Source organism: Pseudomonas sp. MEJ108 (genome assembly GCF_030208985.1).
Lineage (GTDB): Bacteria > Pseudomonadota > Gammaproteobacteria > Pseudomonadales > Pseudomonadaceae > Aquipseudomonas > Aquipseudomonas fragariae.
Window position 1 is genome coordinate 57672 of the sequence record NZ_JARVSW010000042.1, and the last position, 57671, is coordinate 115342.

The 57671-nt window shown below is 60.2% G+C and carries 32 protein-coding genes (2 of these 32 cut by a window edge); 15 read left to right on the forward strand and 17 right to left on the reverse strand.

All coding sequences use genetic code 11. The features are described 5' to 3' along the window. Together acnB and mntP are read left to right on the forward strand one after the other, a co-directional pair. Nucleotides 1–2181, forward strand: the 3' portion of a protein-coding gene (gene acnB, locus QRN50_RS18840; RefSeq protein WP_003409708.1) for a bifunctional aconitate hydratase 2/2-methylisocitrate dehydratase. 420 nt of this gene lie to the left of the window's left edge; 2181 of the gene's 2601 nt are visible here — the last part of the coding sequence; its start codon lies beyond the left edge, outside the window; the stop codon is at nucleotides 2179–2181. A 278-nt stretch (nucleotides 2182–2459) separates the two neighbouring features. After that, nucleotides 2460–3032, forward strand: coding sequence for a manganese efflux pump MntP (gene mntP / locus QRN50_RS18845; protein WP_096126559.1), 573 nt, complete (start codon nucleotides 2460–2462; stop codon nucleotides 3030–3032). Between the two features lie 86 nt (nucleotides 3033–3118). Here the strand turns inward: mntP and QRN50_RS18850 are convergent, their stop codons facing one another. After that, complete coding sequence (locus tag QRN50_RS18850) at nucleotides 3119–7975, reverse strand: NAD-glutamate dehydrogenase (RefSeq protein WP_032657454.1); 4857 nt, start codon at nucleotides 7973–7975, stop codon at nucleotides 3119–3121. Nucleotides 7976–8343: 368 nt separating this feature from the next. On the opposite strand from QRN50_RS18850, the gene QRN50_RS18855 reads away from it, so the two are divergent. The 10 genes from QRN50_RS18855 (at nucleotide 8344) to QRN50_RS18900 (ending at nucleotide 21455) form a co-directional block, all read left to right on the forward strand. Beyond that, nucleotides 8344–8703, forward strand: coding sequence for a hypothetical protein (locus QRN50_RS18855; protein ID WP_003406543.1), 360 nt, complete (start codon nucleotides 8344–8346; stop codon nucleotides 8701–8703). Between the two features lie 47 nt (nucleotides 8704–8750). Beyond that, nucleotides 8751–9497 carry an amidohydrolase family protein gene (locus tag QRN50_RS18860; RefSeq protein WP_003406541.1) on the forward strand — a complete coding sequence of 249 codons (747 nt, stop codon included), beginning with the start codon at nucleotides 8751–8753 and terminating at the stop codon, nucleotides 9495–9497. Between the two features lie 209 nt (nucleotides 9498–9706). Then, nucleotides 9707–10666, forward strand: a complete 960-nt coding sequence (locus QRN50_RS18865) for an AAA family ATPase (protein ID WP_003342804.1) — start codon at nucleotides 9707–9709, stop codon at nucleotides 10664–10666. Nucleotides 10667–10670: 4 nt separating this feature from the next. Further along, the gene (locus QRN50_RS18870; RefSeq protein WP_003318876.1) at nucleotides 10671–11615 is read left to right on the forward strand and encodes a DUF58 domain-containing protein; all 945 of its coding nucleotides are present in this window, start codon (nucleotides 10671–10673) and stop codon (nucleotides 11613–11615) included. Beyond that, complete coding sequence (locus QRN50_RS18875; RefSeq protein ID WP_003406538.1) at nucleotides 11612–12106, forward strand: DUF4381 domain-containing protein; 495 nt, start codon at nucleotides 11612–11614, stop codon at nucleotides 12104–12106. The genes QRN50_RS18870 and QRN50_RS18875 overlap by 4 nt, the downstream gene beginning before the upstream one ends. After that, entirely contained in the window at nucleotides 12099–13157 is a 1059-nt protein-coding gene (locus QRN50_RS18880) for a vWA domain-containing protein (RefSeq protein WP_024661030.1), read from the forward strand. Before QRN50_RS18875 ends, QRN50_RS18880 begins: the two co-directional genes overlap by 8 nt. Further along, nucleotides 13154–14872: a VWA domain-containing protein gene (locus QRN50_RS18885; RefSeq protein ID WP_096126560.1), complete on the forward strand. Its 1719-nt coding sequence runs from the start codon at nucleotides 13154–13156 to the stop codon at nucleotides 14870–14872. The genes QRN50_RS18880 and QRN50_RS18885 overlap by 4 nt, the downstream gene beginning before the upstream one ends. Continuing rightward, nucleotides 14869–16527 (forward strand): BatD family protein, encoded by a 1659-nt coding sequence (locus QRN50_RS18890; protein WP_054091610.1) that lies wholly within the window; start codon nucleotides 14869–14871, stop codon nucleotides 16525–16527. The genes QRN50_RS18885 and QRN50_RS18890 overlap by 4 nt, the downstream gene beginning before the upstream one ends. 42 nt (nucleotides 16528–16569) lie before the next feature. Then, nucleotides 16570–17814 (forward strand): exonuclease SbcCD subunit D C-terminal domain-containing protein, encoded by a 1245-nt coding sequence (locus tag QRN50_RS18895; RefSeq protein WP_003406534.1) that lies wholly within the window; start codon nucleotides 16570–16572, stop codon nucleotides 17812–17814. Further along, entirely contained in the window at nucleotides 17811–21455 is a 3645-nt protein-coding gene (locus tag QRN50_RS18900) for an AAA family ATPase (RefSeq protein WP_024650793.1), read from the forward strand. The genes QRN50_RS18895 and QRN50_RS18900 overlap by 4 nt, the downstream gene beginning before the upstream one ends. 439 nt (nucleotides 21456–21894) lie before the next feature. Here the strand turns inward: QRN50_RS18900 and QRN50_RS18905 are convergent, their stop codons facing one another. The 5 genes from QRN50_RS18905 to QRN50_RS18925 form a co-directional block, all read right to left on the reverse strand. Further along, nucleotides 21895–22077 (reverse strand): hypothetical protein, encoded by a 183-nt coding sequence (locus tag QRN50_RS18905; RefSeq protein ID WP_003406532.1) that lies wholly within the window; start codon nucleotides 22075–22077, stop codon nucleotides 21895–21897. Between the two features lie 175 nt (nucleotides 22078–22252). Then, nucleotides 22253–23425 (reverse strand): lactonase family protein, encoded by a 1173-nt coding sequence (locus QRN50_RS18910; protein WP_024641947.1) that lies wholly within the window; start codon nucleotides 23423–23425, stop codon nucleotides 22253–22255. Nucleotides 23426–23503: 78 nt separating this feature from the next. Beyond that, nucleotides 23504–23791 (reverse strand): DUF5629 family protein, encoded by a 288-nt coding sequence (locus tag QRN50_RS18915; protein WP_162496686.1) that lies wholly within the window; start codon nucleotides 23789–23791, stop codon nucleotides 23504–23506. Between the two features lie 135 nt (nucleotides 23792–23926). Further along, the gene (gene araD1, locus QRN50_RS18920) at nucleotides 23927–24919 is read right to left on the reverse strand and encodes an AraD1 family protein (protein WP_096126561.1); all 993 of its coding nucleotides are present in this window, start codon (nucleotides 24917–24919) and stop codon (nucleotides 23927–23929) included. 35 nt (nucleotides 24920–24954) lie between these two features. After that, nucleotides 24955–26268, reverse strand: a complete 1314-nt coding sequence (locus tag QRN50_RS18925) for an MFS transporter (protein ID WP_096126562.1) — start codon at nucleotides 26266–26268, stop codon at nucleotides 24955–24957. Nucleotides 26269–26482: 214 nt separating this feature from the next. On the opposite strand from QRN50_RS18925, the gene QRN50_RS18930 reads away from it, so the two are divergent. Together QRN50_RS18930 and QRN50_RS18935 are read left to right on the forward strand one after the other, a co-directional pair. Beyond that, entirely contained in the window at nucleotides 26483–28225 is a 1743-nt protein-coding gene (locus QRN50_RS18930) for an IlvD/Edd family dehydratase (RefSeq protein ID WP_003318618.1), read from the forward strand. Between the two features lie 95 nt (nucleotides 28226–28320). After that, entirely contained in the window at nucleotides 28321–29034 is a 714-nt protein-coding gene (locus QRN50_RS18935; RefSeq protein ID WP_011267190.1) for a FadR/GntR family transcriptional regulator, read from the forward strand. A gap of 19 nt (nucleotides 29035–29053) precedes the next feature. On the opposite strand, the gene QRN50_RS18940 is transcribed toward QRN50_RS18935, so the two are convergent. The 3 genes from QRN50_RS18940 to QRN50_RS18950 form a co-directional block, all read right to left on the reverse strand. Continuing rightward, entirely contained in the window at nucleotides 29054–30250 is a 1197-nt protein-coding gene (locus QRN50_RS18940) for a tetracycline resistance MFS efflux pump (RefSeq protein WP_032657443.1), read from the reverse strand. Nucleotides 30251–30361: 111 nt separating this feature from the next. Continuing rightward, a complete protein-coding gene (locus QRN50_RS18945; RefSeq protein WP_096126563.1) occupies nucleotides 30362–42922 on the reverse strand; it encodes a hybrid non-ribosomal peptide synthetase/type I polyketide synthase in 12561 nt (4186 codons plus the stop codon). A 116-nt stretch (nucleotides 42923–43038) separates the two neighbouring features. Then, nucleotides 43039–46905 (reverse strand): non-ribosomal peptide synthetase, encoded by a 3867-nt coding sequence (locus QRN50_RS18950; protein ID WP_032657437.1) that lies wholly within the window; start codon nucleotides 46903–46905, stop codon nucleotides 43039–43041. Nucleotides 46906–47228: 323 nt separating this feature from the next. On the opposite strand from QRN50_RS18950, the gene gntB reads away from it, so the two are divergent. Continuing rightward, on the forward strand, nucleotides 47229–48281 hold the full coding sequence (gene gntB, locus QRN50_RS18955) for a guanitoxin biosynthesis L-arginine gamma (S) hydroxylase (protein ID WP_024660149.1): 1053 nt from the start codon (nucleotides 47229–47231) through the stop codon (nucleotides 48279–48281). Nucleotides 48282–48432: 151 nt separating this feature from the next. Here gntB and QRN50_RS18960 read toward each other — a convergent pair whose 3' ends face one another. The 8 genes from QRN50_RS18960 to QRN50_RS18995 all read right to left on the reverse strand — a co-directional run. Further along, complete coding sequence (locus QRN50_RS18960; RefSeq protein WP_003406511.1) at nucleotides 48433–49146, reverse strand: LuxR C-terminal-related transcriptional regulator; 714 nt, start codon at nucleotides 49144–49146, stop codon at nucleotides 48433–48435. A 435-nt stretch (nucleotides 49147–49581) separates the two neighbouring features. Next, on the reverse strand, nucleotides 49582–51972 hold the full coding sequence (locus QRN50_RS18965) for an efflux RND transporter permease subunit (RefSeq protein ID WP_024651744.1): 2391 nt from the start codon (nucleotides 51970–51972) through the stop codon (nucleotides 49582–49584). A 26-nt stretch (nucleotides 51973–51998) separates the two neighbouring features. After that, nucleotides 51999–53045, reverse strand: a complete 1047-nt coding sequence (locus QRN50_RS18970) for a WD40/YVTN/BNR-like repeat-containing protein (RefSeq protein ID WP_024642929.1) — start codon at nucleotides 53043–53045, stop codon at nucleotides 51999–52001. A 232-nt stretch (nucleotides 53046–53277) separates the two neighbouring features. Beyond that, the gene (locus QRN50_RS18975) at nucleotides 53278–54633 is read right to left on the reverse strand and encodes a DUF1329 domain-containing protein (protein WP_003406508.1); all 1356 of its coding nucleotides are present in this window, start codon (nucleotides 54631–54633) and stop codon (nucleotides 53278–53280) included. 516 nt (nucleotides 54634–55149) lie between these two features. Next, the gene (locus QRN50_RS18980; RefSeq protein WP_096126564.1) at nucleotides 55150–56307 is read right to left on the reverse strand and encodes a glutathionylspermidine synthase family protein; all 1158 of its coding nucleotides are present in this window, start codon (nucleotides 56305–56307) and stop codon (nucleotides 55150–55152) included. An 11-nt stretch (nucleotides 56308–56318) separates the two neighbouring features. Then, nucleotides 56319–57065, reverse strand: a complete 747-nt coding sequence (locus QRN50_RS18985; RefSeq protein ID WP_011267181.1) for a DUF1190 domain-containing protein — start codon at nucleotides 57063–57065, stop codon at nucleotides 56319–56321. A gap of 27 nt (nucleotides 57066–57092) precedes the next feature. Beyond that, on the reverse strand, nucleotides 57093–57518 hold the full coding sequence (locus QRN50_RS18990; RefSeq protein ID WP_024660145.1) for a DUF350 domain-containing protein: 426 nt from the start codon (nucleotides 57516–57518) through the stop codon (nucleotides 57093–57095). Nucleotides 57519–57531: 13 nt separating this feature from the next. Then, nucleotides 57532–57671 carry the end of a DUF2491 family protein gene (locus QRN50_RS18995; RefSeq protein ID WP_032657420.1) on the reverse strand. It continues 526 nt past the right edge of the window, so the window shows 140 of its 666 coding nt (coding positions 527–666); its start codon lies beyond the right edge, outside the window — the gene reads right to left on this strand; its stop codon occupies nucleotides 57532–57534.

The following is a 57671-nucleotide window of genomic DNA, read 5'->3' on the forward strand; positions in this document are numbered from 1 at the left end:
GCCCACGCCAAGGCTGTGCTGCAGTCCTGGGCTGACGGCGAGTGGTTCAAGAAGCGCCCGACGCTGGCCGACAAGATCAGCCTGCGCGTCTTCAAGGTCACCGGCGAAACCAACACCGACGACCTGTCCCCTGCCCCTGATGCCTGGTCGCGTCCGGACATTCCGTTGCACGCCCTGGCCATGCTGAAAATGGCCCGTGACGGCATCGTCCCTGACGTTCAGGGCGCAATCGGCCCGATGAAGCAGATCGAGGAAATGCGCGGTCAGGGCTTCCCGATTGCCTACGTCGGTGACGTGGTCGGTACCGGTTCCTCGCGTAAATCGGCAACCAACTCGGTACTCTGGTTCTTCGGCGACGACGTCCCTTACGTCCCGAACAAGCGTGCCGGCGGTTTCTGCTTCGGCAGCAAAATTGCTCCGATCTTCTACAACACCATGGAAGATGCCGGCGCTCTGCCAATCGAATTCGATGTCTCGAACATCAACATGGGTGACGTGATCGACGTCTACCCCTACGCCGGCAAGGTCTGCAAGCACGACAGCGACGAAGTCATCACCACCTTCGAAATGAAGACCCCGGTGCTGCTCGACGAAGTCCGCGCTGGCGGCCGTATTCCGCTGATCATCGGTCGTGGCCTGACCAGCAAGGCGCGCGCCGAACTGGGCCTGCCGGAGTTCGACCTGTTCAAGACCCCTGACCAGCCAGCCGAAAGCACCAAGGGTTACACCCTGGCGCAGAAGATGGTCGGCAAGGCATGCGGCGTAGCGGGCGTTCGTCCGGGCACCTACTGCGAACCGAAGATGACCACCGTCGGCTCCCAGGACACCACTGGCCCGATGACCCGCGACGAACTGAAAGACCTGGCGTGCCTGGGCTTCTCGACCGATCTGGTCATGCAGTCGTTCTGCCACACCGCGGCCTATCCGAAGCCGATCGACGTCAAGACGCACCACACGCTGCCTGACTTCATCATGACCCGCGGTGGCGTTTCCCTGCGTCCGGGCGACGGCATCATCCACAGCTGGCTGAACCGCATGCTGCTGCCGGACACCGTCGGCACCGGTGGCGACTCGCACACCCGCTTCCCGATCGGTATCTCCTTCCCGGCCGGTTCCGGCCTGGTGGCATTCGCTGCTGCAACGGGCGTCATGCCGCTGGACATGCCTGAATCGATCCTGGTTCGCTTCAAGGGCAAGATGCAACCTGGCATCACCCTGCGCGACCTGGTTCACGCCATTCCTTACTACGCGATTCAGGCTGGCCTGCTGACCGTAGAGAAGAAAGGCAAGAAGAACGCATTCTCCGGTCGCATCCTGGAGATCGAAGGCCTCGACAACCTGAGCATCGAACAGGCTTTCGAGCTGTCCGACGCCTCTGCCGAGCGTTCGGCTGCCGGTTGCACCATCAAGCTGGCCAAAGAGCCAATCATCGAATACCTGAATTCGAACATCACCCTGCTGCGCTGGATGATCGAACAGGGTTACGGTGATCCTCGCACCCTGGAGCGTCGTGCTCAGGCGATGGAAGCCTGGGTTGCCAACCCGGAGCTGCTGGAAGCCGACAAGGACGCCGAGTACGCCGAAATCATCGAAATCGATCTGGCCGACGTCAAGGAGCCTGTGCTCTGCGCGCCGAACGACCCGGACGATGCCCGCCTGCTGTCTTCGGTACAGGGCGAGAAGATCGACGAAGTGTTCATCGGTTCGTGCATGACCAACATCGGCCACTTCCGCGCTGCGGGCAAGTTGCTGGATCAGGTCAAGGGCCAGTTGCCGACGCGTCTGTGGCTGTCGCCGCCGACCAAGATGGATGCTCACCAGCTGACCGAAGAAGGCTACTACGGCATCTACGGCAAGGCTGGCGCACGCATGGAAATGCCGGGCTGCTCGCTGTGCATGGGTAACCAGGCACGCGTTGAACCGAACGCGACCGTGGTGTCGACCTCGACCCGTAACTTCCCGAACCGTCTGGGTGATGGCGCGAACGTCTACCTGGCCTCGGCCGAGCTGGCGTCCGTTGCCTCGATTCTGGGTCGTCTGCCGACGGTCGAAGAGTACATGGGCTACGCCAACCAGATCGACACCATGGCAGCGGACGTGTACCGCTACCTGAGCTTCGATCAAATCGCCGAGTTCCGTGAAGCCGCAGCGAACGCCAACATCCCGGCCGTTCAAGTGTAAGCACGAAAGCAGGCATCAGAAGAACCCCATCCTCGTGATGGGGTTTTTTTGCTTTCGAGCATGCCCGTACATATATTTTTCACATTCACATGGCTATAGTGGCGGCCCTTGTTGGGGAGTAGCCTGCTCGTGACTCCGGTCACAGAGCGTTCGTATCAACATTCTCGGCAGCATGCCGTGGTGCGAACACCTTCTGGTTGGCGAGACCAACGATGCATCCATGCCTAAAGTCGGGCGTGTGGTTGCGTCGTTGACTCATAGCCCGACTGGATATAACCGTGAACCCGATTTCCCTCCTCTTTCTCGCGCTTGCCATGTCCACGGACGCCTTTGCTGCGGCCCTTGGTAAAGGAGCAAGCCTGCATAAACCGCGCTTTCTCGAAGCGTTGCGCACGGGCCTCATATTCGGCGCCATCGAAACCATCACGCCGGTCATCGGCTGGGGCATTGGCCAGGTGGCTGCGCGCTTCGCCGAGAGCTGGGATCACTGGATCGCCTTCACCCTGTTGCTGGTGCTAGGCCTGCACATGATCTACAACGGCATCAAGCACGACGATGACGAAGAGCAGGAAAAGCCGGGGCAGCATTCTTTCTGGATTCTCGCCGTCACCGCATTCGCCACCAGTATCGATGCACTGGCGGTCGGCGTAGGCCTGGCGTTTGTCGACGTCAATATCGTGGTTGCCGCCCTGGCCATCGGCCTGGCGACCACGGTCATGGTCACCATCGGCGTGATGCTGGGCCGGGTGCTGGGCACCATGGTCGGCAAACGCGCTGAAATCATTGGCGGTATCGTGTTGATCATGGTGGGTGCGACGATTCTTTACGAGCACTTGTCGGCGACGCAGTAATCGGCTGATCGAACCTATCAGTCAGACACAAAAAAACCCGCATCTTTCGATGCGGGTTTTTTATGGGTACAGCTTTTACAGCCTGGTTACACGGTAATGCCCTGCCCGCTCATGGCCAGGTCCAGCAGTTCGCGGTTAGCAACGGCATACATGGCGTAATCCGTGCCGCTTGCCGCACGCAGCTCGACCAGCATGGCACGCCAGCGCTCGACCATCAGTGTGTGCTGCTCCAGCCACAGGGCCAGACGCGCGTCGATTTCCGAAGGACCGTCGGCCATCTGCAGAACCGACACGGTAATCGCCCGCTGTTGCCAGTCGACATCGTCACGGAACGCTTCACGTGCCAGCGCCTGCCAGTTGTTTTCCACCGGCAGACTGCTGATCTGCTGCAGGTACCAGGTAATGTCCAGCGCGCTGCCGACGGCGAAATACGCCTTGGCGACATCGGCAGCGTTCTGCCCGGTGACGTCGGAGGCTTCGATGATCGGCAACAGCGTATACAGATGCGTCGTACCGGCGACCATGCGCGCCAGCAGTTCCGGCACACCGGCTTCGACGTACGCCTGATAACGGGTCTGCCAGATCTCGCGGGTCGGGCCTTCCAGCAGTTCGTCAAGCTTGAGACCCAGTGCAGCGAGGTGCGGACCGAAGTGCGCTACGTCACGACCAGCGTCCAGCTCGTTGCGACGGCTGCGCAGGAACCAGCGTGTGGCACGACGCCCCAGGCGCATCAGCTCATCCATCAACGCCAGCTGGATTTCGGCCGAAACCTTGTAGTCCAGCGCCTCGATCTGACGGAACCAGTGCGGCAGGTGGAAGATGTCACGCACGATCACGTAGGCCCCGGCCACCGCAGCAGCGCTCATGCCGGTCGACTCCTTGAGCCGCTGCACGAAGGTGATGCCCATGTGGTTGACCAGATCGTTGGCGATCTGCGTGCTGACGATCTCGCGCTTCAGGCGGTGGCCGCGCATGGCCGTGGAAAACTTGGCGCCCAGCGAAGGCGGGAACGCGGTTTCCATATCACGCGCCAGATAATCGTCATCCGGCACACGGGATTCCAGCAACGCTTCCTTGAGGTCGATCTTGCTGTACGAGATCAACACCGACAGTTCGGCACGACTCAAGCCCTGCTTGGCCGCAATCCGCTCGGCAATCTGCTCTTCAGCAGGCAGGAACTCGATGGCACGATCAAGCTTGCCACGCGCCTCCAGGTCACTCATCAGGCGCTTGTATTCGGCAATCCGCTCGTAAGCACGACGGGCTGCCAGCGACAACGCCTGGGTCTGCTTGTAGTTGTTGCCCAGCACCAGGTGGCCGACTTCGTCGGTCATGCTCTCGAGCAACTGATTGCGCTGCTTCTCGGTCATGTCACCGGCCTGCACCACTTCGTTGAGCAGGATCTTGATGTTCACTTCGTGGTCGGAGCAGTCCACACCGCCTGCGTTGTCGATGAAGTCGGTGTTGGTCGCGCCGCCATTGAGGCCGAACTCGACACGGCCCAGCTGGGTCATGCCCAGGTTGCCGCCCTCGCCCACCACCTTGCAACGCAGCTCGTTGCCGTCGACGCGCAGTGCATCGTTGGCCTTGTCGCCCACATCGGCGTGCGACTCTTCGCTGGACTTCACGTAGGTGCCGATACCGCCGTTCCACAACAGATCGACCGGTGCCTTGAGCAGCGCATGCAGCAGTTCGGTCGGGGTCAGCTTGTCGGCCTTGATGTCGAAGCGCGCCTTCATCTGTTCGGTGATGGCGATACTCTTCAGGCTGCGCGGGAAGATCCCGCCGCCAGCGGACATGATGCTGGTGTCGTAGTCGGTCCAGGACGAGCGCGGCAGATTGAACAGGCGCTGACGCTCTGCAAAGCTGCTGGCCGGGTCCGGGTTCGGATCGATGAAGATGTGCAGGTGGTTGAATGCTGCGACCAGTTGCAGCTTGTCAGACATCAGCAGGCCGTTGCCGAACACGTCACCGGCCATGTCGCCGATACCGATCACGCTGATGCTGTCCTGCTGCACATTGATGTCGCGTTCACGGAAGTGACGCTGCACGCCCACCCATGCGCCCTTGGCGGTGATGCCCATCTTCTTGTGATCGTAACCGGCAGAACCACCGGAAGCGAAGGCGTCACCCAGCCAGAAGCCGTAGTCGATGGCAATGCCGTTGGCGATGTCGGAGAACGTCGCCGTGCCCTTGTCGGCGGCCACCACCAGATACGGGTCATCGTCGTCATGACGCACAACGTTGACCGGCGGCACCAGCGCGCCTTCCTTGAGGTTGTCGGTGATGTCCAGCAGCCCGGAGATGAAGATGCGGTAGCAGGCGATTGCCTCGGCCTGCACTTCGTCGCGGTTGCCGGTGGTCGGCAGGCGACGCGGCACGAAGCCGCCCTTGGCACCTACCGGCACAATCACCGAGTTCTTCACCTGCTGGGCTTTTACCAGGCCCAGCACTTCGGTACGGAAGTCTTCCTCGCGGTCCGACCAGCGCAGGCCGCCACGCGCCACGTTGCCGAAGCGCAGATGCACACCTTCGACACGCGGCGAATAGACGAAGATTTCAAACTTGGGCACCGGCTTGGGCAGTTCGGGAATCAGGCGCGGGTTGAACTTGAAACTGAAGTAGCTCTTGCTCTGCCCGTTGGCATCGGACTGATAGAAGTTGGTCCGCAGCGTGGCTTTGATCAGGTCCAGATAGCGACGCAGGATGCGGTCTTCGTTGAGCACCTGCACGTCATCCAGCGCAGTCAGAATCGCCTGCTCCAGACGCAACTGCTTGTCGTCGAGATCGTCGGAACCGAGCTTGCGCGCCAGATAGAACCGGGTCTTGAACAGACGCGTCAGCTCGCGGGCAATGTCAGTGTGGTTGTTCAGTGTGGTGGCGATGTAGCCCAGGTCAAAGCCCAGACGAATCTGCTTCAGATAACGCGCATAGGCACGCAGCAGCGCCACGTCGCGCCACGGCAGGCCGGCGGTGAGTACCAGACGGTTGAACGCATCGTTTTCGGCATCACCGCGCACGATGTGCACGAACGCGTCCTGCAGGGTGTCGTTGAGCTGCTGGATATCGAGGCTCAGGCCTTCGCCGTAAGTGAAGGCGAAATCGTGAATCCAGAACTCGCGACCATTAGCATGGTGCAAGCGGTACGGGAACTCGCCCAGCACGCGCAGGCCGAGGTTTTCCAGAATCGGCAACACGTCGGACAGGGCCAGCGGTGTATCGGCGTGATACAGCTTGCAATGCAATTGCTGGCGGCCACCGGCCAGTGGCTGGTAGAAGCTCATCACCAGCGGATTGGCTTCGCTGAGGCTCAGCACGTGCTGCATGTCGACGACTGCCGAATGCGCCGCAAAGCGCTCGCGGTAGCCGGCCGGGAAACCTTTCGGGAAGTCGGCCAGCACGTTGGTGCCGTGGGCTTCACCGAAGCTTTCGACGACCAGACTGGCGTAGTCGTCCTTCCACGAACGGCACGCCTGAATAACTTCGTTTTCCAGTTGAGCGACGTCGATGTCCAGATTGATCTTCGGGTCTACGCGCAGAATCAACTGCACCCGCGCCAGCACCGATTCGGAGAAGAACGTCCAGAACTCGCAATCGCTGGCCTTGAGGCGGTCCATCAGGACCTGCTGAATCTTCTGGCGTACTTCGGTGGAATATACGTCGCGTGGCACATAGGCCAGGCAGTAGCAGAAGCGGCCGTACGGGTCCTTGCGCAGGAACACGCGAATCTTGTTGCGCTCCTGAATCTGCACGATGGACATGACCGTGGTGAACAATTCGTCCACCGGCGTCTGGAACAGGTCGTCACGTGGCAGCACTTCGACCACCTGCGCCAGCTCCTTGCCCAGGTGCGCCTTGGCGTCGAAGCCGGAGCGACGCTCGACCTCGGCGACCTTGCGACGGATGTACGGAATCTGCCGCACGCTCTCGCCATACACCGACGAGGTGTACAGGCCCATGAAGCGACATTCCTTGATGACCTTGCCCGACGCGTCGATCTGCCGGATCGAAACGTAATCCGGATAAGCCGGGCGGTGCACGCGGCTTGGATGCGCCGCCTTGGCAAACGACAGCAGCACCGGTTCCTGCAGGTATTTCACCGCGTAGTCTTCGATGTGCAGTTCTTCGCGGGTCAGGCCGGGGCGCAGCAGTCGGGTCAGCCCCAGGAAAGACGACTCGTCGTAGACCAGCTGGCCGCCTTCGGCGTCGTTGCGCACTTCGAACTCTTCGTAGCCGAGGAAGGTGAAGTGGTTGTCTACCAGCCATTGCAGGAAGACCTTGATCTCGGCCTTTTCCTCGACATCGGTGTTCGACTCGTTGGCATCGATACTGGCCAGCAGTTCGTGCAGACGCGCTTTCATCGGCCCGAAATCTTCGACGACGGCGCGTACTTCGCCAAGCACCTGCTCCAGCTCGCGCGCCAGCACGTTCAACTCGCTGACATTGGCGCAGCGGTCGATCTCCAGGTACATCAGCGATTCCTGCAGCACGTCTTCGCCGGTGGTGCCTTTGGGCAGCAGCTCGAGCAATTCGCCAGCAGCGCCGCGACGCACGCTCAGCACGGTGGTCTGCAGGGTGTGGATGCTGTAGCCGCGGCGGTTCAGCTCGGTACGTACGGAGTCGACCAGAAACGGCAGGTCATGATGCAGCACTTCAACGGCAGTATGAGTCGATTGCCAGCCGTGGCGCTCGTAATCGGGGTTGTAGACACGGACCTGCGGGTGAGCATGTTCGAAACGCTCCAGCAGGCGCCACGCGGACAAGGTGCAGCCTGCCAGGTCGGAAAGCCGCCGCTGGGTGAGTTCGTCGAGGGAAATGATGCCGAAGAATTGCTCGGCAAACAGCGCCACTTGTGGCAGTGCCTGTTCGCTGATGTGCTGAGCCAGTGCCGCTTGCAGTTGATGCTGGAAGTCGGCCTTGCTGGCTGCGGTGAAGAACGCCATCTGTGGTACTCCGCTTTGGCTTTTATTGGGGAGGCTTGAAGAAGGTGTTGAAACCGGTGTGCCCTTGCAGTCAATCGCGTGGGCATCACCTGATCGAGTGTAAAGCTAAAGTAGTAACGCGCGCTGTGTCAGGGTAGTCACATTTGTATATCGCGGTGAAAAAACGCTACGCGCACCCGACACCGTACACCACTCGTCTGTCATGCAGCTTAACGAGAGCTGAGCGCACACTGCTTACGAGGCTGCGACATATTCGGTCATCAGGTCGCGATACACTGCGTACGATGGTGCCAATATCGCCCGACATAATTTGCCCGGGACTGGCAAAATCCCCTCACGCCTTACCTGGACAGACCCGGAGCCCCCCCATGCAAATCAAGACCGCCAGCCTCATCGCCAACCCGTGCGACGACGAATACGACGATATGGCACTGCTCTGCTGCCACGCAGAAAACGGCATGCTGTTTTCCCTGACCCGTTTCCCGGACGAGAACGAAGTGGAAATCACCGTCAGCGACGACAAGTCACTGAACGTGTCCAGCCTGAAGGTCACCTTCAGTGCCGAGCGCCTGCTGGTGGAAATCGAACCGCAGGACGCCAAGCAGCTCGATGGCCACCATCAGTACGAAATTCTCCATGCCACCGACGCAGGCGAGTTGCAGGACGTTCACCAGACGTTACAGATCATTCTCGAAAACGTCGGTGAGTACACCAGCACAATCAGCTGATGGGCAAAAAGCGCTAAAGTGAGCACTTCGCCAAACAGGAGTGTGTCATGAACCGCATTTTCGACGCCCACTGCCACATCATCGATCCTGGTTTCCCGCTGATCGCCAATAGCGGTTATCTGCCGGAGCCGTTCGCTGTCAGTGACTACCTTGCGACGGTCCAGCCGCTGGGCGTTCAGGGCGGCGCGGTGGTATCGGGCTCCTTTCAGGGTTTTGATCAGGGCTATCTGCTTCAGGCGCTGCGTCTGCTGGGACCGGGCTTCGTCGGTGTCACGCAACTGCCCGCCAGCGTCACCGATGCGGAACTGGACACCCTGAATGCCGCAGGCGTGCGCGCCTTGCGCTTCAACCTCAAGCGCGGCGGCTCGGAGCAGCTCGACCAGCTGGAGGCCCTGGCCGTGCGTGTCCATGAGCACGCAGGCTGGCACTCCGAGCTGTACATCGACTCGCGGGAACTGGCGCCCATCGAAACACGCCTGCGCAAACTCCCGGCCATCAGTATCGATCACCTGGGGCTGAGTGCCGAAGGGCTGCCCGTGGTCCTGCGCCTTGCCGAGCACGGCGTACGAGTCAAGGCCTGTGGTTTCGGGCGTGTGGACTTTCCGGTGCGCGAGGCCCTCAGGGATATCCACGCCGCCAACCCGAATGCCCTGATGTTCGGCACCGACCTGCCGTCGACCCGCGCACCCCGCCCTTTCCGGCCCGACGATATCGACCTGTTGATCGACGCACTGGGCGAAAGCGGCGCTCGTCAGGCGCTGTGGGATAACGCGGCGAGCTTCTATCGACTCTGACGCCGCGGCTCCGGGAGCCCGAGCCAGTCGTCCTACATGGACACCCATGGATCATGTAGGACAATACCTGCATAAATGACAGGCACTTCTCTAAATGCAATAAAAAACGCGGGAGTCGTTAGTCGATACCTGCCTGGATGGATTAAAGTATCGCCCCCAGCTCAGCAGTCATCAGACACCGCTGTTCGCCCTGCCAGGAACCGTCACCGATGGAACATCGTGAAGCGCTGATTGCGCTGCGAACTTTTCTTTCAACGCAGATCCTTGGCCAGGAAAAGCTGATCGAACGTCTGCTCATCGCCCTGCTTGCCGACGGCCACATGCTGGTCGAAGGCGCTCCCGGCCTGGCCAAGACCAAGGCGATCAAGGAGCTGGCAGAAGGTATCGAAGCCCAGTTCCACCGCATTCAATTCACCCCCGACCTGCTGCCTGCCGACATCACCGGTACGGAAATCTATCGCCCGGAAACCGGCAGCTTCGTGTTCCAGCAAGGGCCGATCTTCCACAACCTGGTGCTGGCCGACGAAATCAACCGTGCGCCGGCCAAGGTCCAGTCGGCGCTGCTCGAGGCCATGGCCGAACGGCAGGTCAGTGTCGGGCGCAGCACCTACGACCTGTCGCCGCTGTTTCTGGTCATGGCGACCCAGAACCCTATCGAGCAGGAAGGCACCTACCCGCTGCCCGAAGCCCAGCTCGACCGTTTTCTGATGCACGTCAAGATCGGCTTCCCGGATGCCGCCGTCGAACGCAAGATCCTTCAACAGGCACGTGGCGAAGCCCTGAATGGCGAAACCAAGCCGGAACGCCGCGTCAGCCAGCAGGCGATTTTTGCCGCACGCAAGGAAATCCTTGGCCTGTACATGGCCGATGCGGTCGAGGAATACCTGGTGCAACTGGTCATGGCCACCCGTACCCCGGCCAAGTTCGACCCGGAACTGGCCGAATGGATTGCCTACGGTGCCAGCCCGCGGGGTTCCATCTCGCTGGACCGCTGCGCCCGTGCGCATGCCTGGCTGGCCGGACGTGACTTCGTCAGCCCTGAAGACATTCAGGCGGTGCTGTTCGATGTCTTGCGCCACCGGGTCATCCTGTCGTTCGAGGCCGAAGCTGCGGGTATCGATCAGGATCGCGTGATTCAGCGCATCCTCGACGTCGTGGCCGTCGCCTGAGCCCATGCAACCCTACCTGATCCCCCAGCCGGGCATCCGCGTCAGCCTCAGCGAGCTGATCGAGATGCGTCATCGGGTGCGGGAAGTGCAGCTGTTTTCCACCCCGAGCCAGCGCAGCCCGCTGATCGGCCTGCACCATTCCAAGCTGCGCGGGCGTGGCGTGGATTTCGATCAGGTGCGGGTCTATCAGGCCGGTGACGACGTGCGCAGCATCGACTGGCGCGTGACGGCACGTACGCAGGAGCCGCACACCAAGCTGTTTCATGAGGAACGCGAACGGCCCATTTTTATCCTGGTGGAACAGAGCCGACGGCTGTTCTTCGGCTCCGGCCTGATGTTCAAGTCGGTACTCGCCGCTCAGGCGGCGGCGCTGATCGGCTGGGCGGCGCTGGAACACAATGACCGGGTCGGCGGGTTGGTGTTCGGCGATAACGAACACTACGAGATCAAGCCCCGGCGCAGCAAACAAAGCCTGCTGCAACTGCTCAACCGGCTGGTGCGGGTCAATCAGTCGTTGCATACCGAGATTCCGCCAGACCGCGATGCGTTCGGCACTGCGCTGCGTCGTGCCCGGGAAGTGCTGCGCCCCGGCAGTCTGGTCATCGTCCTGTGCGACGAGCGCGCCCTGTCCGATGCCGCCGAACAACAACTGAGCCTGCTGTCACGCCACAGCGACCTGCTGTTGCTGCCGCTGTCCGACCCACTGGACCGCGCCCTGCCCGCTGCCGGTCTGCTGCGCTTTGCCGAGCGCGGCGCGCAACTGGAGATCGATACGCTCAACCCCGAGCTGCGCCGCGCCTATCGGCAACAGGGCGAGGAGCGCACGGCGCGTTGGGAGTTGCTGGCGCAGAAGCTGCGGGTATTGCTCATGCCATTGAGCACTCAGGCGGAGCTCGTCGAACAACTGCGCGAATACCTCAATGCGCGTCGTCCGGTGAAGCGCAAATGAATCCCCTCGATCAGCTGGAGCCACTGATTGCGCCCGAAGCCGTCGGCTTCTGGCCGCTTGCGCCGGGCTGGTGGCTGCTGCTGTTGCTGATCCCCGTGGCGGGCTGGGGCCTGTGGCGCTTGCGCAAACTGCTGCCGGCCAAGGCCCGCAAGGTGCGTAGCGAACAGCCGTTGGACCCGGTTCGCCTCGCCGCGCTGGCAGAACTGGCGAGCCTGCCGAAACCCTACGACGGCGCGCCGGCCGGTGCCTGGCTGCAGCAGATCAACGGCCTGCTCAAGCGCCTGTGCCGTAACCACTACCCGCACAGCCAGAGCCATACCCTCAACGGCCGTAAATGGCTGGCGTTCCTCGACAACCGCTGCCCGGCTGCCGGTCTGACGCGCTGGATGATCCTGGTCGAAGGCGCTTACAAGCCCGAGTGCAAACTGGACGACAAGGCCATCACCGGCCTGACTCAGGCGGTCGATACCTGGATCCGCAAACATGTTTGAGTTCGCCTGGCCGTGGGCTTTCGTGCTGCTGCCATTGCCGTGGCTGATGCGCGCCCTGCTGCCCATGGCCGACAGCGGCGAGCCGGCGCTCAAGGTCAGCTTTCTCAGTGAACTCGAAGGCCTGAGCGGTCGCCGCGCCAAAGCCAATCTGCCGGTCTGGAGACAGCGTGCGCCGTTTCTGTTGATCTGGCTGTTGCTGCTGATCGCCACAGCGCGACCGCAGTGGCTGGGCGAGCCACTGCCGGTAGCTGCCAGTGGCCGCGATCTGCTGGTGGCGGTCGACGTGTCCGGCTCGATGGACTACCCGGACATGCAATGGAAAAGCGATGAAGTCAGCCGGCTGGTGCTGGTGCAACAACTGCTCGGTGATTTTCTCGAAGGCCGCAAGGGCGACAGGGTCGGCCTGATCCTGTTCGGCACCCAGGCGTTTGTCCAGGCCCCACTCACCTATGACCGCCGCACCGTGCGGGTCTGGCTCGACGAGGCGAGGATAGGCATTGCCGGCAAGAACACTGCGCTGGGCGATGCCATCGGCCTGGCCCTGAAACGTCTGCGTATGCGTCCGGCCACCAGTCGTGCGCTGGTGCTGGTCACCGACGGCGCCAACAACGCCGGTCAGATCGATCCGATCACCGCTGCACGACTGGCTGCCGAAGAAGGCGTAAAAATCTACGCCATCGGCATCGGCTCGGACCCGGACAAAGACGCGCTGCAAAGCGTGCTGGGCCTCAACCCCAGCCTTGATCTGGACGAACCGACGCTCAAGGAAATCGCCAGCCTCAGCGGTGGCCAGTACTTCCGCGCGCGCGATGGCGACCAGCTGGAAAAGATCCGCGCCACCCTCGATGCCCTGGAGCCGGTTGCACAGCAGCCCACCCAGGCGCGCCCGGCGCAAGCGCTTTATCAATGGCCACTGGCGACAGCCCTGTTGTTGAGTGTGCTGCTGGTGCTGCGTGAGTTGTGGCCGAACAACGCACTGCAACGCCTGCTGGCGGTGGTGCGTTCCATCAACTGGCGCGAGCGCTGCAAAAGCCTGTGGAGGTCGCGATGATCAGCGGGTTCTGGCCGCACTGGTTTCGCCCGGAATGGCTGCTGATCACGCCCTTGCTGGCGCTGCTGATCTGGCGACTCTGGCACCGGCAGAAACGCGCCGGACGCTGGCAAATGCTGCTGCCCACTCACTTTCATGAGGTGTTGCTCAACGGCGGGCGCGGCAGCAACAGCAAACTGCCATGGATCGCGCTGGGGCTCGCCTGGTTGCTGGCCCTTTTCGCCTTGCTGGGCCCCAGTTGGCAGCGCGTCGAACAGATCAGCCAGAAACCGGTCGATCCGTTGGTGGTGATTCTCGAGCTCACCCCGCAGATGCTCGCCACCGACACGCCGCCTACCCGCCTGGAACAGGCCAGACGCAAGCTGCTGGACCTGTTGCAAAAACGCAGCGATGCACAGACCGCCATCGTCGTCTATGCAGGCAGCGCACACACCCTGGTGCCGCTGTCCGATGATCTGGTCACCAGCCACAACCTGCTGGAAGCCATCAGACCGTCGATCATGCCGGTGACCGGCCAGCGCGCCGATCTGGCCGTGCAGAAAGCGCTGCACCTGCTCAAACAGGGCGCATTGGGTCAGGGGCGGATTCTGCTGATCACCTCGTCGCTGAGCGAACAGGAACGTCAGGGCATCCGCGCCGCGTTGCGCGGGCAATCGCCGCCGCTGTTGATTCTCGGGGTCGGCACAGCGGAAGGCGCACCGGTCACGCAGGAAAACGGCAGCCTGCTCAAGGATGATCAAGGTGCGATTCTGGTGCCGCGTCTGGACAGTACCAGCCTCAACGACTTCGCCGATCAGGTGGGTGGCAGCTATCGTCAGGCACGCGGCGATGAAGAAGACTTGCGCAGCCTCGGTCTGCTGGCCAGCCCCCGACACATGACCCGCGACGGTCAGGTCGTGCAGCTCGACACTTGGGCTGACCAGGGCCACTGGTTGCTGCTGCCGCTGTTGCTGATCGCGGCACTGGCCGGCCGGCGCGGCTGGCTGTTCTGCCTGCCGCTGCTGTTCATGTTTCCGCAGAACAGCCAGGCGTTCGAGTTTCAGGACCTGTGGCTGCGTCCCGACCAACAGGGCCAGCGCCTGCTGGAACAGCATCGGCCGGCCGAGGCCGCGCAGCGCTTCGAAGACTCGCGCTGGAAAGGCGTGGCGTTGTACCAGGCGCAAGACTACGCCAGCGCCGCCCGGCAGTTTGCCGAAGGCAATAGCGCCGCCGACCACTACAATCGTGGCAATGCCCTGGCCCGCAGCGGTGAGCTGGCAGCGGCACTGGATGCCTACGAGCAGGCCCTGGACCGACAACCCGACTTCCCTGCGGCGCAAACCAATCGGGCGCTGGTGCAAGGCCTGCTGGATCAGGCCGATGAGCAGAAGCCTGCCCAGGATGAACAGAACAAGGCCGATCAGGGCGAAGAAGGTCAGCAGGCGTCGCAAGACCCCAACAGCAGCGCATCACCCGCCGAGCAGAACCCGTCCCGATCGGATCAACCCGGCACCAGCGAAAGCCTGCCGCCAGACACCAGTGGTAAGGCCACCTCGGGCGAGTCGACCGACGACGAACAGACCACCCGCCCGCCGCTACAGTCCGCCGACAGCCCCATGACCGGCGAGCGGCGTCAGGAACTGGAGCAGTGGCTGAGGCAGATTCCGGATGATCCGGGCGAACTGTTGCGGCGCAAATTTCGCTACGAACAGCAACATCAGGAAAAGACCCGATGAGTCGCGTGTACACCTTATTGATCGGCCTGCTGCTGAGCCTGATCAGCTTGTCGCTGCAGGCTGCGCAACTGACCGCCAGCGTTGACCGCACGCGCCTCAACGCCGGGGAAACCGTCGAACTGACGCTGGAAACAGACGATGTGACGCAGTTCGGCAAACCGGACATGAGCGCGCTGGAAAGCAGTTTCGAGGTGCGTGACACGCGTCAGCTCAACAGCCTGAAAACCCTGGATGGCAGCAGCCAGGCCACGACGCGCTGGATCGTCACTCTGCTGCCCCGCGAGACCGGAAGCGTGTTGATTCCGTCGCTGCAACTGGGCGAACTGAAAAGCCAGCCGCTGACCCTGCAGGTCCTGCAGAGCGAACCCCAGGAGCCAGGCAACCATCTGGCATCGATCTTCATCGAAGCGAGCCTGGATCAGGACAGCGTGTATGTTCAGGCCCAGGCCGTGCTGACCCTGCGCGTCTACCACTCGGTGTCACTGTTCGACGACAGCAGCCTGAGCCCGCTGCAAGTGCCGGACGCACGGGTCGAAAAACTGGGTGATTCGCGCACCTACGAAAAGCTGATCAACGGTGTGCGCCATGGGGTGATCGAGACACGCTACGCGATCTACCCGCAGCAGAGCGGCGTACTGAAGATACCGGCGCAAGTGTTCAGTGCCACGCTGGTGCAGACGCCTGCCGAGGGTTCGCAAGCCCAGGACAGCAATCCGTTCGGCCCGCAGCCGGGCCGATCGGTGCGGGTCAAATCCGCCGAAGTACCGTTGACCGTCAAGCCCAAGCCTGCCGACTACCCGGCCGATGTCGCCTGGCTGCCGGCACGCAGTATCAATCTGGAAGAAAACTGGAGCCCGGAGCCCGGTACTACGCAGGTCGGCGATTCGCTGACCCGCACCCTGACGCTCAAGGCCGAAGGGCTGGCCGGCGCGCAACTGCCGCCCCTGCCGCCCACGGAAGTACCCGGCCTGCGGCGTTACCCGGATCAGCCACAACTGCGCAACCTGCCCAGCGAACGCGGCCTGATCGGCACGCGCGAAGAACGCGAGGCCCTGGTGCCCGCCCGCGCCGGCGCAATCGACCTGCCTGCGGTTGAAGTGACCTGGTGGAATACTCGCGAAGATCATCTGGAGCACAGCAGCCTGCCCGCGCGCACCCTGCAGATCAGCGTCAACCCGGGGCTGGCGGTGGACACGCCGGTGAACAACGACATGAGCGGTGTGACCGTGATCGGCCCGCCAGTCTGGCCGTGGCAGATGAGCACATTGCTGCTGGCCTGCACCACCCTGCTCGGTTTCGGCCTGTGGTGGCGCGCCCGTGGACAGCCGGCAATCGCCCGGGCCGTGCAGACCGGGCCCAGCCCGCGTACCGTACTCGATGACCTCAAACGCGCCTGCCTGGCCAACGACCCGCAGGGCACCCGTCAGGCGCTCGACGCCTGGGCACGTCAGCAGCCGGAAACCCTGGCCGAAATGGCCGCGCGTTTCGTGCCGCTGTCCGATGCTCTGGACGGTCTCAACGGTGCGCTGTACAGCGAAACCGGCAAGCTGTGGCTGGGCGAGGACCTCTGGCGCGCGGTGCGCAAACTGCCCGCCGCCGAACATATTCAGGACCCGGCAGGTGATGCCGGGTTGCCGCCGCTGTATCCCAAATAAGGATGCAGCTCAGGCAACACCCCTATACGACAAGGTAAACCAATGCGTCTGTTTCACACCTCTGACTGGCACCTGGGTCAGAACCTGCACGGCCAGGAGCGGGATTTCGAACACGCCTGCTTCCTGACCTGGCTGCTGGCCCGTCTGGCCGACCGTAAACCGGATGTACTGTTGATCGCGGGCGACATCTTCGACACCGTCAACCCGCCGGTCAAAGCGCAGGAGCGCCTGTACGACTTCATCGTCAACGCCCACGAACAGCAACCCTTGCTGACCATCGTGATGATCGCCGGCAACCACGACTCCGGCTCGCGTATCGAACTTCCCGCCCCGCTGATGCGCCGCTTGCGCACACATGCGCTAGGCCGGGTGATGTGGCTGGACGACGGCGTGCTGGATGCCGAACGCCTGCTGTTGCCGTTGCCGGACGCCAATGGCGACATCAAGGCCTGGTGCCTGGCGCTGCCCTTCCTGCGTCCCGCCGAAGTCACCGGCCCGACCCTGGGCGATGACTACCTGCGTGGCATCGGCCGGGTGCATGAGCTGCTGATCGCGGCGGCTGACCTCAAGCGCCAGCCCGGTCAGGCATTGATCGCCATCAGTCACGCCCATATGGCAGGCGGCTCGGTCTCGGAAGACTCCGAGCGCAGCCTGATCATCGGCAACGCCGAAGCCCTGCCGGCCAGCCTGTTCGGGCCGAGCATCACCTATGTTGCGCTGGGCCACCTGCACAAACCGCAGCGGGTCAACGGCGAAGAGCGCATTCGCTACAGCGGCTCGCCGATCCCGCTGTCCTTTTCGGAAATCAGCTATCAGCACCAGATTCTGGAGATCAATTGCGACGGCGAGACGCTGACCAGTGTCGAGCCGTTGCTGATCCCTCGCGCCGTCAACCTGCAACGCCTCGGGCCTGCACCATTGGCCGACCTGCTGGTGCAGCTCAAAGCATTGCCCGACATCGACCTGCTTGCCGACCCGGACCGCCAGCCGTGGCTGGAAGTGCGCGTGCGTCTGGATGAACCCCAGCCGGACCTGCGCAACCAGATCGAAAACGCCCTACAGGGCAAGGCCGTGCGGCTGGTGCGCATCGGTGCCGAATACGCCGGTAAAGGCAGCGCGGACGGCAGCGAGGGTGACGCCACGCTGATCGAACTGGACCAGCTCACGCCTCAGGAACTGTTCAGCCGTGCCTGGCAGGACAACTTCGGCAGCGAGGTCGACGAACAGACGCTGACCGATTTCGCCACGCTGCTGCGTGAAGTCCAGCAGGAGAGCGAGCAACCATGAAAATCCTCGCCATTCGCCTGAAAAACCTGGCCTCGCTGGCCGGCCCTTTTGAAATCGATTTCACTGCCGAGCCGCTGGCCAGCGCCGGACTGTTTGCCATCACCGGCCCGACTGGCGCGGGCAAAAGCACGCTGCTCGATGCCCTGTGCCTGGCGCTGTTCGGGGCGATTCCGCGGCTGAGCAATATCGGTCAGTCCAAGGTCCCGGACATCGACGGCGACATCACCACCAGCGACCCACGTACCCTGCTGCGCCGCGGCACGGGCAGCGGTTACGCCGAGGTGGACTTCATCGGCATTGATCAGCGGCGTTATCGCGCGCGCTGGGAAACCAATCGCGCGCGCGACAATGCGACTAAAAAGCTGCAGGCCAGCCGCCAGACCCTCACCGATCTGGACAGCGAGCAAATCCTCAGTAACCAGAGCAAACGCGAATTCGAGCAACTGATCGAAAACCGCCTGGGCCTGAACTTCGAGCAGTTCACCCGTGCCGTAATGCTTGCCCAGAGTGAATTCAGCGCATTCCTCAAGGCGGATGACAAGGAACGCAGCGAACTGCTGGAAAAGCTCACCAACACCGCGATCTACAGCCAGCTCGGTCGACGCGCCTACAGTAAAAGCAAGGAAGCCGAAGACGCCCTGAAAACCCTGACCGCGCAGGCCAGCAACATCATCCCGCTGGCCCCGGAATTGCTGGCTGAACTGGAGCAGCGCCTGAGCGACGCGCAGCAACAGCTCAAGGCCCATCAGACACAGCAACGGCAACTGGAAATCAAACAGCAGTGGCTGACCGAGCTGCACCGTCTGCGTGACGAACAGCTCGCTGCCCAGGAAGCCCTGAACAGTGCGCAACAGGCCTGGGACGAGCACAGCGGTGCACGCCAGACCCTCGGCCAGCTGGAACGCCTGGGCCCGCAGCGCCATCGCTTCGCGCGTCGGGTCACACTGAACGCTCAGCTTGATCCGCTGGCTGAACAGATTCGCCAGCATCAGCGACAGCAGACCTCGCTGCACGACCAGCAGCAACAGCTGGAAAGCCGCCGTACTCAGGCGCAGACCAGTCTGCTGGAAGCACAGCAAGCGCACAGCAGCGCCAAACCGCTGTTGCTGCAGGCTTTCGAAGCACAGAACACCCTGAACCACCTGGCCCAGGAACTGGCCAAGGCGTCCGACCTGCACCAGCAGAGCGAGCAGCTCTGCATCCAGGGCAAGACCAGCCTGCAAACCCTGCTCGATCAGCAACAGCAGGTGGCTCAACGTCTGGAGCGTATTGCCGGGCAACTGCAGCACAGCAGCGAACTGGCACCGCTGGCTCAGGCCTGGAACGCGTGGCGTGACCGGCTGAAATCCCTCACGCTGATCGCCAATCGTCTCAAGCACGGCCACAGTGAGCTGCCGGCGCTGCAGCAGCGTGCCAAGACTGCCGATCAGCAGTTGACCGAGCAACGCAGCGCGCTGGAGTTGCTGTACCGCGAAGCCGATTGCGAAGTGGAGGCAGTGACCGAGCAGGTGCAGATTCTCGGCAGCCTGTTGCAGGACAACCGCAAACAGCAGCGTGCCTTCGAGGAACTGGCCCGTCTATGGGCCAGTCAGCAAGACGTCGACCGCCAGCTTGCCGACCTCTCCCAGCAACAGCAGAGCGCCCAGCAGCAACGCGAACAGCTCAACAGCGAAGGCCTTCGCGTTCGTGATGAACTGACCGTCGCCGAACAGACCCTGACCGTCACCCGGCAACTGCTGGAGCGCCAACGGCTGGCCCGCAGCGCCAGTGTCGAAGAGTTGCGCGTGCAGTTGCAGGACGACCAGCCCTGCCCGGTCTGTGGCAGCATTGAACACCCCTGGCATCAGCCGGAGGCGCTGCTCGAAAGCCTCACGCAACACGACGACAACGAGCAGGCCAGCGCGCAGAAAGCCGTGGACCTGCTGACCGAGCAACGCAATCAGTTGCGTGAACAGGTCGGCGGCGTAATCGCCCGGCAGAAAGAGCTGCTGCGCCAGCATGAGCAGCTCACAGTGCGCCATCAGGCTTTGGCACCGGACCTGGAGTCACACCCCCTCGCCGCCCAATTGCTAGACCGCGACGCCGACAAGCGCGACGGCTGGTTGAGCCAGCAATTGAGTCAACTGAGCGAAGTCATCAGCCGTGACGAGCAACGTCAGCAAGCCTTGTTGACCCTGCAAAAAGACGCTGCGCGCCTGCAGCAGCAGCTTCAGGCGGCGACCGAAGCCAGCCAGACCGCTGCGGGTCATGTTGCCGAGCAGCTCAAACAACTGGAGGCCGACGGGCAGCGACTGGAAGAAGAACTGACGGCATTCACGCCGCTGGTATCACCGCAGGTGCTTGAAGGGCTGCGCAGTGATGCATCGGCGACCGTGCTGCAGCTCGAACAGCAGGTGACCCAGCGTCTCGATCAGCTGGAGCAGCAACACGAAGAGCAGCAGGAGCAAACCGAGCGTCAGCAGAAGATCGAGAAGCAGCAGGTCGAGCAGCAGACGCGTCTGCACCGCCAGACCGAACTGGCGCAGGAACTCACCCGGCTCGGCGAGCAACAGCAGACCAGTCAGCAGACGCTTGCCGGTCTGCTGGGCGACCACGCCAGCGCAGAGCAATGGCAGCAGGCGCTGGAGCAGACCATCGAGCAGGCCAGGCAGGCGGAAAGTCTGGCGGCGCAGGCGCTGCAGGACATCCACAATCAGCTGATTCAACTGGCTGCCGAACTCAAGTCCGGACAGCAACAACAGCAGTCCCTGCAACAGGAACTGGCTGAACTTGATGTGCAGATCAGCGAATGGCGCGCTCAGCATCCTCAGCTGGACGATAGCGCGCTGGACACCTTGCTGACCTACGACGATGCGCATGTCGAGCAACTGCGTGTGCAATTGAATAGCACCGACAAGGCGCTGGAACAGGCAAAAGTGTTGCTGCAGGAACGCGATCAGCGTCTGCAACAGCATCAGGCGCAACACAGTGACCTGACCGACAGTGCGCAACTGGCGACAGCACTGCAACAGGCCCTTGAACAGTCGGCGCTCAGCGAGCAGCACTGCGCCGACCTGCGGGCCGAGCTCAGTGAAGATCAGCGCCGCCGCAACGCCAACAGCGAACTGCAGGCGCGCATCGCCGACGCCAACAGCGAATACCTGCGCTGGGCACGTCTGGCCTCATTGATCGGCTCGGCAGAAGGCGACAGGTTTCGCAAAATCGCCCAGGCCTACAACCTCGACCTGCTGGTCCATCACGCCAATGCGCAGCTCAGGCAACTGGTGCGCCGCTACCGCCTGAAACGCGGCGGCAGCATGCTCGGTCTACTGGTCATGGACACGGAAATGGGCGACGAACTGCGCTCGGTTCACTCGCTGTCCGGCGGGGAAACCTTCCTCGTCTCGCTGGCACTGGCGCTGGGCCTCGCCTCGATGGCATCCAGCACCTTGCGCATCGAGTCACTGTTCATCGACGAAGGCTTCGGCAGCCTCGATCCGGAGTCGCTGCAACTGGCGATGGACGCTCTCGACGGCTTGCAGGCACAGGGTCGCAAGGTCGGCGTGATTTCCCACGTCCAGGAAATGCACGAACGAATCCCGGTGCAGATCAAGGTGCGTCGTCAGGGCAATGGATTGAGCACCATCGAGGTGGGGCACTGAGAGACCTGTGACGCGGAACGTGAGGCACGGCAGTTGACTATCGTTCCTCACGCTCCGCGTGGGAATGCCGTTCTGGACGCTCTGCGTCCGCTCTTGAATGTTGTGCCATCAGCGCTTTCGCGAACAGGCTCGCCTGACAGTCTTCAGCTTTTGATTCTGCCCGGGAGGGCGTAGGAGTGGACCGGGCGACGCTTCGCTTGTTCGCGAAAGGGACGTTAAATTCAGAGAAAATGTAGCGCCCGAAGTACCGCCTTCGCGAACAAGTTCGCTCCTACGCCCGCTGGGCAGAAGCCTTGTTTCCAGGCGCGGATGTGCCGCCACCAGCGCTTTCGCGAACAGGCTCGCCTGACATTCCGTGCCTGGTCTGCCGCGCATTGGGCAGTAAGTCGCAGGGACCTGTGTGGGCGAACATGCTCGCGAAAGCGTGACGGCTGATCAATCATTGAGCGGATTTGTGGTCCAGCGCTGCGTAGAAATTAGCGCTCTGTTGCAGGTATTTGGTGGTGTAGGTCTGAGTCGAGTGGGCTTTCTTGTCGTTCACTTCGACGCTGGCGCTGGCCGGGAGAGCGACGCTTGCCGAGATAGCAGATGCAGCGATGATGGAGAAAAGATTGAAATTCATGTCGGTCACCCCTCTTGTCTGTCTGTACGCTGGTTTAAAGTCCTGACCGTTATGGCCGTGACTCAAACTTACGCCCGAGGGTGGTTCAGCAGAAATCTTTTGTAGCACTAACCCATATCATCAAGAATGATAACGGCCCCAGCCCTTGTATCGTGCGGGCTGGAGCCGAAGCGGATTACTTGTCGGTCAGAAAACGCAGGTAAGAAGGTGCATCTGCATCGAATTTCTGTACCGTTTCACCGATCTTGCCGCTCTGCGGATCACGGCGTACGGTCACGATCTGGTTGCTCTTCTGATTGGCGAACAGCATGAACTGGCCGGTCGGATCGAAAGCGAACTCGCGGGGCTCCTTGCCTTCCAGGGAACGACGCTGAATTTCTTCAAGCTTGCCGCTGGCCTGATCGATGCGGAACACCACGACCTGATTCGCGTCACCCCGATTGGTCACGTACAGAAACTTGCCATCCGGTGAAGTGTGCAAGGCGCCACCACCGTTTTTCTCGTCCACGCCCTTGTTCTTCATGTCGACCAGTTGGGTCTGCTTGAAGACGCCGTCGTGGTAGTCGAACACCGCGACCTGAGCCGTCATTTCCAGCACCAGCCAGGCATGCTTGCCATCAGCGCTGAAGAGCGTATGACGGGGTCCGGAGCCGCCCGGCAACTGCACGAACGGCACCTTGGCTGGCTGCAATGGCTTGGCTTGGCTCGCGTCGTAGTGATAAACGAACAGCTTGTCAGCGCCCAGGTCGGCAGTCACTACGTACTTGTCATCCGGCGTCGGCACGGCCAGGTGCACATGTGAGGACATCTGCCGCTCACTGTTGACCTTGCTTCCAGGCCCCAGCGGCAGGACCTGAACGGCTTCGCTCAAGGTGCCGTCCTTGCCTACCGGCACCACGGTCAGCGCGCCGCCCGGGTCAGGGTTTACTGCGTAGTTGGCCACGAACAGGTAGCGGCCGTCGTAGCTCAGGCTGGAGTGCGTCGGTTCTTCACCGCGGCTTTGAACCTGATTGATCGGCGTGATCTGACGGGTTTTCGGGTCGATCGCAAAGCTGCTGACCTTACCGACCACGTCTTTCTGTCCGGGGCCGTTTTCATTGACTGCGAACAGATAGCGCTGGTCTCTGGAGACGGTCAGCCACGACGGGTTTTCGGCTTTGACCACTTGCAGCGGCTTGGCGCCGATCATTCCGGTTTCGCTGTCGAAGGCAAAACGATAGATCCCTTCACTCTTGCCTTGCGTGTAGGAACCGATCAGCAATTCAGTATCTGGCATGGCTTGGGCCTGCAGGGTAAATGTGCTCATGGCACTGGCAATCGCCAGCCACGGCAGAAATTTATGGGGCATGGGGGCATCCATCTTGTTGAGGTTATTGATGCCTGTTACGGCACGGTCGGGTCTATGACAGCGCCAGCCCGCATTTACTCAATCCTGCGCGGAATCATCTTCATCGGAGGGGGTAAAGGCATCCAGGCAGCAGATGATCCGGTGATCGGCGTTGCCGTCATTGATCACCCAGCTTTGCAGGGATTCATCGAAGGTCGCAGCGTCGATTTGCGCCGTGGTGAAACGCCATACCTTGCGCTCGCGGCCGTCCATGCATTCGACGTTCAGTTCCTCGCCCAGAGAGAAGTCCCAGGCGTGCAGGCCGTCGATTTCCAGCATGGTGGTGGCTTCGAGGGCGGCGAGCAGTGTGGTGGGTATGGTAGTCATGAAATTCATCCGGCCAGCAAAAGCGCGAATGATAGGGCAAAAGGCAGGCGCAGATACAGTCGGAGCGCAAGTAGAGCCGTACCAGCGCCGAGCGCTGGCACGGTGAGCAATCAAACAGGTATGGCGCGTCTGCGCTTACAGCTTGCCGATGCCGCCCGGCTGAAACACCGGCTCGCTCGATGCCAGGCCGTTGACCAGCGGCTGACCGAACTCGGCCTGACTGATCTCGAAACGATCGCCCGGCTGGGTGCGCACGCCATCGGCGAACGACAGGGTGGCGGTGCCGAAGAAATGCACATGCACGTCACCCGGCCTGAGGAATTGCGCGTACTTGAAGTGGTGGTATTCAAGGTTTTCCAGGCTGTGGCACATGTTCGCTTCGCCACTGAGGAACTCTTTCTCCCACAGCACCTTGCCATCGCGCCAGACCCGACTGGTGCCCGACAGGCTTTGCGGCAAGTCGCCCACGCGCAACTCCGGCCCGAACGAACAGGCGCGCAGTTTCGAATGCGCCAGATACAGGTAGTTGCGACGCTCCATGACGTGATCGGAGTATTCATTACCGATGGCGAAGCCCAGGCGATAAGGCTTGCGATCATGACCGATCACATACAGGCCGCTCAGCTCGGGCTCTTCCCCGCCGTCTTCGGCAAAGGGCGGCAGCGAAAACGAATGTCCGGGACGCACGACAATGCTGCCGTCACCCTTGTAGAACCACTCGGGCTGAACACCGGCCTGCCCCGCCGTCGGCTTGCCGCCTTCGACGCCCCATTTGAAGATACGCATGGTGTCGGTCATCGAGGCTTCGTCGCCGGACTGCTGGTGCATCTTGTCGCGTGCCGACGCACTGCCCAGATGTGTCAGCCCGGTGCCGCTGACCAGCAGGTGCGCCGGATCAGGATGGTCGAGCGGCGGCAGGATCCGCAACTCCTCAAGCAACTGCAAATAGTCGTGCGTCTCGCCAACGCCACGCTGCTCGACCTGATGCGCCAGCGCCGAACCTGCCTCGATAGCCGCCAGCGCCAGCTCGCGAACACTCTCGACACCCTGGACCTCACGCACCTGATCACCGTCGACCAGCCCGACCCGGCGCTGACCGTCGTTCAATTCAAACTGTACTAACCGCATGAAATTCTCCTTCCAGATAATGGGCCGCTGAAAACCTATCTCGCCCTGGCACTCGCCGCGAAGTCGGACGCTGGCAGCACATGCTTGCGCTCCAGCACGTGATAAACGATGCCGGTCAGCAGCAGCCCGAAGACCATGACGCCCGACAGGAAATACAGGCCTGATGCCAGACTGCCGGTGATTTCCTTCAACGCGCCGATCACGAACGGACCGATGTAGCCGCCCAGGTTGCCGACCGAATTGATCAGCGCGATACCGGCTGCGGCACTGGCACCGGCGAAGAACCGCCCCGGCAAGGTCCAGAACACCGCCGTGCAGGAAAACAGCGCGAACGCCACGACGCACAATGCAGCCAGCTGCGCCACCGGCATGGTCAGCCAGGCGCTGCAGAACAGGCCGATGGCCCCCAGCACATAAAGCACGGCCAGATGCCCGTAACGGTCGTTGAGGCGATCGGAACTGCGCGGCACGATCAGCAGGCCGATGATGCCGAAAATGTAAGGCACCGATGACACGAAGCCGGTGGTCAGGTCACTGCCGCCAAACTGTTTGATCAGCGTCGGCAGCCACAGGCCAAGACCGTAAATGCTCAAGGTCACCGGCAGGTAGAACAGCGCCAGAAGCAACACACGCTTGTCTTTCAAGGCATGCAACGGATTGCCGTGGCGAGTCTGGCCGTACTCTTCAAGGTCCTTTTTCAGCTCACCGGTCAGCCAGTCCTTCTCGGCCTGGTCCATCCATTTGACCTGCTGCGGACCATCCGGCAACCAGCGCAACACCGGCCAGGTCAGCAGAATCGCCGGCGTGCCGATGACGATGAACAGCCATTGCCAGCCATGCAGGCCGAGTATGCCGTCCATGCCCAGCAAACCGCCGGACACGGGCCCGGTGATCATCATGGCGATGGGTTGCGAGAGGATGAAAAGGCCAAGGATCTTGCCGCGATGGCGCACCGGAAACCACTGGGTGATGTAGTACAGCACACCGGGAAAGAAGCCCGCCTCGGCAGCGCCCAGCAAAAACCTCATCACATAGAAGCTGTGCGGCCCCTGGACGAAGGCCATGCCGATGGTGATCGCGCCCCAGGTGATCATGATCCGCGCGAACCAGCGACGTGCGCCGAAACGCTCGAGCATCAGGTTGCTGGGGATCTCCAGCAGGAAGTAACCGATAAAGAACAGCCCGGCACCCAAACCATAGGCCGCGTCGCCGATACCGATGTCCGCGCCCATGTGCAGCTTGGCAAAGCCCACGGCAGAGCGGTCTACATAAGCGATCAGGTACAGCAGGATAAGGAAGGGGATCAGTTTCAGCGTGATGCGGCGTATAAGCCGCAGTTCCTGGCTCATGTAGGCGGTCTCCCATTGTTTTTGTTATGGAACCTGCGGGGATCGCCTCTGTGCCTGGGGGCTGAATAACGCAGCACATGCGCCAGGATGATCCCTCGTCTACAACCGACTATATAGTAATACTATTTAAACTGACAACTCTTCCAATACGCGTTTTTTAGGCTTACCTTAGCCAGCAGTATCGCCATTAAGTCTTACAATAAGAGAGCCGATCATGTCTGACTCCGATAAAAAACCGACCCTCCGTTCTGCCCAGTGGTTTGGCACCGCCGACAAGAATGGCTTCATGTACCGCAGCTGGATGAAGAATCAGGGTATTGCCGACCACCAGTTTCAGGGCAAGCCGATCATCGGCATCTGCAATACCTGGTCGGAGTTGACCCCCTGCAACGCGCATTTCCGGCAGATCGCCGAGCATGTCAAACGTGGCGTGATCGAAGCAGGCGGCTGGCCGGTCGAGTTTCCGGTGTTTTCCAACGGCGAATCCAACCTGCGCCCTACCGCTATGTTCACCCGCAACCTGGCGAGCATGGACGTTGAAGAAGCGATTCGCGGCAACCCCATCGATGGCGTCGTGCTGTTGACCGGCTGTGACAAGACCACCCCTGCCCTGTTGATGGGGGCTGCCAGTTGCGACATCCCCGCCATCGTCGTCACCGGCGGACCGATGCTCAACGGCAAGCATGAAGGCAAGGACATCGGCGCCGGCACCATCGTCTGGCAGATGCACGAGTCCTACAAGGCCGGGACCATCAGCCTGGACGAATTCCTCTCCGCCGAAGCCGGCATGTCGCGCTCGGCAGGCACCTGCAACACCATGGGCACAGCCTCGACCATGGCCTGCATGGCTGAAGCGCTGGGCACCTCGCTGCCGCACAACGCGGCCATTCCAGCGGTGGATTCGCGGCGTTACGTGCTGGCGCACATGTCTGGCATGCGCGCCGTCGATATGGTCCGTGAAGACCTGCGCCTGTCGAAGATTCTCACCAAGGCTGCATTCGAAAACGCCATCCGGGTCAATGCGGCCATCGGTGGCTCGACCAACGCCGTGATTCACCTGAAGGCCATCGCCGGACGCATCGGCGTCGACCTGGACCTGGATGACTGGTCACGCATGGGCCGTGGCATGCCGACGATTGTCGACCTGCAACCGTCGGGGCGCTTCCTGATGGAAGAGTTCTATTACGCCGGCGGCCTGCCCGCCGTGCTGCGCCGTATGAACGAAGCCAGGCTGCTGCCCAACCCGGATGCCTTGACCGTCAATGGCAAGAGCATCGGCGAAAACACCTGCAACTCACCGATCTATGGTGAAGATCAGGTAATCCGCGCGCTGGACAACCCGATCCGCGCCGACGGCGGGATTTGCGTGCTGCGCGGCAACCTCGCGCCGCTGGGTGCCGTGCTCAAGCCCTCGGCCGCGACGCCGGCGCTGATGCAGCACCGTGGTCGCGCAGTGGTGTTCGAGAATTTCGAGATGTACAAGTCACGGATCAACGATCCGGATCTGGACATTGATGCCAACTCGGTCATGGTGCTGAAGAACTGCGGCCCCAAGGGTTATCCGGGCATGGCCGAGGTCGGCAACATGGGCTTGCCAGCCAAGCTGCTGGCGCAGGGCGTGACTGACATGGTGCGCATTTCCGATGCGCGCATGAGCGGCACGGCTTACGGCACCGTGGTTCTGCATGTGGCGCCGGAAGCCGCAGCGGGCGGACCGCTGGCGGTGGTCAAGGAAGGTGACTGGATCGAGCTCGACTGCGCTGGCGGGCGTCTGCATCTGGACATCCCGGAAGCCGAACTGGCGGCGCGCCTCGCCGACTGGCAGGCTCCGCCTCAATTGCTGTTGGGTGGCTATCGTCAGCTGTACGTAGACCGGGTGATGCAGGCAGACCAGGGCTGTGATTTCGACTTCCTGGTCGGTTGCAGAGGTTCCGAAGTGCCCCGCCACTCGCACTGACCAAAGCGGCGGTTTACCTGACGCAGGCAGCCGCCGCAAGTGTTACGCAATGGTATGATGCCCAGCAATTACCGCCAGGACCGACCAGCGTTCCCATGGATTATCGAAAGCCTTCCGACCGAAAAAGCATGCACGCCCGTATTGTCCAGGAACTGGGCATGCAAATCGTGTCCGGCCGTTTCAAGCCTGACGAAAAGCTGCCTGCCGAAGCGATGCTCTGCGAAGAGTATGCCGTCAGCCGCCCGGTCCTGCGTGAAGCCACGCGGGTTCTGGTGGCCAAGGGTCTGGTTTATTCGCGGCCGCGTGTCGGCACGGTGGTCAAGGCGCGTCGCGAATGGCATCTGCTGGACCCGGACGTACTGCACTGGGTCATGCAAAGCTCGCCGCAGAATGATTTCTTCAATCTGCTGACCAGCGTACGCGCTGTCATCGAACCAGCAGTTGCAGCACTGGCCGCGCAGCATGCCACCGACGCAGAGATCGAGTCGATCCACGAAGCCTACCTGCGCATGGAAGCCGCACCGACGCCGGAAGACCTGTTGCAACCCGATCTCGACTTCCACAGCCGCATCGCCGACGCCACCCACAACGACTTGCTGGCGCACCTGTGCAACATGCTGTCACTGGCGTTGCGCGAAGCGCTCAAATACTCCAACAAGCGTCCCAACCTGCACGAACTGGCCATGCCGCGTCACAAGGCGATCCTCACCGCCATCCAGAACCGCGACGCGCTGGGCGCACGCCACGCCTCGCTGGTGCAACTGGACGATGCACGCAACGCGCTGAGTGTGGTGCTCGGCGGAGGCTGATGGGTTACCAGCGCGAGGATCAACTGTTCCAGGCGGCTGAAGTTCTCCCCCTCTGGATGCAGCCTATCGCCAGCACGTACATCAACAGGCTGACCAGAAAGGGAGCGCCCAGCCACAGGACATGCTGGCCTGAGCCAACGTTACCCGCAAATATCAGGGCGCCAATCACTGGCGCTACACCGCCCACCAGACTCAACAGAGATGTCAGCCCGCCCTGCAACTCGCCCTGATGCCCTGCACTGGCATGACGCGAGAGCTCACTGCGCAATGCCGGCTCGGCGATCAGTCCGACAGCATGGAAACACATGCCCACCACCGTCAGCCAGACGCTTGCAGCAGCCGTATAGAAACCATAACCCAGCAGGCAACAGGCATAACCTGTAACGATGATCCGCTGGTTGGACATGATTGGCGTCAGCTTGCGTACCAGTACGCGCTGCGCGAACGCCATGCCCAGAGCGAGTGCCGCCAATGCGTACGACACTTCAAGCATGCTCCAGCCATAACGCATCTGATTGGCCAGCACAAAGCAGCTTTGAAATATCCCGTAGGCGAACCAGGAGCACGTCGCAGCCAGCAGATACGGCCGCAGGCCTTGCGTACTCCAGAGTCCTCGCAGGCTGCCAAACGGGTTGGTTCGCCGCCATTCGAAGGCACGCCGATGCTCGGCCGCAAGGCTTTCCGGCAACCTCATGTAGCCATACAGCAGGTTGATTGCCGCCAGGCCGCCAGCGACCAGAAAGGGCAAGTGCGGTCCGTAAGACGCAAGTCCCCCGCCTATGACCGGGCCGAAAACAAGCGCTATGGCGATGACACTGCCCGCTGCACCGTAGAAATGCGTGCGCTGCTCACCCTCACTGATGTCCGCAATATAGGCCATCGCAGTGGCGATATTGGCGGCAGTGATTCCTGCGATGGCACGGCCTATCAGCAAGACCGTCAGGCTGCCGGCGAAGCCAGCCATCAGATTGCCCAGGCACATGCCGGCCAGCGCCAGAAGCAATATCGGTCGACGCCCATGGCAGTCGCTCAGCGCCCCCAGCAGCGGCGCACACAGAAACTGCATCGCTGAATAAAGTGTCAACGCCACACCCAGCGCCAACGAGACATGCTCGGTAGACGATGGCCAGATAGTCGCGATCAGCGTCGGCATGACAGGGATCGCCAGACCGATGCCAAGCACATCGAGCCCCAATATCAGAAGAATGAAGCGCATGGGTGGACGGGTGTCACCTTTTGAGTAACCTCCAGACATATGTAGACCTCAGACTGATTAATGTAGGCGAGCAGGCGCTGAGCCTGCTCGCCATGTTCCGCAAAGAACGGGTTATCGATCACACTCGGCGAGTTGCTCGATCAATACATCGGCAATTTGCCGGGCGTGGACGGACAGGCAGGTAAAGTGGTCTCCCGAGACATCGACCGTTCTTACCTTCGCCGCACTGAACGACTCCCAGCCCCAGGCATCCGTGTCGCGGATCTCGGGCAGGTTGATGCCGGAGGGCATCGAGTCGACCGCGCGAAACAGCACCAGCGAGGCATCAAGCGCAACTTTGGGCGGGTCATAGCGCATACCGAATGCGGCAGCAGCCTTGTACACGTTGAACAGCCCCCGGATGCTTCCCTCATCGCCACGCGCATCCAGCAACCCGTGACTTTCCAGTGTGTCTTTCAGGTAGCGGATCTTTTCCTCATCATCCAGATGCTCGAGCGCCTGCAACTCCTCGCGGCTAAGCTTGATCGGCTTGTCGAAGTAATGCCCGAAGATACTCAGCAGCGAACCCAGTACCTGAGCATCAGTGGGCACCTGCATTTGCGTATAGGGAGGTGCCGCCGAGTCGAACAGCGCCAGCAAGCCCACCTGGTCGCCACGCGCTTCGAGACGCCTGGCGATTTCATACGCTACTTTTCCGCCAAGTGAATGCCCGCCCAACAGATACGGCCCGTGCGCCTGAACCGATTTCATGCAGCGAATATAGTGTTCGGCCATATCCTCGACGCTGAGGTGAGGCTCAGCCTTGCCATCGAGCCCAAGGCATTGCAGACCGTAAAAAGGCCGCTGCGTACCCATGGCCTTGGCCAACCCAAGCACTTGATTGACGTTGCCCCCCATGCCCGGCAGACAGAAGAATGGTCTCCCCTCGCCGTTTCGCTGCACCGGCACCAGACAGTAGCGGACGGCGGCTTCATCGGCATCGATGGGCGTATCGTCGGCGCCACTGCCCAATGAACGGGCGATTCGCTCGATGGTCGGCTCATCGAGAAACTCGGCCAACGTCAGGCACTGCTGAAAGCGCGAACGAATTCGCGAAATAAGCTGGGAGCCCAACAGCGAGTGCCCGCCCAGATCGAAGAAGTTATCCAGCACACCCGGCATATCGCCGCCTAGCAGCTCTTGCCACAACTGCGCGACTTCCTGTTCCACCGCATTGCGTGGCGCAACACGCTCGGCCCCGGAGTCGAACAGCGGTGTTGCACGGCCAGCCGATGTCGCGCCGCCGCGCTGCAGTTGCTCGATCAGTTGTTGCAGATCCTGCGCCTTGCTCACGATGACCTGAGCCGTGTTCTGCGCCAGGGCCAGCTCGAACAACTGGCAACCTTCTGCGTTGGTCAGCCCGCGCACATCGTCAATCGGCGCCTGCTCGGGGTGTGCCCTGTCATAGGCAACACGCATACCTGCCTGCGCCCATGCATCCCAGTTGAGCGAAACCACAGGTATGCCCTCCTGACGACACGCCTGCGCCCGAGCATCCAGGTAAGCGTTGGCGGCGGCGTAATCCGCCTGGCCCAGACCACCCAGCACCGACGCCAACGACGAACACAGGAATATGAAATCGACAGGTTCCTGGCGCAAAACCTCTATCAGCACATCGGTGCCGACTACCTTGCTGCCCATGACCTGTGCCCATGCAGTTGCCTGGCTCAGTTGAATGAGACCGCTGGCTTGCACGCCTGCCGCGTGTATGGCTCCAGAGATACGTCCATGCTGAAGTCTGACCTGGTGCAGCGCTGCAGTGAAAGCCTCGCGATCAGCGCAATCGACCGCCATGTGTTGAATCCGCGCGCCCTGCTGTTCCAACGCCTGCAGCGCTTGCCCGACCTCATCCGTGACTGTCGCAGAACGGGACATCAGGACTAACGTGACGGCTTTTGCCTTCGCAGCCAGATGACTGGCCAGCGCAAGCCCCATGCCGCCCAGACCACCGGTAACCACGTAGGTCCCGCCCTCCTCGAACGGCTGCGAAGGTGGCGAGACTTGCAGCGCTCGCAGGCAAGGCTCATGGAACGTCTGTTTGCGCAACGCCAGGGTCGAAGCAAGCGGAGATGCCTGGTCTGGATCGATGTGCTGGAGTGCCTGAAGCAGCAGCGTCTCGTTCTCTGCCGCATTGGCAAGCGGCAGATCGAAATGACGGCACTGAATCTGTGGCAGCTCCCACGCAAGTGTGCGAACCACTCCAGACAAGGTCGCTACACAGCTGTTGACCGGCTCATCGTCATCCACCTGGCAGGCACCTTCGGTCACCAGTGACAACACAGTGGTGTTTGCGGCATGAGGGATGTACGCCTGTACCAGCGACATAAGATCGGTAAACAGCCTGATGGCAGCGTGTTCGCCGTGCGTCGGTTGCGCCTGACCAGCCATGTAAATGATCTGACTCGGCAAGGCATCTTGCGCCGCCAGTGTATTGAACAGTTGCTCATACGCCTGAGCATCGCCGCGAGCAATTGTCGCGACCGCAGTGCCGGAATCACCGGCATCTGCTATGCAGACACTGTCCGGCGGCAGCGAGAAGAGCATGCTGTTATCGGCTGCAACGCCGCGCATCACAACCAGCCAGGGCCCTTGTAATGGCGAGTCGCTCCTCGGCGGCAATGCCGGGCGCCATGCAGGCGCCTGGCACCAGTCCAGGGGCTCAGTGCGCTGTGCTTCCGATGCCACTCGCTCCTCGCGCAAAGTGAAGCCTGTCACCTCGGCCAGCAGCGCCCCGACTCCGCCGTCGCTGTCGACTTCGAACAGTTGCACATCATAAACATTACTGCGGACCCGCCGTGCATGGCTGTAAAGCCGGGAGCGCAGTGGTGCATGAATAGTCAGGCGCTGGTAATGGAACGGCAATCTGCGGGCGCGGTTTTCCATGATCGAGAGAAAACCAGTCGCCATGTCGAGCAACGCCGGATGCAGCGCAAAGTGCTCAACATCAGCGGCAAACGCCTGATCGAGTTCCAGGAGCGCCAACCCCTCATCCTCACTAAGCCAGATAGAACGAAAGCACTTCCAGCGAGGCCCGAACAAGCCGAGACGCGTGTTCAATGCCGCATGTTCGACTTCATCGGCAAGACAGTCAGCATGGTCGGCCTGAAGCTGCATCAACGCTGTGGGTACGGAACGCTCCCGGTCGTGGCGCTTGATGAAGCCCTGGGCGTGCAGCATCGTGCGCTGCTGCGGACCGTTACCCTCGTCCGATACCGACTCGAGGAAAAACTCGGTGCTCTCGGCGTGATCCTTGAACGTAATCAGCACGCGTTGCGAGGCCTGCTCATCTTCCAGAACCAGAGGTGTCGGGAAGTAAACATCACTCAGCTCGATCGACTCGACACCTTCCATACGCGCATAGGCATTGCGCACCAGTTCGACGCATCCGGTGCCGGAAAGCACTGGCCTTCCTTCGAAAACCCGGTGTTCGTCCACCAGCCAGAGTTGCGGCGAAAGGCTCAACCGGAACTGCCGGCGATTACCATGCATACGCTGCCAATGCAGGAACAACGGTGCCTCGTGCTGCGCTGAAGAAGCCGTCCCGGCAGCCTCGATCCAGTGGCTGTCCCGCGCGAACGGATAGGTCGGCAGCGGCACGCGTGCGCCGTCTGTACACCCTGTGGCCTGCGCCCAACCGAAACTTGCCCCCTGCCTCCACAATGACGCGATGCCTTGCGCCAATGCCGCCTCGTCCGACCGGCTGTCCCGTGCATGCCGAGTGCAACCAAGCACGCACAAGGGCTCAGCATAGGATTTCAGTGCACTCTGAAGAGCACGGCCCGGGCCGACTTCGAGAAAAATCGGCTCTTCCAGTTCGTCGGCAAGCAGCGCGATACCGTCAGAAAAGCGCACGGTTTCCAGCAGATGAGACGCCCAATAATCACTCTGGCTGCTCGAATCGATCGAGAACCAACCACCGTTGTGGTTGGACACGAGCGCGATAGTCGGGGGCTGAACAGAGAACCCGTTAACAACGGCCTTCAACGCGTGCGCAGCTGGAGCCATCATGCGGGAATGAAAAGCGTGCGAGGTATCCAGTACACGCCCCACGAGCCCTTCCTCGGCCAGTTGTCGCTCGACCCGCGCAATGGCTTCAAAATCACCCGCCAGGACACATTGCAGCGGCCCATTGACGGCAGCCAGCTCCACGCCGGGCTCCAGAAAACGCGCGCAGTCTGCTTCCGAGAGGCCAACGGCAAGCATCGCACCGGGCGCTTGACGTTGCATCAGGCGGCCCCGCTCGACAACCAGTTTCAAGCTGTCTTCAACACTGTAGACCCCGGCAAAACAGGCAGCCACCAGCTCCCCAAGGCTATGGCCTATGAGCGCCTGCGGGTGGATACCGCGGCTTTGCAACAACAGCGCGCACGCGTACTCGACCACAAAAAGTGCCGGCTGCGCGATCTCCGTCCGGCTCAGGGCGTCGCCTGTTTTGCTACCCGCTGGCGGGTACAGACAGGCCAGAATGTCGACGCCATAACGCTGCAATATGACTGCACAGCGGTCAACTGTCTGCCGAAATACTGCCTCACTGTCGTAGAGGCCCTTGAACATTCCCGCGTACTGGCTGCCCTGCCCGGAGAACATGAACACGATCGGACGGTCCTGCCTGCGTTCCATTAGCGCTGTGGACGAAGGCGCCTGCAGCGCGTGCAAGGCTCCGGCAATACTCTGGCTGACGACGCTGTCCCTGAAGGCAAAACGTGTACGACCCTCTCCCAGCGTGAAGGCGATATCGCGTAGATCGGCTGCGGGATTCTGCAGACAGGTGATCAGTTGCCGACGCTGATGATCCAGCGCTGCTGCGGAGCGTGCAGAGAACGGCAGTATGTACCAGCGTTCGCTATCGTCATGCGGGCGTACCGACGGTTGAGGAGGTTCCTCGACAATGACATGCGCATTGGTCCCGCCGATGCCGAAGGAGCTGACGCCTGCCCGACGTGGCGAGGCCGCTGCCGGCCACGGCCTGGAGGTCGTGTTGACATAAAACGGGCTGTCGCTGAAATCGATTTCGGGATTGGCCCGCGTGAAGTTCAGGCTTGCAGGCAGCACGTTGTGTTGCACGGCAAGTATGGCTTTGACCAGCCCGGCGATGCCTGAGGCCGCATCAAGATGACCGATGTTGCTCTTCAACGAACCAAGGGCACAAAAGCCCGGCGTGAAATGTGGCAAAGCGCTGGTATAGGCCTGCGTCAGCGCACGGACTTCTACCGGGTCACCCAGACGAGTGCCGGTGCCATGCGCCTCGACGTAACCAATGGAATCTGCGCTGATATTCGCTGCATCGAGTGCAGCGCTCACCACCTGGGCCTGCCCATGAACACTGGGCGCGGTGTAACTGACCTTACTGGAGCCATCGTTATTGATCGCCCCGCCCTTGATCAAGGCATGAATATGGTCGCGATCTTCGATTGCCCTGTCAGCCAGTTTGAGGACCAACACTGCACAACCGCTGCCGCCAGTGGTGCCACTGGCCTGGGCATCGAACGGCCGGCAATGGCCATCGACGGAAATGATGCTGCCCGGTGCCGCCTGGTAACCGTAGTATTGAGCTTCGACCGAAGCACCGCCGACGATCACCATATCCGACTCGCCTCGCAGCAAGCTTTCGCAGGCCATCTGGACCGCCACCAGTGACGAGGAGCAAGCCGTTTCGACGGTAATCGCAGGTCCCGCGAGATTGAGTTTGTAAGCCACACGCGAAGCCATGAAATCGCGGCCATTACCCAACAACCACTGGATGTTCTCCAGTTGCAGCTCCTGGCGCCTCGGGTAAACGTGATCGAGCAGGTAATGGCTGGTGCTCGCGCTTGCAAATACGCCCACACGCAAATCGTTCAGAGCGCCGCCGTAACCGGCGGCTTCCATCGCGGCCCACGCGCATTGAAGAAAGATGCGCTGCTGAGGATCCATCAGCTGTGCTTCACGCGGTGAAAAGCCGAAGAACTCGGCATCGAACTTGTCGACGTCCTCGAGACGATTGCCACACTTGACGAAATCGGCACGCTCCAGCAGATCAGGGTTTACGCCATGCGCGAGCATGACCTCATCACTGAAGTAAAGAGTCGACTCCACCCCTTCGGTGATGTTCTGCCAGAACTCGCTCAGGTCAGCGGCGCCCGGAAAGCGCCCGGCCATGCCGACGACCGCCAGCGTGCGATTCCCTGGATCAATGGCAGGTGATGCCTCGCTGGCTTGGCGAACCTCCGGCAGCGGCCCATGCAAGCGTTCCAGGTGAGCGACCAGACCACGCAGCGTCGGGTATTCGAAAAGGTCTGTCATGGCCACGGGCGCCTGCAAAAGCTCGCTCAAACGTTTTTGCGTCTCGACGATGCGTAACGAGTGGCCACCGAGATCGAAAAAATTGTCGTCCGAATCGATTTCCTGGCAATCGAGCACTTCCTGCCAGATCGTTCTGACCGTGTTGTGCAGACGTTTTCCAGCAGGCCTGACGGCTGCAGGAAGGGTCGCCGGCGTCCCGACCGCAGTGCCTTCCTGAGCGCGCTGATCAACGCGATTTTCGAGCGACTTGCGATCGACTTTGCCAGTACGGCTGAGCGGCAGCTCGGGCAAGCAGACAAGACGCTCCGGCACACTATGTGCCGGCAGCACCCTGGCCAGCTCTGCACGTACCTGTGCCACGCTCGGTTTGCCGACGTAATACCCCACCAGAGCCTTGTGCCCCTGGTCATCCTGTTTGACCACCACGACGGCCTGCTCCAGCCCGGCTATCGCGTTCAAGCGCGTTTCGACGTCGCCCAGCTCAATGCGAAAACCGCGAATCTTGACCTGATTATCGATACGCCCGACATAGCTCAGGCTTCCGTTGAACTGACGCACGACAAAGTCGCCAGTGCGGTACAGCCGCGCCTCGGGCGAAACGCCGTATGGGTCGGGAAGAAACGCTTGCGCGGTGCGCTCATCCAGATTCAGATAACCCTGTGCCACCCCGCTCCCGCCAATGTAAAGCTCGCCGGGTACACCGCAGGGAAGAGGGTTCAGATACCGGTCAAGGACATACATTCTGACGTTGTCCAGAGGCCGCAATACCAAGGCACCTCGTTCATCCCAGTAATCCCGGGCAGATGCATACACCGTGGTTTCGGTAGGACCGTAACCATTGAGGAAACGTCTGCCGGCTGCCCAGGTCTGGGCGACGTTGGCCGGACAGGCTTCACCGGCGCTGATGATGACTTTCAGCTCGGCAAGCTCGGCATGGGGGAGCAAGCGCAGGGCCGTCGGCGTGATCTGCAGATGAGTGATACGTTGCTCGCGCAGAAGCGTCACCAGATCCGGCCCCGGGAGCAGCTGTTCAGAGGCTGCAAATACCAGTGTGGCGCCGCTGATCAGTACCGGAAACACCTCGCCACAAACCCCGTCGAAGACTGGCGAAAAGTACTGCAGCTGGCGCGACTGACCAGTCAGTTCCAGTGTTCGCGCAAATGCATTCGCGGTGTTATCGATATTGCGCTGCGAAACCATTACCCCCTTGGGCTGCCCGGTCGAGCCAGAGGTGTAAAGAATATAGGCCAGATCCTGAGGCTCACGCTGGCAGGCCGGAGCAGACCATTCGCCCTGGTCACCTTCGAAGTCGTCGACCAGCAACGTCTCCAGCCCCAGAGCGGCAAGCTCGTGTGCCAAGCCTCGATGACCCACCACGCGGTGCAATGCTGCGTCTTTGATCATGTAGCCCAGCGCACCTTCCATCGAATCCTGCGGATTCAAGGGGACAAAGGCACAGCGCGCCTTGAGGATGCCAAGCATGCCTGCCACCAGATAGGGATGCCGTCCAGTGAACAGGCCGATGTGCTCACCGGCTTGCACACCCTTCTTTATCAACGCGTGGGCGATGCCGTTGGCTAACCGGTCCAGTTCGGCGTATGTCCAGCAGCGTTGTTGCAACTGAAGGGCAATAGCCTGGGGAGTCTGACGTACACGCTGTTCAAAACGGCTGACGACATCGCCATCGCCAAAGTCGCGCGCCGTATTGTTGAACTGGCTGATCAGCCTCTGCTGTTCGGTTGCAGACAGCATCTTCACCTGCGCGACGGTCTGCTCGTCATTAGCCAGCATATTTTCCAGCAGACACTGGAAATGCCCTGCCATGCCCGAGATAACAGAACGCTCGAACAGCGACGTGCGATATTTGAATACCCCACTCACCCCTTCGCCTTTGACAGCACGCAACTCCAGCATCAGGTCCAGCTTCACCTCAGTGGAGGCCAGGGAGATTTCTTCCGATGTCACGTGCGGCAAGCTAAGCGGTACGGCCGTCGTACTCTGCACCACCAGGCCTGCCTGGAAAAAAGGATGCTTGCCCGGCAGCCGCTGCGGGTTGAGCACTTGCGCCAGGTAATCGATCGGCACCGACTGATTTGCCTCGGCGGCAAGCAGGGCCTGACGACTCTGTTCGATAACCTGCGCCACACGCAGAGGGCCTCGCAAACGCAGCCGTAACGGAAGCAGGTTAACGAAAAACCCGATCAGGTTCGTACTTTCATCATGGTCCCTTCCCGAGAATGGCATGCCGATCAAAATGTCGTCCTGCCCGGTGTAGCGATGCAACAGCAGCGCGAACGCGGCGTGCATGACCATGGCCGGCGTGCATTGCAGACGCAGGCAAAGCTGATCGAGCCTTGCCGAGCAGTCGCCAGGCAGAGTCAGCGCAACGTAGTCGCCAGCCAACGGATTTCCTTCTCGCGGACTGGAACGTACAGGCAGTACCAGAGGCGGCGGCAGGTCCTGCAGCGATGCCTTCCAGGCATCGAGTTGAGTCGTGAAGGCCCCGGTTTCGAGTTGATTTCGTTGCCAGGCCGCATAGTCCTGATACTGAGCCTCCAGTGGGCTCAGTGTGATGCGCTCACCTTGCGTCAAGTGCCGATAGAACACTGCCAGCTCCTGACGAAGCAAGGCACTCGACCAGCCGTCGTAGGCGATGTGATGCAGCGTCAGGCACAGAACATGCTCATCCGACGCCGTCTGCAGAAGCAACGCGCGTATCGGCAGTTCCTTGTCCAGCACGAACGGCGTGTGCACCTCCCGCTCCAGCGCAGCCGTGAGCGCTTCGCGAGCGATGGTTTGCAGCCTGAACGGTACACGTGCGCTGTCAGCGTGGCTTGTCACAACCAACGGCTCTTTCTGCGTGACGCCCTGCGTGTCTACAAACGTTTCAAGCTCACGGGTGAAATGCGTGCGCAAGACTTCATGGCGCTCAAGCAGCAGATTCAATGCACCTTCCAGCGCAGAAATATCCAGTTGCCCGGTCAGCCGGCATATTTCCGGCATGTTGTAGGCAGTGCCCGGTTCACTGTGCTGGGTCAACCACAGTCGGCGTTGGGCAAACGACAGACGTTGACGCTCGATACCGCTGCTGCGACCGATCGCCGCCGGCCTGGAAGCGACACTGGCCCCTTGGGAGATCTGGATCATACTCAGCATAATCTTTTCGGCGACCTGGGCGACGGTAGGCCCTTCGAACAGGTTGGCAACGCTGAGCGCCACACCAAAGCGTTTTTTGATCTGCGCAATGACCTGGGTGACCAGCAGAGAATGCCCGCCACTCTCGAAAAAATTGTCGTCAATGCCCACACGCGGCACGTTGAGCAGGTGTTGCCAGTCTTCGACAAGCTGCTCTTCCAGACTGTTACGCGGTGCGGCATAGGCGCGTGAGTCCTGCGTCCAATCGGGCTCCGGCAGGCTCTTGCGATCGATCTTGCCGTTTGCGGTCAAGGGCAGTGCCGCCAGGACCACCAACAGGCGCGGCACCATGTGGCCCGGCAGGCGCTCGCCAAGGTAGGCATTGAGTTGCTGCGCTGTAGCGCGGGTTTGTACATAACCGATCAGCTCGGCCTCAGCGCCTGGTGACTGGCGGGTCACCACCGCGCATTCATTCACGTCCGGATGGTCGGCAAGTACGCTCTCGACTTCCCCCAACTCGATGCGGAAGCCACGAATCTTGACCTGGTTGTCACTGCGGCCCAGAAACTCGATGGTGCCGTCGCGCATGTGCCGACACAGATCGCCGGTGCGATAGAACCGCTGCTCGCCGACGCCAGGTAAAAACCGTCCGCTGGCCGAGAACGAACCTGTCAGGAAGCTTTTCTCGTTCAGTTCAGGGCGATTCATGTAACCGGACGCCACTGCGCCGCCACCAATCAACAATTCGCCGGGGACAGTGCGCGGTACCAGATTCAGCGTTGCGTCGACCAGGTATAGGGACGTGTTCGGCAACGGACCGCCGATTGGCAAGCTGCGCTCAGGGTCATACCACCCCGCATCGGGCTCGAACGTAGCGCTTTCGCAGGTTGCCTCGGTGACTCCGTAAACACTGACAACCCTGGTCTGCGGTCCACACAGCGTCTGCATTTTCCGATACTCGTGGACGAACCAGACATCCGCGCCACAGGTCAGCGTACGCAGGGTATCCAGACGCCGTCCCGTCTCTTCCAGGTAACGTATCATCTGCCGCAGGACCGCCGGCACGAACTCGAGCAACGTCACCCGTTCAGCCGTGATCAGCTCATAGAGTTGCTCAGGGTCAGCCAGACTCTGCCGCGGGCACATTATCAACCGTGCGCCCACCGCCAGCGCGCGGACCACATCGCTCATGAATACGTCAAACGTGAAATTGGCCATCTGCAAAATGCCGGTGACACCTGGCTCGGTCTGACCGTAAGTCTGCTCCAGCGCCTGGAGCAGACTTACCCAACTGCCGTGGGAGACACTGACGCCCTTGGGACGCCCGGTAGAACCGGAGGTAAAAATAATGTAGGCGATGTCTTCCGGCTGTGTGTTGCGCCCCTCGAATTCGTTCTCGTGCAGTGTGCCGGTGGCCTGCGGCAAATCATCCTGCACAAGGCATGGATAACCCCTCAGTTGCTCCTGACAGGCGCTCAGTGTGAGCACCAGTCTGGGCTCGATGTCCTTGAGCAGATCAGCATGACGGGCATCGTCGATCGCCAGCGGCACATAAATGCCCCCGACCTGATGCACCGCCAGTAACGCGATGATGACCTCTGGCCCATAGCGTTGCACCACTGCAACCCGGTCACCACGCCGAACGCCGGCAGCATGCAGGTGGCCCGCCAGTACCCGGGCCTCTGCATCCAGTTGCGCATAGCTGTAACGACGGTTTTCATAGACCAGCGCATCCGCCTCGCCCCACTGCGCGGCACTGCGTTTGAACCATTGATGAAAAGGTGCAAAGGGCGCCTGCGGCGCTGCGGGCTGATGATTGGCCAGGCGCAACGCCTGCTCCACAGCTTCGCACGACAATAGCGAAAAATCGTCAATGGCCCCGTCCGGGTTGCGCGACACCTGCTCCATAATGATCAGCAGGCTATCAATCATCCCCTGCACTGCGCGCTCATCCAGCAATGCGGTGTCATACTCGATTGCGCCGCTCATGCCGCGCGCCGTCAGTGCCAGGGTAAGACTCAGGTCATATTTGGCGGTACAGGAGTCGAGCGTATAAACACGAGTGCGCAGGTTTTCCAGCTCGACCGAAAAATCTTCGTTGGCCATATCGAACAGCACCTGAAACACCGGCGCATGGCTCAGGGAACGTGGGGGCTGAATGGCCTCGACAATCTGATCGAAGGGCACATGGGCATGCTCGAACGTATCGAGCACCGAGGCACGAACTCTTTTGAGCAACTCGACGAAAGAAGGAGAACCCGATGCATCGATCCGGTTTGGCAGCGTATTGACGAAGAAACCGATCACGCCTTCCAGGTCAGAGGACTGCCGATTCGACATCGGCGATCCGATGACCAGATCCGCCTCTTGCGTATAGCGATACAGCAGCACGGAAAAGGCCGCGAGCCCTACCATATAGGGCGTGACGCGACACTCCCTTGCCAGGTTTTTCAGCGCGTCCGAGACGGCTTCAGGCACTTGAAAATGACAACGCTGGCCTGCGTAACGCTGAACGGCCGGACGCTTGTTATCCAGCGGTAATGGCAATACCGGCGGCGCACCGGCCAATCGCCGCTGCCAGTGGTCGATATCGGGAGCCCGTTCAGCGTTCGATGGGCTCAGACTCAAATAATCGCCAAAGTCGAAGTTCAACGGCTCCGCGTTTACCTCGCTGCCCCGCACCAGCGCCGAATAGGCTGAGGCCACTTCGGAGAGGAAGATCTGCATCGACCAACCGTCGAAAACGATGTGATGAACATTGATCAACAGAACATGCTCGTCGGTCGCACAGTGCAGCAACGTCGCGCGCAGAAGCGCTTCATGCTCAAGATCGAAAACATAACGCGCTTCGCTTTGCTCGAACGCTTTCAGCGCGGCTTCGCTGTCCGGTTCGGCTCGCAGGTCAACCTTGCGAATCAGCAGTTGCTCATCGACAAGGCGAATCACCGGCTGCCCATCGATACAGGGAAAACGATAGCGCAGTGCACTCTGGCGCTGATAGACACTGTCCACTGCCCGCTCGAGGGCCGCGCGATCCAGTGCCCCGTCAATACGCAGCGCAAAAGGCACATTGTACGTGGCGCTGGCATCTTCCATCTGGTGCATGAACCAGAGGCTTTTTTGCGCAGGCGATAAATTCAGGAACCCCCCGGCTGCCGGGGTCGGCATCCTGACAGCGGACTCGGTGGTTGAAGTGACCGGCTTTTTTTGAGACATGACCATCTCCACCTCGACAGCGACCGATGTCGCTGCGAGGAAGGTAAATTGGGAGGCTGAGAGGTGAGAAAGCGCGTGGGGGTGCTGTTGCTACCCACCACGCGCCTGAAAAACGGTCAGGCCGTCAACGGCTCGGCCGAGCGTTCGATAGCACCTGCAAGCGTCTCGACGCTGGGATACTCGAAGAGCAGATTCAGCGACAGACGAGTGCCAAATTGCTTGCTCAGCCTCGACATGATCCGCATACCGGCCAACGAGTGTCCGCCGATGGAGAAGAAGTCTTCATTTCTACCCACGTCCGGCACGTTGAGGATGTGCGCCCAGACCTCGGCAATGGATTTTTCCAGAGCCGTCGACGGTCGCTCGCTGGTAACCCTTGCACGGCCGTTTTGAGTCGCCAGTTCAAGCAAGGCACGCTTGTCGACCTTGCCGCTCGCATTGACCGGCAGTTGCTCGATCACATGCACTTCGGCAGGCACCATGTAGTCGGGCAGGCATTCTCTCAACGCCACACGAATCTGTTGCTCATCCAGTGCAACGCTTCCGTCCAGACTGACGAAGGCGACCAGCTGTTTGTCCAGGTTCAATGTGCGCAGAATCAGTGAGCACGCTGTGACACCCGGCAATTGACGTATCGCCTGCTCGACCTCACCCGGTTCTATACGCAAGCCACGGATCTTTATCTGACTGTCACTGCGTCCAAGGAACTCGATACCGCGGCCCGGGGTCCAGCGCGCCAGATCACCGGTGCGGAAGAGTGTTTTGCCGGGGAACCGCTCCAGCGTCACAAACCGCTCCTGGCTCAGTTCCGGACGCTTGAGGTAGGCACCGGTGATCCCTGTGCCGCCGATGAATAACTCCCCTGGAACACCGGGCTCGGCAAGCTGCCCGAAAACATCCACGATGTAGGCATCGGCCTGTGCAATCGGCCATCCGATCAAGGGTTTGTCAGTCACTTGTTCGACCTTGTCCATGCTGTAGGCCGTGGTAAAGACCGTGCCTTCAGTCGGGCCGTAACAGATGGTGAGCGTCCCGGTGGAGCGTGCCAGCAAACTGCGCATGCTTTGCGGCGAAACAACGTCACCGCCGGTCAGTACATGCCTGACGCCAGCCATCGCCTGAGGATATTGATCGACCATCTCCTGGAACAATGCGGACGTCAGCCAGAGCACACTGACCTGCTGATTTTCCAGTGTGTGTGCCAGGTCATCCAGTCCGCCGGCTTCGCCAGGCTGAACCACCAACTGCGCGCCGTTCAGCAAGGCGCCCCAGATTTCAAAGGTCGACGCATCGAACGCGAGGGGCGCGAAAAACAGGAAGCGGTCGTCACCCTTGATATCGATATAGTCCGTACCCTTGACCAGACTCACCACCGCGCGGTGGGTACTGGCCGTGGCCTTCGGAGTGCCCGTGGAACCCGATGTAAACATGTAATAGCAGCGAGCATCCGCGCTGATGACAGGTTTGGCCAGCGGCGACACGCGTGGGTCGTCCTGCTCATTCACCAACTGCCCTATCAACAGTGTTGAGGTTGCATCACGTAAAGCCGGAGCACTCTCATCGATCAGTGCCCACTTGACGTCCGCCTCCTCCAGAAGCCAATTACGACGCTCTGCAGGCAATGCACAGTCGATCGAGAGGTAGCATGCACCGGCCTTGAGCACGCCCAACAGCGCCGCAACCAGCAATTCGGAGCGCATCATGCAGATGCCCACGACGTCACCCGGCTGCACGCCCTTGCGAAGCAATGTGTCGGCAACTTTGTCGGCGGATTCATTGAGCTGAGCGTACGTCAGCACTGCATCGCCGCACCGCACAGCGATGGCCTCGGGCTGTGTGGCCGCAAAGGCCTCGACGATGGCGTGCAGGGACGTTTCAGGATAGCTTGAGTCAAGCCCTTCACACTGTGTCTGAATGGCAGCCTGGTGCTGGGCCGATAGACTTTGCGCCAGCGTTTCGTCCAGTGATTCGCTGGCCTTTTCCAGCAACTGGACGTAATGCCCGGCCATTGAAGTGGCTGTTTCCTGAGCGAACAGATCAGCAGCATAGCCGAGTGACAACGAGGCCTTTGTGCTGGAACGGTCCAGGACGAATTCGAGAGGCGAGTGCAGACTGCCCGACGCGCCTCCCTGCTCTGCACGCGCGGAAACACCGTCGCAGAATACCGACTGTATCAATGACTGCGGCGCTCTTCCCGAGGCCGCAACACTGTCATCAAGCGCTTGTTCCAGACCCTGGGCAGAAGATTTGTGCCAGTGACGAGCCTGCTCGCAGTGCTGTTGTGCGCGCAGGAAGACATCGGCAAACGTGTCATGCGCAGCGAGCGTCAACTTGAGTGGCAACGGTATGGCCAGACGCTGTCCATCGGCAGCAGTACCCAGACCGGCCACGACGGTTTGATGCCCGCCATAACGAGCCATGGTTACGGCATAGAGAGAAAAAAGCGCTGCCTCAGGTTCAATGTTGCGCTGCTCACACGCTTGAAACAGGCGCGCAAGGCTTTCATCCGGAAGAGGGATTTCATGACGCGCAAGCGGCCCGCTGACTGCGCGATTAAGCGCATGGTCAGGCAGAAGCCCCGAAGCTTCGAGGTCGAGTGATTGTTTCCAGAATTCCACACCAGGATTGACAGAAGAACTGCCTGACGGCGCGGCCAGCACAGCAGCCTTGCGTACATTGGCGAGACTTTCTGCAGGTTGCTCGAGCCAGGCGCCAGCCAGGTGAAGAAAATCGGCCATCAGCGCTCTGACATCTGCCTCTTTGGCGACAGCGGTGGAGTACTCAAGCATGAAGCGACCACCAGCGGCCGGGTTCACTTCGTCATCGAAAACGCAAATGACGTTGAGGTCGAATTTCGCAGAACCGTTTGCCAGCCCTTCCACCACCTCGACATCAATGTCCGCAAAGTCCAGGGTGCGGGACATGGAGTTATGAAAGCTGAAAGCAACCTGGATGTACGGCAATTGCTGAGTGACACGATCCGGACTCAGATCGGCAACCATTGTTGAAAACGGTACATGCGACTGCAGGCAAGCCGTGCGGATTTCTTCTTTCACGGCTGCCAGTAAAGGCGCCCAGGACGTATTCGCATCAATGTCGATGCGCAGCGGCAACATGTTGACCAGCATACCGATGGTGTTTTCGATGCCCGGCAAGTCACGGTTGGCGACGGCGGTGCCTATCAGCTGTTGCGTCTGACCCGAACGCGCCGCTACCACGCAGGCAAACAGCGAAAACATGGTCTCGAACAGGGTGGATTTATTTTCCGACCCATACGCCTGCAGTGCGCTGATCAACTTACCCGGCAGCGGCACCGACACCGAACTTCCGACAAAATCCAATGCGGCTTGCGCGTCCTTCTCTGCCGGAAACGGCGAATGCGTGTAGGCCGGCCAGGTTTCAAGACGTCCGTACCAGAAGTCTCGGCCTTGACGGCCTTCAGCCGAATCCAGCCAGTCGCGCTCCCATTGGCAGTAATCGATGAACTGGATCACCGGCTCAAGGGGCTCCTGATTCGCGCGGCCCTTTTCTTCATTGTAAAAATGATTCAGCTCTTTGAGAAACAGCCGGAATGACCAGCCGTCATGAATGAGGTGGTGTTCGATATGCAGCAATACGTGGAACTGATCGCTGAATTTGAACAGTACCCAGCGAATCAGCGGAAGTTTCGCCACTTCGATCTTCTGGGCAATTTCAGCTTTCACAATAGAATTCATGTAGGTCTGCCGTACCGCTTCACTGCTGGCAGACAGGTCAACGATCGGAATGTTCACGGACCAGGCGTCCTGGATAGTTTGCCGTGGTTCTCCGTCAACCTCATCAAAAACAGTGGACAGTGACTGATGGCGTTCAACCACCCTGTTCAGCGCACGTTCAAGCACGTTGATATCAAGGTTGCCGCGAATGTTCAGCATGGCCTGAAAGTTATAAGCAATACTCTCTGGTACTAACGTCTCAAGAAACCAGGCTTGTTCCTGAGACATGGAGAGTGGCCCTTCAGTACCGGTTATATGCTGTGCGCCGGCCCGCATAGCGAGATCTTGAGAGCGTGACGGTGCGGTATTATTTTTCTCAAAACTGTTCATGACGGCCTCGGATAACATATTGATCAGGTGACATCAACCTCGTAAAAAAACCGGTGTATCCGTTTTTGTTAGCGGTGATTGACTTCTTTAAAAAGACCACACGCCACCGCCAACTGTCTACCTGTAAAAAATAGCAGCTTACGCGGCTCCCCGCCCCTCTCTAGTCTATATAACGCCCTAATTACCAACGCATTGCAGAGCACAACCTGTCGAGGTAAACGATGCAGACCGTCCAACGATTTCACTGTACAAATGCACTAAAACTTGAACTGACGTGTCTTTATAAAAAGAATAACTGGCGATGGCTATTGGGTTGGTCGGGGGATGTTCTTGTCATTGCTTCCGCTGTCGCACTTACCCAATGGTCATTGTATGCTTACCCCCTCAGTGTGCTGATTATCGGTTCACGGCAACGCGCCCTTGCCTCTCTCGTTCATGAAGCAGCCCATTTAACCCTGACCCAAAGCCGCCGCCTCAATTATGCCATTGGCCACTACCTGACCGGATTACCCATCTTTCAGGATTACGAGGCTTATCGACATTCGCATGTGCACATGCATCACCATCATCTCGGTGACGCCGACAAGGACCCGGACTATCGTTACTATATTGAATCCGGGCTGCAGGCGACCGAAGATCGATTCGACTTCATGTTCAACCACCTGCTTAGAACCGTGCTGTTTCTGAATATATTCAGCTACCTGCGCTACCTCGTCATTCATCGGTTGGGCGCACTGTTGAAATCCCCTCGCAAAGCCCTGACACTGATCGCGGTACACGCTGTTTTATTCTCGCTTTTCTATGCCACCACGGGCGTGTACGGTTACTTGATGTTCTGGCTCGTTCCTTATCTGACGGCCTTTCAGGTCATCGGCTGGCTGTCGGAAGTTTCTGAACATTTTGGATTATTCGGCAGGGAGCAGGAGGCCTTGCGTATCACCCGCAACCGTTTTCCCTCCTGGTGGGAGAGGCTGTTTATCGGCATGCACGGGGACAACCTGCACCTGACCCATCACCTGTTCGCAGGCATCCCCTACTGGAACCTGCACAAGGCACACTCCATTCTCCTGCAAGACCCTGACTATGCCGAAGCCAATCTGGCCAAGGGTGGCATCATCTCGGGTCGTCGCGATACGCAATCGGTCATGCGCCAGATACTGAGTATTTATCGCCTGCAAAACAGACGTCATTCGCCATACGGCACTGCACCGCAGACACTGTGCGAACAGTCGGCACGAGAAGGTACGCAGACCACGAATGGCGATGACCGATAGCCATCGCGCGGGCATCCAGATGGGGTCAATGAGCATTCCGATCGGCCTCGCGCTGTGTCGGAATCGCACAAGAAGAATCCAGGCTCACTCAACGCGTTGACTGCCTTGGCGCCCGCCACTCAACCCAGTCGTCATGGGTTCCAAAAACCCCTTACAAAATTCCCATCTTGGTCAGTTGTATGCAGGCCTGGAGTTTGGTTCTGACACCCAACTTCGAGATGACATTGGAAATATGAAAATCTACCGTTCTTTTGGATATATTTAGAATGACGGCAATTTCATTACAGGTCTTGCCGATGGCTGTCCATATGTACACCTCCTTTTCACGGTCCGTAATAGTGAAGTTTTCGTCCGACTCATTGACGCCCATGACCAGGCCCGTCAACTTATGATGAAACTCACGAACCAGCGACTTCACCTCTGCCGCAAGACTGTACTCGCCTTGCGTACTTCCTGTTCCGGTTTCTTTATTTGCAAACCGCAGTAAACTGAATGCCTTCTCTTCGCCGAGGTAGAACGCCGTCATCCCGTCAGAGGTGGTACCGGCGTCGATCATTTCGCCGCGGTCATTTGATGATGTCGGCCTGTTCAGTAAACCGGTAAATAGTGGCTCAGAGCAAGCAACGTCCCAAATCGCATCCGCGACGTCCTGCCGCTCTGCGCAATGACTATTATTTTTCCCTGCCTCCGGAACGCTGATCAGAACAAAGCCATGTTGCTGTACCGCTGGCGCGTGATGATAAAAAAAATAGGTATAGTGATGAACACCCCGCTCACTTGCACTCTGTTCGAACTCCCATTCCAGCTTTTGTCTGCCGGTGCTTTTTTCATGGCCAACCGTATCACCGCGTAATGAAAGTGCCATCACTCTACTCCATGAACTACTTGAAATGGCTAACTCTCAAGTGAGAAGCCCATGCAAATTATGATAACTATGCACCACCCTTCACGCAACTTAAGTAACTCTCAGACTTTAAATACCGGCACATTGCCCCACACTATCACTCGCTTTGCGCGATTATAGTATTTCTTACGACATCTTATTAAGCCACACACTAATAGCCCCGCCCGACAGAACAATATCTTGATGTTTCTGATAGGCGTCTCATAAAAACCTTAACTCTATCACCCTAAAAACTCTATTTTTCGCCCTTTTTTTCACCCCCTTGTCCCCCTTTTCCAGTGCAAGGCAACCTTGACCCGACACAAGCCGTTCAGCAAAGCAACCGCGCGCTGCGAAACGTTCAGCACAGAGCGAAGACACGTCACCAAGAAGAGGATGGATAACCTCATGTGTGTCTCAATGTGAAAACAACGAATTCCCCACCTTCCCCGCCATCTTCTCCGGCCTGATCAGAAACCGCGCCAGCGCAGGCAGCAGCCACAGTGCGCCGAACATGTTCCACAGCAGCATGAAGGTCAGCATCAGGCCCATGTCGGCCTGGAACTTGATCGCCGAGAAGATCCAGGTGCACACACCGATGGCCAGACACAGGCCGGTGAACAGCACGGCCTTGCCGGTGGATTTGAGGGTTTCGTAATAGGCTTCCTGCAATGGCAGTCCGGCGCGCAGGAAACTCTCGAGACGGCTGTAAATGTAGATGCCGTAATCGACGCCGATGCCAACGCCCAGCGCCACCACCGGCAAGGTCGCGACCTTGACACCGATGCCCATGAAGGCCATCAGGGCGTTGCCCAGCACCGAGGTCAGCACCAGCGGCAGGACGATGCACAGCGTGGCGGCCCATGAGCGGAAGGTGATCATGCACATCGCGGCCACGCAGAGGTAGACCAGCAGCAGAATCACCCACTCGGACTGCTTGATCACTTCGTTGGTCGCGGCCTCGATGCCGGCGTTGCCGGCGGCCAGCAGAAATTGCCGGTCCGGCGTATCGTTCTGTCTGGCGAAGTCCTGCACTGCATGCACCGCCCGGTGGAGGGTTTCGGCTTTATGGTCGTTGAGGAACACCAGCAGCGGCGCCAGCGAACAATCGGTGTTGTACAGGCCGTCGGCGCGGGCGATGGAGTTGTTCAGCACGTCTTTGTTACGCGACAGACTCTCCCATTTCAGGTTGCCCTCGTTCATGCCCTTGATCATCTGTCTCGACACCGTGACCAGGGAAATGGCCGACTGCACGCCCTGGGTGTTCTCCATCTTCCAGGCCAGCTCGTTGATCGCTGACATTGTCGAATACGCCGAGCAACCCTCGGGGCCTGTCTTGACCATGACCACCAGCACATCGGAACTGGTCGAGTAATGGTTGATGATGAACGCGTTGTCCCTGTTGTAACGCGAGTCGGGGCGCAGTTCGGGCGCGCCCTGATCCAGGTCGCCGATCTTCAGGTTCTGGCTGTACCAAAGCCCCCCTCCGAAGGCCAGCAGCGCCAGCACAATCGACACCGGCGCGACTCTGGCGCTGGCAAAGTTCGCCAGCAATCGCCAGAAAGGATGCTCGGAGACCGCATCCTGCTTGCTGCGGCTCACTGCCTTTTTGCTGATGCCCACGTAGGAAATCGCCACCGGCAGCAGGATCAGGTTGGTGAACACGATCACCGCCACACCAATGGAAGCGCCGATGGCCAGCTCGCGGATCACCCCGATGTCGATAATCAGCAGCGTGATAAAGCCGACCGCATCGGCCAGAATCGCAATCATGCCGGGCAGAAACAGCTGACGAAACGTCCGCCGCGCAGCGGTCAGGGCGTTGTCGGCCTCGCTGGATTGCAGGGCAATACCGTTGATTTTCTGCACACCGTGAGAGATGCCGATGGCGAAAATCAGAAACGGCACCAGCATCGAATACGGGTCGATACCGAAGCCGACCACATGCATCAGCCCCAATTGCCAGATCACCGCGATCAGCGTGGTGCTCAGTACTGCCACCGTGCTGCGGATACACCGGGTGAACCAGATCAGCAGCACCAGCGTGATCAGAAAGGCGATGCCAAAGAACATCACCACCATGAACAGACCGTCGATCAGGTCGCCGACCTTCTTGGCGAAGCCGACGATGTGAATCCTGATGTCGGGGTTTTGCGCCTGATACTTGTCGCGGATCTTTTCTTCGAGCTGGTGGGAGAATTGCTGATAGTCCAGCGCCAGTAATTTGCCCTGGTCTGCCGGGTCCGGGTAGGACTCCTGCAGCGGAACATCAATGATGCTCGACCTGAAATCATTGGCGACCAGGCGCCCGACCTGTCCGGACTTGAGCACGTTGTTGCGCAACTGGTCCAGACTGGCCTCCGAGCCGTCGTAGCTCTGCGGGATCACCTCGCCTCCCGCAAAGCCCTCTTCCGTCACTTCGGTCCAGCGCACGCTGGGGCTCCACAGCGACTTGAGCCCGGAGCGGTCCACGCCGGGGATGTAAAACACTTCGTCGCTGATCTGGCGCAGGGTCTCCATGTACTCCTTGGAGAAGATGTCGCCGTCCACCGCTTCGACCGATATGCGCACCGTGTTACCAAGGTTCGCCAGATCGTTACGATGCTTGAGCATGTTCTGAACGAACGGATGAGACAGCGGGATCATCTTCTCGAAACTGGTGGAAGGCCGCACCTGCGTGGCCTGCCAGAACAGAAACAGGCTGGCCAGCAGGCAGAGGAGAATCACTGCCGGGCGATGGTTGAAAATCAGGCGTTCAAGGAAGGTTGCCTTTTCATCCGGATCTTGCGCGTGCTGGTGCGTGCTCATGCCTGAATATCCCGCCCTGAAAGGTCTTATTGTTGGGTCGTATCGGCGCCCGTCGACGAGGTGAGGCGAACGCCGCCCTGTCCTACCAGAATCAGATTGCCCTGAGAATTGCCGGTAACCCCGGCCAGCGAGATGCGATCAGGTCGATTGAAGACCGCGAATGTTTCCCCGTCATCGGTGCTGCGCATGACACTGCCGCCATTGCCGACCAGCACCAGCGAGCCATCGGCCAGCAGCGTAGCGCTGGCCAGGCCGAACTCGAGAGGCCCGCGCGCGCCCTTCAGTTCGATCGGCTGCCAGCTGTCACCAAAATCGCTGGAGCGAAACAGATTGCCGCGCAGACCATAGGCCAGCAACGTGGACGGCTGAGCCGTGCCGATCACGCCGAATAACGAGCCTTGATACAGGCCGTCGATTTTCTCCCAGGTCTGCCCCTCGTCGCGGGAGCGAAACATGCTGCCCGCTTCGCCGACAATGAACAGGCCGGCATCCTTTACCTGAGCAATGCCGTTCAGGTGGTATTGATCCTCGTTGTCCAGCCGGTCGCTGACATCTTCCCAGTGCTGCCCGCCATCGGCCGTGCTCAGCAGCAGGCCGTAGGCGCCGATGGCCAAGCCGTTTTCGAGGTCCTTGAACCAGACATCCAGCAGCGGAGCCTCGCGCTTCAAGTCCTCGAACTGCTTGTTCCAGCTCTTGCCGCCATCGCTGCTGGCCAGTACCTGCGCGTCGTGACCGACCGCCCAACCGTGCTGTTCATCCACAAAAAACACGGCCGTCAACAACTGCCGGGTAGGCACGCGGGCCTGACTCCAGGTCATGCCCTGATCATCGGAAAGCAGAATATGCCCATGGTCACCCACCACGACCAGCCGCGCACCCGCATGGGCAACGTCCAGCAACAACGCGCGAGAGGCTTTGGCCGACTCGATGGCATAAACAGGAGCGTCTGCAGCAACGGCAGTGGCTAGCGCCTCGGAACCGGCCATGGCTGGCAGCGCAAACAGGGATGACGCAACGACAGCCAGGGACATGCCCGCGTATAACCGGGTGCGACGATGGAAAGACTCACGCATGGACTTTTCCGCTCTTATTATTATCAGGTGGCTGTTATCGAGTGCGGGTGCCGGACAACTCATATCGATGTCGACGCCCGCAGCGCTATGGCGTTACCTGTCTGTAAGCTCGGCCATCCTAGGCAGCTTTGCAAATGCCTGACAATCGACATGTCGTTATCTTTTGTTAAGCGTGCTGAATGTGATTGATCAATCATCACGACGGTTGATCGGGCAGATTGCCAGACGCCGGTCAGCGAATGCTCCTGCGCCGCAAGGCCGCTGGTTTGAAGGCGTTCACGCTGGGTACCGGCTGAGAGAAGTCACTGGTGCCAGGCTCTTGATTGTCGAGGTTCTGTACGTGATAACGCCGCGCCTGCAAGTCATGGAAAACATCCAGTGCCGACCAGGTCGTCGGCAGTTCGTAATAGTTTTTCAGGTACGCCATGGAGACGCGCCACAACTGCCCCCGGGCATCGTACTGATCGACAATTGCGGCCTGCCAACTGTCCTCATCCAGGTACAGCGTGCGTCTTGAATACACATGACGCGCGGTCGGTTTGAGCGTGCCCTCCACCACCCACACGCGATGCAGCTCATGGCGCGTATAGGCCGGGTTGAGATGCCCTACCTGCAATAATTGTCGATAGGTAATGTCAGGACTGGAAATCCGGTAGTTGTTGTAGGGAATATAGACCTCGCGTTTGCCCAGTAACCTCCAGTCGTAACGATCCGGCGAGCCATTGAACATGTCGGTGTCGTCGGCCGTGCGCAAGCCTTCAGAGGCCGGGATCGGCATGTCGTAAGCCAGACTCGGCGCGCGGCGTACCCGACGCTGCCGCGCACTGTAGGTCCACGCCTGCCGCGGCTCCTGGATCTGGTCCAGTGTTTCGTGGACCAGCACGGCAGAACCAGCCATGCGCGTCGGGCACTGGATAAACGACAGGTAATAGAACAGCACGTTATCCAGACTGGCAAAGCTGCCCGCAGGATCATAGAAACGAAACAGCACTTCCTGACGCGAAGTGTTCAGTTTGAAACTGCCGTCGCGCTGTATGGCAACTTCCGAAGTACGTCGCACCGCATAATGGCCGCGATACCGTGCAATGTGGTTCCACACGGCCTGAATGCCCTTTTCCGGCAGGGGAAATGGAATGCCGCCGTAGGCATCGACAAAACCGTTGCCGCCGCCGATCAATCGGGCTTTTTGCGCATTGCGGCGGGTGTTGTCGTAGACCCATTGCGGCGCCGATCCGGAACGCCGGGTGGGGTATACCGGCATCCGGTAGCTGTCGGGGTAGGTGTCGAACATCGCCACCTGCCCAGGCGTCAGGCGCGTGCGGTAGTGCTGCATATTGGCGTGAGTAATGGTGAACAGGGGTTTGTCAGCGGAATACGGATCGACATGCCGAGTGCCCGAGCCTTTGTACCCGGGCGGGGGCCGGGTGATTCCGCCTGTCCAGGGTGGAATGGTCCCCGTGGCATTACCTGCCATCTCGCCTCCCAGCGGGGTTAAACGGCTCCCGAGCAACGTGGCATCCACTGCCTGGCAGGTGTTGATCGCGAACAGCAGCATCAGCGCGCCGCCCAGCCGTAGTTTCATGAGCATGTGGGCTCTCCTTGCATGGCCACGTCGGGACGCGTGTCTGGCGTCCAGGCCGGGAATAGTTCCGTGTAAACGGCATGTTGTGAGGGCGACACGGTTATTGACGTTCGGCCAATAACCGTTTGTTTAACAGGCAAACCGAATTGCCCACGTATTCTTACCGCGAACAGGTTATCTATCGGGTATATGTCTGTAGGAAACTTCACAGAACAAGAAGAATCGACAACGCGCTGTTAAACACCAATGAAGCAGGCACCCGGAATAGCCCACAGTAATGCAACGTGAATGCCAACAGGCGATAAAGAACAGATCACACCTTATATAAGGTACAGATCTGAAACGTCGTGCCCCCGCGTTATGAACAGAATTAAAAACAACGACATCGTCTGTTTGATTGTCAGACAGCACACTCATAAAACCACTTATTATCGCTGCTTGATGGCGGGTATATGAACGTGTGGTAACAACAAGAGTGTTACGTGCTCGAAGCCAGTAACACCGGGTGACGACAGGCAGGGCTCAGTCGATGACGACGTGTGGCAGGAAGCGACTGGTGTCCTTGGTGATCAGGCTGTCGTCTTCACGAATGCCGATCCCGGACGCAAGATCACCGATAACCCAGGAGCCGATCAGCGTATAGCTGTCACCAAATCGCGGAAGCGGCGAGTACGCCTGCAGAATGTAGGGCGCATCAGTGTAGGGCCCATCGACCGAGATCACCTGATCGCCAGGCGTGCGCATTTCGATATTGGCGCCCTCACGGGAAAAGTACGGTTTGCGTACCCAGCCTTTGGGGACCACTTTGTTCGCGTCCTGGTCGACATGCGCGGGCAGCAGGTTCGGATGGCCTTCGTTGAACTGCCACAACAACGGCAGAATACCCTTGTTGCTGAGAATCGCCTTCCACGCCGGTTCGACAAACTGAGTGCCGCTGGCTGACACGTGCTGACCGAATTCCTCGTGAAAGATATGCTCCCACGCGTGCAGTTTGAACAGGCGCTCGATCCAGCGCCCGTCCAGATCGACAAAACGCCCGTCAGCGCCGAGCCCGATGTCTTCGATATCGATATGCCTCGCATCGATGCCGACGTGTGCCGCCATACGCCGCAGAAAATCGGTGGTGCCCCGGTCTTCGATGGAACCGGACATCGCCGAGAAGTAGAACGGAGTCGTACCGGGAAACTCGGCAAAGGCCCGAACCAGATCCTCGGCAATCGAGTTGAACTGGGTGGCATGCGCAGGCAGCACGCCGCGCGCCATCTGCTCTTCCAGCCAGAGCAGTTGTACCGCCCCGGCTTCCATCAGACTGGTCGGCGTATCGGCATTGATTTCGTACATCTTTGCCGGGCCCGTGCCGTCGTAGGCAAAATCGAAGCGTCCGTACAGATGCGGATGTCCCTCCTTCCATGAGCTCTGGATCAGGTCGAAGAACGCTTCCGGGATCGCCAGTTGATGGAGCAGCGCTTCGCTGTCCACCACTCGCGCCACGGCATCCATGCACATCTGGTGAAGCTCTTGGGTGGGCGCTTCAAGATCGCGGGTAATCTGCTGTTCGCTGAACAGGTAATACCCGCGCTCGTCCCAGTAACGCTCGCCATCGATGGTGTGAAAGTTGAACCCTTCACGCTCGGCGGTGGTGCGCCAGTCCGGACGTTCCTCGATGCTGATCTTTTTCATGCCGCGAACCGTCAGCCTCCGAAACTGCTGCTGCCACTGCTGCTCTTGCCGCCCCAGCCACTGCGTGCCGAGGCCTGGCTGCCGAAGCCGCCGCGCGAGATGGTCGATGATACCGAAGACGAGCCGGAACCCGAGCTGCCCAGGTTGCGCCCCAGGGTGCTCTTGCCGTAGCTGCGATCCGGGCTGGATTGCGCCTGGGTCGAGCGCCCGAAGGTCTTGCCGCGATCGATCTGACTCGGCAGGGACGAGCTGTAATAACCGCCCCGGTCATCGCGCGTCTGGTAAATGGGCTGCGAGTAATAGCGGTTATTGCCGAAGCCGTTGCTGAGCAGATTGCCGATCAGCAGGCCGGCCATCAGCCCGGTGGTGCCGCTCATGCCCGACGGAGCAGACTGGGTGACTTCCTGATTGGCGCGGTCCAGCGCCTCTTTCGGCACTTGCCCGGAAAAGCCCAGTTCGAAGCCGCCGAGTTTAGGCATGTACTTGCCGTCAGAGGTGACCTGGCAATAATCCGGGACGAAGTCCGCGTCGCAGGACGCCTTGTCATCATAGGTCGGCGCAATGCGGCGATGGTCGGACAGCGCCTGCATGTAGGCATCCGAACAGATATTTACCGGCACCTTGGCATCGACGCATTCCTGCACCGAACTGAAATTGGCCTTGGCGTTGACGGTGTCCTTTTTCTCGGACGGACCGCAACCGGCAAGGGCCAGCGGCAGCGCACCGGCGAGTACCAGTTTTACTGAACTACGTCTCATCGTGAGTCTCCTTGTTCAAGGCTGCCGTCAGACCGACGGGGTCATGCAGGCCGCGTTGAGAAGACCGACGCTGATCGCGACGCTGGCCGAATAGATGGCTGCCGCCATTTCACCCTTGGCGATACGCGTCGACAGGCCCTTGAGCACCAGGCTGGTAACGCCGAACGCCAGCAGTTGCACGACGGCGGCGATCACTGCCCAGACGACCACGTCCAGAATGCTGATGCTGTAGCTGATAATGTTACTGGCCGGCAGCGCGAAACCGATCAGCGAGCCACCGAGGGCAACTGCCGCTGCGCTGTTATTCTCGCGAATCAGCGCAAATTCCTTGTGCGGCGTGATCCGGCTGTAGATGAGCTGGAACAGCGCGAACAGAATCGCCGCCACCAGGATGTACATGACGAAGCCGAATACAGCAGTGGCATTGAGCGACATACGCAGCGCGTCGATCATGAGGATTTCCTTGTCAAAGAACGTTGATATCAGTGGATTGCAGCGTTATGCCGACCGCCGTGGTGAGCGTGATGCTGCCCTCCTCGTCTTCCTCTACGGAAAACAGCAGAAACTCACGGCGGTTGATCAGTCCTGTTTCGCGGGCGTACAGCA

Coding starts and splice junctions, on each gene's coding strand:
- QRN50_RS18895 (WP_003406534.1), top strand. CDS start 16,570: ATGCGTCTGTTTCACACCTCTGACTGGCACCTGGGTCAGAACCTGCAC.
- QRN50_RS18885 (WP_096126560.1), top strand. CDS start 13,154: ATGATCAGCGGGTTCTGGCCGCACTGGTTTCGCCCGGAATGGCTGCTG.
- QRN50_RS18915 (WP_162496686.1), bottom strand. CDS start 23,791: ATGACTACCATACCCACCACACTGCTCGCCGCCCTCGAAGCCACCACC.
- QRN50_RS18945 (WP_096126563.1), bottom strand. CDS start 42,922: ATGTCTCAAAAAAAGCCGGTCACTTCAACCACCGAGTCCGCTGTCAGG.
- araD1 (WP_096126561.1), bottom strand. CDS start 24,919: ATGCGGTTAGTACAGTTTGAATTGAACGACGGTCAGCGCCGGGTCGGG.
- QRN50_RS18925 (WP_096126562.1), bottom strand. CDS start 26,268: ATGAGCCAGGAACTGCGGCTTATACGCCGCATCACGCTGAAACTGATC.
- QRN50_RS18965 (WP_024651744.1), bottom strand. CDS start 51,972: ATGAGCACGCACCAGCACGCGCAAGATCCGGATGAAAAGGCAACCTTC.
- QRN50_RS18855 (WP_003406543.1), top strand. CDS start 8,344: ATGCAAATCAAGACCGCCAGCCTCATCGCCAACCCGTGCGACGACGAA.
- QRN50_RS18940 (WP_032657443.1), bottom strand. CDS start 30,250: ATGCGCTTCATTCTTCTGATATTGGGGCTCGATGTGCTTGGCATCGGT.
- QRN50_RS18960 (WP_003406511.1), bottom strand. CDS start 49,146: ATGGCACTTTCATTACGCGGTGATACGGTTGGCCATGAAAAAAGCACC.
- QRN50_RS18875 (WP_003406538.1), top strand. CDS start 11,612: ATGAATCCCCTCGATCAGCTGGAGCCACTGATTGCGCCCGAAGCCGTC.
- QRN50_RS18970 (WP_024642929.1), bottom strand. CDS start 53,045: ATGCGTGAGTCTTTCCATCGTCGCACCCGGTTATACGCGGGCATGTCC.
- QRN50_RS18975 (WP_003406508.1), bottom strand. CDS start 54,633: ATGCTCATGAAACTACGGCTGGGCGGCGCGCTGATGCTGCTGTTCGCG.
- QRN50_RS18850 (WP_032657454.1), bottom strand. CDS start 7,975: ATGGCGTTCTTCACCGCAGCCAGCAAGGCCGACTTCCAGCATCAACTG.
- QRN50_RS18935 (WP_011267190.1), top strand. CDS start 28,321: ATGGATTATCGAAAGCCTTCCGACCGAAAAAGCATGCACGCCCGTATT.
- QRN50_RS18880 (WP_024661030.1), top strand. CDS start 12,099: ATGTTTGAGTTCGCCTGGCCGTGGGCTTTCGTGCTGCTGCCATTGCCG.
- QRN50_RS18930 (WP_003318618.1), top strand. CDS start 26,483: ATGTCTGACTCCGATAAAAAACCGACCCTCCGTTCTGCCCAGTGGTTT.
- gntB (WP_024660149.1), top strand. CDS start 47,229: ATGCAGACCGTCCAACGATTTCACTGTACAAATGCACTAAAACTTGAA.
- QRN50_RS18890 (WP_054091610.1), top strand. CDS start 14,869: ATGAGTCGCGTGTACACCTTATTGATCGGCCTGCTGCTGAGCCTGATC.
- QRN50_RS18950 (WP_032657437.1), bottom strand. CDS start 46,905: ATGTCTCAGGAACAAGCCTGGTTTCTTGAGACGTTAGTACCAGAGAGT.
- QRN50_RS18985 (WP_011267181.1), bottom strand. CDS start 57,065: ATGAGACGTAGTTCAGTAAAACTGGTACTCGCCGGTGCGCTGCCGCTG.
- QRN50_RS18980 (WP_096126564.1), bottom strand. CDS start 56,307: ATGAAAAAGATCAGCATCGAGGAACGTCCGGACTGGCGCACCACCGCC.
- QRN50_RS18910 (WP_024641947.1), bottom strand. CDS start 23,425: ATGCCCCATAAATTTCTGCCGTGGCTGGCGATTGCCAGTGCCATGAGC.
- QRN50_RS18870 (WP_003318876.1), top strand. CDS start 10,671: ATGCAACCCTACCTGATCCCCCAGCCGGGCATCCGCGTCAGCCTCAGC.
- QRN50_RS18865 (WP_003342804.1), top strand. CDS start 9,707: ATGGAACATCGTGAAGCGCTGATTGCGCTGCGAACTTTTCTTTCAACG.
- QRN50_RS18990 (WP_024660145.1), bottom strand. CDS start 57,518: ATGATCGACGCGCTGCGTATGTCGCTCAATGCCACTGCTGTATTCGGC.
- QRN50_RS18860 (WP_003406541.1), top strand. CDS start 8,751: ATGAACCGCATTTTCGACGCCCACTGCCACATCATCGATCCTGGTTTC.
- QRN50_RS18905 (WP_003406532.1), bottom strand. CDS start 22,077: ATGAATTTCAATCTTTTCTCCATCATCGCTGCATCTGCTATCTCGGCA.
- QRN50_RS18900 (WP_024650793.1), top strand. CDS start 17,811: ATGAAAATCCTCGCCATTCGCCTGAAAAACCTGGCCTCGCTGGCCGGC.